The following is a 56,688-nucleotide window of genomic DNA, read 5'->3' as shown; positions in this document are numbered from 1 at the left end:
TGTCTGCGCAGCCCGTTCGTGATGCTCGGCTACTGGGAGGATCCGGAGGCGACCGCCCAGGCCGTCCGGGACGGCCGCTGGCTGCACACCGGTGACATCGGAGTGCTGGAGGACGGCCTCCTGCGGCTCACCAGCCGGCGCTCAGATCTGATCCTGCGCGGCGGCGAGAACGTCTATCCGGCGGAGATCGAGAACGTGCTCGCCGAGTGCCCGGGGGTGCGGGAGTGCCTGGTGCTCGGGGTGCCGCACCCCGATCTGGGGCAGGAAGTGGCGGCGGTGGTCGTCGCCGGTGAGGAGGCGTCGCTCACCGATGCCGCCCTGGCGGAGTTCGTGCGGCAGCGGCTTGCGTACTACAAGGTGCCGTCACGGTGGCGGATCACCACGCAGGCCCTGCCGCGGAACGCCACGGGGAAGGTCGTACGGCGCGAGGTGCGGGTCTGACACAGCGCGGCGGACACGGCGCGGCCCCGGCCGGAGGTTCTCTCCGGCCGGGGCCGCGCTGTGTCCGCCTGGTGCAGTGTGCGTGTCGCCCGGTTCGTGCGTCGGCCCCGGCGGGGTGTCGGCTCGGGCGGCCGGGGCGTCAGCTCGGCCGGGGCAGGTGTTTGGCGATGAACAGTCCCTGCGCTGTCACGCAGTCCCGGCCGCCGGCCGAGATGGTCCCGGTGGTACGGATCTTCATCCCGTCCACGGAGAGCTGACGGCCGGTGACGGTGAGCGGCTCGAACAACGGGGTGGGGCGGTGGTAGCGCAGGGTGAGTTCGGCGGTCATACCCGACAGTCCCGCCCAGTGGTTGGCGACGCCGAGTGTGTGGTCCAGCAGCAGCGCCGCCACTCCCCCGTGTGCGCATCGGGGCGGTCCCTGGTAGGCGAGCCCGAGGGTGACCACGCCGTGGACCGAGCCGTCGTCCCGGCCGGTCAGGGTGAGCGGCGGCGCCAGGGCGTTCTCGGGTCCGGTCACCGGGTCGTGCCGGGTGATGCCGGTGCCGCGCCACATGGTGACCATGCGTTCCTCGCGGGCGGGGGCCCGCTCCTGGAGGTGGTCCGCGAGGGCGTGGAGCTGCTTGGCCACACCGGTCAGGTCGGCGTCCGTATGGTCACCGGCCAGGAGCAGGGCGTCGATCACCCTGCGTGCGGCGGCCGCGGCCGCGTCGACTCCGTCCTCGTGGGCCGCCGCGACCAGTTCGTCCGGCCGGACGGCGGCCTCAGGGGACACGGGCGGTGCGTCGTGGTCGTCGGTCATGGAGTGATCCTCGCCGTTGCGTGGGTGAGCACCGGTGCACCGTCGCGTTCCGGGCAGGTGGCGTGCAGCCGGAGGCGGTCTCCGTCCCGCCAGACGGCGGTGCGGACGGTCTCCCCGGGGAAGAGCGGGCCCGCGAACCGTACGGACAGTGCCTTCAGCCGGGTCGCGTCGCCGTCGAGCAGTTCGCCGACGAGCGCCTTGCACACCAGGCCGTACGAGGCGAGGCCGTGCAGGACCGGCCGGTGGAACCCGGCGGCCCGCGCGAACTCGGGGTCGGCGTGCAGGGGGTTGAGGTCTCCGTTGAGCCGGTAGAGCAGCGCCTGCTGGGGACCGGTGGGGGTGTCGCAGACGGTGTCGGAGCGGCGGTCGGGGGTGCTCTCGTGGGTCTGCGGCCCCGGGTCTCCGCCGAAGCCTCCCGCTCCGCGCGCCCATATCTGCATCCTGCTGGTCCACAGCGGCTCGCCGTCCGGCCCGGAAGCGGTGGACTCCCGGACGATCACCGCCGCTTTCCCTTTGTCCCACACCTCGACCACACGGGAGGCGAGGGTGGCCGTGCCCGCCGCCGGCAGGGGACGGTGGATCTCCAGTTCCTGTCCGGCGTGCAGGATTTGGCGCAGGTCGATGTCGATTCCCGGCAGGTCCAGGGACGGCTCGGGCGGAGTGCCGGAGGAGATCCCGCCGCCGGCGACCATGGCGAAGGTGGGCAGTACCGTCAGCCGGCGTTCGAAGGTGAGATGGAGTTCCGGGTCGTGGTGCGCGTCGGAGCCTGCTCCGAGGCTGAGGTGGTAGAGGAGTACGTCCCGTGCCGTCCAGCCGATCTGCTGCACGGACGGGGCTGCGCTCAGCGCCTTGTCACGGTCGACCGTCATGATCGGGCCTTCTGTTCCGGTTTCTTCGGGGCGGGCTCGGGGTCGCGCGGCAGGCCGAGCAGACGTTCTCCGATGATGTTGAGCTGGACCTCTGTCGTACCGCCCGCGATCGACATACAGCGGGAGTTGAGGAACCACCAGGTGGGGTCCTGGCGGGGTCCCTCACCGGTGAGGGCGGCGCTGCCCAGCCAGTCCATGGCGATCTCCCAGACCTGTTGCAGGTGTTCGACGCCGATCAGCTTGGCGATGCTGGCTTCCGCGCCCGGCTGCTGTCCGGTCACCGAACGCAGGGTGGTGCGCAGGCCCAGCAGCCCGCCGGACTGCGCGTCGCAGAGGATGCCGCCGAGGGTGGTGAGGCGTTCGTCGTCCATGTCCTGTGGCCCGCTCGCCGTGATGTCGAGCAGGGCTTCGCCGCCCGAGCCGAGCGAGGAGTCGTGGGAGAGGGCGACGCGTTCGCTGGCCAGGGTGGTGCGGGTCAGCCGCCATCCGTCGCCGGGTGCGCCGACGAGCATGGCGTCGGGGACGAACACGTCGTCGAGGAATACCTCGTTGAACTCCGCTTCGCCGGTGATCTGGCGCAGCGGGCGGATGTCGATGCCGGGGGCTGTCATGTCGAGCAGGAAGTACGACAGTCCCTTGTGCTTGGGTGCGTCGGGTTCGGTGCGGGCCAGCAGGATGCCCCAGTGGGCGTCGTGGGCCATGGAGGTCCACACTTTCTGCCCGGTGATCCGCCAGCCGCCGTCGGTCCTTTCGGCGCGGGTGCTCAGTGCGGCCAGGTCGGACCCGGCGCCGGGCTCGCTGAACAGCTGGCACCAGGTGATCTCGCCGCGCAGGCTCGGCCCGAGGAACCTCTCCTGCTGTGCGGCGCTGCCGTGTGCCACGAGGGTCGGTACCACCCAGGCCCCGATGACCATGTCGACGGGCTTCAGGTCCGCGGCGCGCAGCTCCTCGGCGATGACGAGCTGGGTGACCGCGTCGGCGCCCCTGCCCCAGGGAACGGGCAGGTGCGGGGCCGTGTAGCCGCGGTCCGCGAGATAGGTGAGCCGTTCTGACTCCTCCAGGGCGGTGGCGCTGCGGAGTTCGGTGCGGATCTCCTCGCGTACGGCCGCGGCGCCGGGCGGCAACTGGACGGCGAGCCGGCGGCGTGCGCCGTCCAGGGTGAGCCGGGAGACCCGGCGGCGCCACCGCGCGGTCGGTCCGAGCGCGATGCGCAGAGTCTGGGCCCGGCGCAGATACAGGTGGGCTTCGTGCTCCCAGGTGAATCCGATGCCGCCGAGTACCTGGATGCAGTCCTTGGCGGTGGCGAAGCCCGCCTCCACCGCGGTGGCCCCGGCGACGGCGGCGGCCAGCGAGGCCTCCCGGGGGTCGTCGACGGCCCCGGGTTCGTTCGCGCGGGCGGCGTCCCAGGCGCAGGCGCGGGCCTGTTCGGCCTGGGCGAGCATCCGTGCGCAGCGGTGCTTGACGCCCTGGAACTGGCCGATGGGGCGGCCGAACTGCTCACGGACGCGGGCATGTTCGGCGGCTGTGGCGACCGCGCGGTCCGCCATGCCCGAGGCCTCGGCGGCGAAGAGGACCGCGGCCAGGTCGACCGGCAGCTGCGCGTCGATGCGCAGTACGTCCGCCGCGGGGATCGCCGTACCGCGGGCGCGCACCCGGGAGGAACGGCGCGTCAGGTCGTGGCTGCGGAGGTCGGTGGTCTCCACCGCGGCGCGGAGCACGACGGCCCAGACGGTGTCCGCACCGTCCCGGACCGGGAGGACGAAGACATCGGCGAGGTGTCCGCCGATGACGAGACCGGACTCGCCGGAGAGCGTGCGGCCACCGTCGCCGGAAGGGGTCAGGGTGAGGGTGCCCGGGTCCAGTCCCACCGCGCCGATGGTGGTCCCGTCGGCGAGTCCCGGCAGATGCGCCTCGTGCGCCGCCCGGTCCAGGACCGTCGCCGCGAGGGTGGTCGGCAGGAAGGGGCCGGGAGCTGCGGCGCGTCCGAACTCCTCGGTGGCTACGGCGAGTTCGAGGAGCCCGTAGCCTGCGCCGCCGGATTTCTCGGGCAGGTTCAGGCCCAGCAGGCCCTGGCCGGCGAGCGCCTGCCAGTAGGGCGGAAGTGTCTCGTCCGCGGCGTCCACGGCCTTCCGGACCGCGTCCTGGGTGATGTGCCGGCCGGTGAAGGCGCGTACGGAGTCCCGCAGGGCGCGGTGCTCCTCGGTCAGCCCGATGGTCATGGTGGGTCAGATCCGTTCGATGATCGTCGCTGTCGCGTGCGCGCCGCCGGCGCACATGGTGATCAGCGCGGTGGATTTGCCGTCGCGTTCCAGCTCGTACAGCGCCTGGGTGATCAGGCGGGCGCCCGTGGAGCCCACAGCGTGGCCGAGGGCGATCGCGCCGCCGTTGACGTTCACCTTGTCCATGTCGGCGTTGTGGACCTGGGCCCAGGACAGTACGACCGAGGCGAACGCCTCGTTGATCTCGACGAGGTCGATGTCGTCGAGCGTCATTCCGGCCTTGCGCAGCACGCGGGCGGTCGCTTCCACGGGGCCGTCCAGGTGGTAGTAGGGATCGGCGCCGACCATGGCGGATGCGACGATCCGGGCCCGCGGGCGGGCGCCCAGGCGGGTGGCGCTCTCCTGGTTCATCAGCAGGACGGCGGCGGCGCCGTCGCTGATCTGCGAGGAGTTCCCGGCGGTGTGGATGCCGTCGGCGAGCACCGGCTTGAGTGCGGCGAGCGCTTCGGCAGTGGTCTCCCGCAGCCCCTGGTCGCGGGAGACGGTGGTCCGTTCGACGACCGTGCCGTCCGGTCCGGCCGCCGGTGCCTCGATGTCGATGCCGATGATCTGCCGGCCGAATCGGCCGTCGGCCCAGGCGCGGGCCGCCTTGCGCTGGGATGCCAGCCCGAGTGCGTCGGCGTCGGCGCGGGTGATCCCGCGCTTGCGCGCGATCCGCTCGGCGGCCGTGAACTGGTCCGGCATGTCCAGTGACCAGCTGTCAGGTACGGGCGAGCCGGTCCCCGGTGTCTGTGCCTGCCCGAGGAACACCCGGCTCATCGACTCCACACCGCAGCCGATGCCCACGTCGATCGCGCCCGATGCGATCAGTCCGTGGATCAGGTGCACGGCCTGCTGCGACGAGCCGCACGCGCAGTCGATCGAGGTGCACGCGGTGGAGTGCGGCAGACCGCTGTGCAGCCAGGCGGTGCGGGTGATGTTGTTGGACTGTTCGCCGGCCTGGGTGACGCAGCCCCCGACGACCTGGTCGACGGCGTCCGGGGCGACCTCCGCACGTTCCAGCAGGCCCTTCTGCGTCCGGCCGAGCAACTCGGCCGGGTGCAGCCCTGAGAGGACGCCGCGGCGACGGCCGACCGGTGTGCGGACGGCTTCGACTATGACGGTCTCGGCCATGGTTCTCCATTGGTGTGAGGCGGCCTTGAGGGCCGGGGTGGTTGCTGTGCCATCAGAAATAGAATTCATTCTGGCAATTGGCAACGGCAGTCCCACTGAGTGGGGCCGCCGTCCGGGCCCGCGCCACGGCTCCCGCCGCCCCGGCCGGAGTCGCTCGCGTCTCGTCGGCCGCTCGGATCTGTCGGCCGCTCAGATCTTGTCCGGGCCGCGGAGCACCGCCTCGGCACCCCCGTCGACGTACAGCACCTGGCCGGTCACATGGGTGTTCTCCACGCTGGTCAGCCACCGCAGCGCCCGCGCGATCACCTCGGGTCCCGCGTGGCCGCCCAGCGGCATCGGCACCGCCCGGTCGACGATCCTGCGCTGCTCTTCCGTCACCGCGTGGGCGGCATGCATGGGGGTCAGCACCACACCGGGGCCGACGGCGTTCAGTGGGATTCCGGCGGCGGCCCACTCGTCGGTGACGCTGGTACGGCGCAGCCAGCGGGCGAGGGCTGCCTTCGACGCGGGGTACAGCGTGCCGCCCTCGCCCGCGGCCGCGACGGCTGCGGCCGCCCTGAGCGCCGCCGTCTCGTCCCCGGCGAGGCAGGCATCGACGACATCGGGCGCCCCGGATCTGGTCCCGACGATGGAACCGACGAACGCCGCACGGGGCGCATCGGCCCGTGCCAGTGCGGGCCTGAGCCCCTGGAGCAGTTCGGTGACACCGAAGAAGTTGACCGCGACCGCGGCCGGGACCCGGGCCGAGATGCCGGCACAGGCGATCACAGCGTCCAGGGTCCCTCCGGTACGTTCGAGAACGGCGCGCACGGCGTCCTGCCGCCCCTGACGAGTACCGAGATCCGCGCAGACCTCCGCGTCCTTCAGGTCGATTCCGACGACGTCGTCCCCCTGCGCCCGCAGCAGTCGGACCAGGGCCTTGCCGATGCCCGATGCGGCACCGCTGACGGCTGTACGGCGTGTCATGGACGGGCTTCCCCCCTGTTGCCGGCCGGCGTCGAGAACGCCGCGAGCGGTTCCGAGCCCGACCAGTCGTGGCCCCAGTAGCTGTCGGCTGTGATCTCCTCGGCGGTGTAGTCACGCTCGTCGACGAGCATCCCGTCGGTGCCGTACTCGACGTCCCAGCCGCCGGGAGCGCGGACGTAGAAGGAGATCATCTTGTCGTTGGTGTGGCGGCCCAGGGTGGAGGAGAGCGGGAAGCCGAGCCGTCCGACGTTGTCGAGGGCGCGTCCCACCGAGTCCAGGGTGTCCACCTCGACCATGAGGTGGACCAGACCGGGTGCCTCGCCGTGCGGCGCAGGGCAGAGGGCCAGGCTGTGGTGGCGCTCGTTGACTCCCAGAAAACGCACGCGCCGCGGCGGAGCCTCCGGGGCCTGGCTGCTCATCCGCACCGCACCACGCGGCAGGAAGCCGAGCACCTCGGTGTAGAAGGACACGCTCTCGTCCATGCGCGTGGTGGGCAGAACGACGTGTCCCATGCCCTGGCCGCCGGTGACGAAGCGCTGCCCGAGCCCGGTGAGTACGGGGCTGTGGTCCAGGACGGGACCGAAGAAGACCTCTACGGGGACTCCGGCGGGGTCGTCGAAGGCGATGGCCTGTTCCACTCCGCGTTCGTCCGCCTCCTCCTGAGTCAGCGTCCTGACCGCCGCGCCGGAGGCCTCGACGGTGCGGGCGACCTCGGCCAGCGCGAACTGGTCGCGCACCTCCCAGCCGACGGCCTCGGCCCGGTCGCTCTCACCGGGCAGGACGGCCAGCCGCGCCCGGCGCTCGTCCATCCGGAGATAGAGGCCCTCCGGGTCGGGGCCCGATCCCTCGGCGAAACCGAGGGCGTCCACGGTGAGTTCGCGCCAGCGGGTGACGTCCCGGCTCCGTACCCGGAGATAGCCCAGCCCTCGAATCTGCGTCATCTTCTCCCTCTCGTCCGTCACGTCCATCACGTCCGTCTCGTTTCAGATCATCGAGCGCATCGGCCCCTGCGGGGGCTCGACGCCGATCTGCGCCAGCGCCGCGACATGGAAAACCGCCCCGGTCACATGGATGGCATGGGCGAGCCCGGTGTGGGCGTCGCGCCAGAACCGCTGGATCGGGTTGTCCATCCGCATGGCGTTGCCGCCGGAACGCGCCACGATCTCGTCGACCGCGCGCACGGCCCGCCAGGCGGCGCGGGTCTGCGTGCGCCGGCCCACGGCCCGCCGGTCGAAGGTGATGCGCTCGCCCGCCTCGACCATGTCGTGGAGCCGGCTGATGTTGTCCAGCAGTGCCGCGCGCGAGGCGGCGATCTCCGCGGCGGCCTCGCTCACGGCATACAGCACATACGGGTCGTCCCTGACGGCGGTGCCGGTGATCTGGACACGGTCGCGCTGATAGGCCAGGTGGTGGGCGAGCGCGCCCTCGCAGATACCGATGACGGAGGCGGTGATGCCGAGCGGGAAGGCGGCTGAGAACGGCAGGTGGTACATCGGATTGGTCAGCCCGGTCTCCTTGGCGAGACTGCCGTCGACGACCTTCGCGTAGTCGACGACCCGGTGGGCGGGGACGAAGGCGTCCCGTACGACGATGTCCTTGCTGCCCGTCCCGCGCAGGCCGACCACGTCCCAGGAGTCGTCGACGATCTCGTAGTCCGCGCGCGGCAGGATCACATGCATCGACTGCGGCGGGGTCAGCCGCTCGCCACTGTGGTCGGCGAGGAAGGCACCGAGGAAGATCCAGTCGCAGTGGTCGGTGCCGGAGGAGAACTGCCAGCGGCCGTTGAAGACATAGCCGCCGTCGACGGGCCGCAGCAGCCCCATCGGTGCGTAGGGGGAAGCGATCCATGTGTCGGGGTCCTCACCCCAGATCTCGTCCTGGACCCGCGGGTCGGCCATGGCCATCTCCCAGGGGTGGACCCCGACGACGCCGGCGACCCAGCCGGTCGACCCGTCGCACGCGGCGATCTTCATGACCGTTTCGGCGAACTCCCGTGGGTGCAGCTCCAGTCCGCCGTGTGTCTTCGGCTGGAGCATACGGATGGCACCGGTGTCCCGCAGCACCTTGGCCGCCTGGTCGTCCAGCCGGCCGAGCGACTCGTTCACAGGGGACAGCGTGCTGATCTCCTCCGCGCGTTCGACGATGGCGTCGAGTACCGGGTTGGGCATGGCGGTTCTCACTTCCCTGCGGGTGTGGGCGTGGTCGGTTCCTTCAGCGCGCCGGCCAGCCCGGCGAGGCCGACAGCGATCTCGATGAGCTGGTCCTCCTGCCCGCCGACGAGTTTGCGGCGCCCGGCCTCCAGGAGGATGTCGGTGCCGGATACGCCGTACTTGGCGGCCTGCCGGCCGGCATGGCTGAGGAAACTGGAGTAGACACCGGCGTAGCCCATGGTCAGCGACATGCGGTCGAGCGGGCGGTCGCCGCCCATGACGGGCAGGACCACGTCCTGTGCCGCGTCGATGATCTTCGGGGTGTCGATACCGGTGCGGATGCCGAGCTTGTCGGTGACGGCGACGAACGCCTCGACCGGGGTGTTGCCGGCGCCGGCTCCGAAGCGCCGTGTGGAGCCGTCGATCTGCGTGGCCCCGGCGCGCACGGCGCAGAGGGAGTTGGCGACGCCGAGTCCCAGATTCTCGTGGCCGTGGAAACCGACTTGGGCGTCGGCGCCGAGTTCCCCGGCGAGCGCGGCGACCCGGTCGCCGGCCTGTTCGAGCACCAGGGCTCCGGCGGAGTCCACGACATAGACGCACTGGCAGCCGGCGTCGGCCATGATCCGCGCCTGCCGTGCCAGGGCCTCCGGCGGCCTGCTGTGCGCCATCATCAGGAAGCCGACGGTCTCCAGGCCCAGCCCCCTGGCCAGACCGAAGTGCTGGACGGCGATGTCGGCCTCGGTGCAGTGGGTGGCGATGCGGCAGACGGCGGCGCCGTTGTCGGCGGCCTCCCGGATGTCGTCCTGCACGCCGAGCCCCGGAAGCATCAGGAAGGCGATCTTCGCCTGTCGGGCGGTCTTCACCGCTTCCTTGATGAGTTCCTGCTCCGGGGTGCGGCTGAAGCCGTAGTTGAACGAGGATCCGCCGAGGCCGTCGCCGTGCGCCACTTCGATGACCGGGACGCCGGCGCCGTCGAGAGCGGCGACGACGGACCGTACCTCCTCGGTGGTGAACTGGTGCTGCTTGGCGTGCGAACCGTCCCTCAGGGAGGAGTCGGTGACGCGGATGTCGAGATCGGCACTGAAAGGCATGGCTGGTGGGCTCCTTGAGGGTCAGGACGCGGTGCGCCGGGCGATGATCCGCTGGGCGAAGCCCTCACCGACCTTGGTGGCGGCGGCGGTCATGATGTCGAGGTTCCCGGAGTACGGCGGCAGGAAGTCGCCCGCGCCCTCCACTTCGAGGAAGACCGCGACACGGGCGAGGCCGCCGCTGACGGGGTCCGGGTCGTCGAACTGCGGTTCGGCGCGCAGGCGGTAGCCGGGTACGTACGACGCGACCTGCCGGACCGTCTCGTGGACGGACGCGGTGATCGCCGCGCGGTCGGCCGTTGCGGGGATGGCGCAGAAGACCGTGTCCCGCATCAGCATGGGCGGCTCGGCGGGGTTGAGGATGATGATGGCCTTGCCCCGGGCCGCGCCACCGATGGTCTCGATGCCCCGGCTGGTGGTGAGGGTGAACTCGTCGATGTTGGCGCGGGTTCCCGGGCCTGCGGACGGCGAGGCGACACTGGCCACGATCTCCGCGTAGGCCACATCGGTGACCCTGGAGACGGCGTGCACCATGGGGATGGTGGCCTGACCCCCGCAGGTGATCAGGCTGACGTTGGGGGCGTCCAGATGCTCCCCCAGGTTGACGGCGGGCACGACGGCGGGGCCGAGCGCGGCCGGTGTCAGATCGATGGCCTGGATGCCGAGTTCGGCGTAGGCCGGGGCGTTCGCCTTGTGCACGGAGGCCGAGGTCGCCTCGAAGACGAGGTCGGGCCGGGCGCCATCGGCCAGCAGCCGGGCCACTCCCCCGGCGCTCACCGCCAGACCTTCCTCAGCCGCACGCTTGAGGCCCGTGCTCTCCGGATCGATCCCGATCATCCATCCCGGCTCGATCGCCTCGGACCGGAGCAGCTTGTACATCAGATCGGTTCCGATGTTTCCGGAGCCGACGATCGCGGCGGTCGCCTTGGTCACAGTTCGAACCTCATCCGAATCGAGGGGACAACTCCCCCAACGTGTCAACGTGTTGGCCGGCCCGCCGGTGGGCTCCCGCTGAGCGGGAGGAGCGGCGACAGCCGGTCGTGTCATCCGCCGTAGGTGATCTTGAGCCGTTCGCTGAGCGGGAGCGCCTGGCAGGCCAGGACGTAGCCGTCGGCGAGGTCGCACTCGCCGAGCACCTGGTTGTTCTCCATCGCCGCCTCGCCCTCGACGAGCAGGCAGGTGCACGCGCTGCAGTTGCCCTCGCGGCAGGAGTACGGAGCATCCACGCCCGCGTCCAGGAGCGCGTCGAGCAGTCTGGTGTTCCGGGGCCAGGCGACGGTCCTGGTGGTTCCGTCGAGTTCCACATCAACTTGGCTCACCGGGCCGGCGAGGGCGGCCGGGTCCGGGCTCGCGAACGGGTCGGCCGCCAGGGAGGCGAACCGTTCCATGTGCACCTGCCCGGAGGGCACACCGAGTCCGCCGAGAGTCAGGGCCGCGAGGTCCATGAAGGGGCCGGGGCCGCAGACGAACACCTCGCGGCCGGTGCACATCCGGGTGAGCGCGCGCAGCCCGGACTCGGTGGGCAGCCCCTGCACCGACTCCAGCCAGTGGACGACCGTCAACCGGTCTCCGAACTCCGCTGCGAGCGAGGCGAGTTCGTCCCGGAAGATCACGGAGCGCTCGTCACGGTTGGCGTAGACCAGGGTGAGGGAGCCGGTCCCCGCGTACAGACAGGACTTGAGGATGGACATCACCGGTGTGATGCCGCTGCCCGCTGCGAGCAGGAGGAAGTCGTGCTCCAGCGAGTCGGGGGTGAACGTGCCGGCCGGCCGCAGGACTTCGAGGGTGTCCCCCGCCACGACGTTGTCGCAGATCCAGTTCGAACCGTATCCGTCCACGGTGCGTTTGACCGTGATCCTCAGCTTCTCGTCGTGGTGCGGGGAACTGCACAGCGAGTAGCAGCGGGCCGCTCCCCGGACACGTTCGGACGGCACCCGGACCGTCAGGAACTGGCCCGGCCGGTAGGTGAACCTCTCCGTCGGTACGCCGGCCGGTTCGAGCACCAGCGAGTGCGCGTCGGGAGTCTCACGGACGACCTCGACGACACGCACTGTGAGAGGTGTGGGTCGCCCCATGGTTCCTCAGCCTTTCCTTCCGGGGGTGGTCAGGTGCGGCCGGCGGCGTGCCGGGCGGCGACGTAGCCGAAGACGATCGACGGGCCGATGGTGGCCCCGGGGCCCGCGTACTCGTTGGCCATGACGGACGCGGAGGTGTTGCCGGTCGCGTAGAGCCCTCTGACGCAGGTCCCGTCCTCCCGCAGGACCCGGCTGTGCTCGTCGCAGACCAGCCCGCCCTTGGTGCCGAGGTCGCCCGCCTCGATACGCACGGCGTAGAAGGGCGGTTCGCGGATCTCGTCGAGGTTGGGGTTGGGCAGTGTCGGGTCGCCGTAGTAGCGGTCGTAGGCGCTGTCGCCGCGCCCGAAGTCGGTGTCCTTTCCGGTGCGGGCGAAGCCGTTGAACCGTTCGACGGTCGCGGTCAGTTCCTCCGGGGGGACACCGATGCCCCGGGCGAGACCGTCGAGGGTGCGGGAGCGGTGTGCGAGACCGCTCGCGTAGAACTCCTCGGGGAACGGCATTCCGGGCAGCACCTGAGCGAACGGATAGCGGGAGCGGGCCTTGGCGTCCATGACGAACCAGGCCGGGACGTGCCCGCCGTCGAGCTGGTCGTGGACGAAGTTCGTGTACGGCGATGACTCGTTGGTGAAGCGCCTGCCGTTCGAGGCGACGATCAGGGACGGGGGGATGCACCGCTCGGAGACGAGGGGGATCGTGGCGCCCGACGGGTGGCGCACCGAGGGCATCCACCACGCGTCGTCCATGAAGTCCACCGCGGCGCCGAGTTCAAGTCCGGCGAGGATCCCGTCGCCGGCGTTCTCCTGTGCTCCGGCGCTGAAGTCGGCCTGGCCGCCGTCCGGCAGGTACTTCTCACGCATCTGCTGGTTGTGGTCGAAGCCTCCGGTGGCGAGCAGCACTCCGCGGCGGGCGCCGATGCGGACGGCTGTGCCTTCGCGTTCGACGACGATGCCGGTGACCCGGCCGTCATCGGCGGTGACGAGCGACGTCATCGGGGTGCGCAGCCACAGGGGGATGCCCGCGTCCTTCAGGACCATGCGCATCCGGGCCACGAGGGCGCGTCCACCGGTCGACATGTGCCGTCGGCGTATCAGATTGGAGGAGACCCGCCAGGCCGCGACGAGGGATGCCCGGCGTCCGCGCCAGGTGCGCTTGACCATGGCCAGGTCGTGGTAGTCCTTGCCGGTGACCCAGAGGCCCAGCGGGCCTTTGAGGCTGTTGGGCCGCTGGTACTTCTCGTCCTCGCCGAGCTTGCGGGTGTCGAACGGGAGCGCCTCGACCGACCGGCCGAGCGGGCGCCCGCCCTCGTACTCCGGGTGGTAGTCGGCGTAGCCCTTGGTCCAGGAGAGGCGCATCCACTTGCTCCCGCAGAGCAGTTCCATGGCGGCCGGGCCGTGGTCGACGTACGCGTCGAGCCGGGCGGCCGGGACGCGGCCCTCGGTCAGCAGGTCGAGGTAGCGGCGGACCGAGGCCCGGCTGTCGTCGTGCCCTTCGGCCCGCAGGGTGGGGTTGTTGGGGATCCAGATACCGCCGCCGGAGATGCCGGTGGTGCCGCCGTACATGGCCGCCTTCTCCACCACGACGGTGGACAGTCCGCTGTCCGCGGCGGTCAGCGCGGCGGTCATGCCGCCACCGCCGCTGCCGACGACGACGAAGTCGAACTCGTGGTCCCAGGCCGCGCCGCCGCCGCTCACACCGACTCCTCACGGGTCAGGAAGGCCAGCACAGCGCTCTCCCAGGCTGCCTTCTGCTCGATCATCACCCAGTGGCCGCAGTCGGGGAACACATGCAGCTCGGCGCCGGGAATGGTGCGCATCGGCACGATGGACATGTCGACCGGGCTCACCCGGTCGTCGCGGCCCCAGGTGATCAGGGTCTTCGGTTTCAGCCGGTGCAGCATCGCCCAGTACGGCGGTTCGCCGGAGGCCGCAGCGGCGGCCGCACTGGCGGCGAAGGCGGCGCTGCCGTACATGTGCCGTGCGTTGGCCAGCGCCTGTGGGTCGGTGCCCAGCTGCCAGCGTTCCTCGATGAGTTGCTCCGTGACCAGGCTCTGGTCGTACACCATGGAGCGCAGCCAGCGGACCAGGCCCTCGCGGGTGGGGTTGTCGGTGAACTCCGTGAGGAGCCGGATGCCCTCACCCGGGCCGGGGCTGTAGAGGTTGCGGCCGATGCCGCCGATCGTCACGAGCCGGCGTACGCGGTCGGGGTGGCGCAGGGCGTACTGGGTGCCGACGATGCCGCCCATGGAGTTGCCGATCAGGTCGACCTGCTGGAGGCCGAGGGCGTCGAGGAAGCGTCCGAGGGCGTCCGGGGCGGTGGCCATGGGGTGCCCCTCGACGGGGTCGCTGACGCCGAACCCCGGCAGTTCCAGGACCAGGCAGCGGAATCGTTCGGCGAACGTGGCGAGGTTGCCGCGGTAGTTGCGCCAGCCGGTGACGCCGGGGCCGGAACCGTGCAGCATCACCAGCGGCGGACCGTCACCGGCTTCGTGATAGCGCAGCACGCCCTGGTCGGTGGTGAGTTCGCGCGCGGTGGACTCGTGGTTCAGCTCCGTCATCGTCCCTGCCTTCGCCGTGCCTGTGGTCAACATCCGGAACGTAGCCAGCGGTGAGGGAGCGGTGCCGCGGTCGTCCCGATCAGCGGGACACACCGGCCCCGGGGGCCCGGTCGCGGCGGGGCCGGACACTGCCTCTGGCCCGGTTCCACTCATCGGGAGCGCCGTCCGCCGGCGCCGAACGGGTCCCTACCGTCGGTGTCCGCTCGCTCCCGCAGCACGACACCGCGTCGTCCCCCTTGAGGTGAACCTGATGACAGCAGAGCCACTGACCGCCGCGTCCGAGACACCCGGCGGCACGGTCCCGGCGCCGGCCGACATGCGCCGTGCCATGGGAGCGTTCGCGACCGGGGTGACCGTCGTCACGGGGCTGGGCACCGGAGGCGAACCGGTCGGCTTCGTCTGCCAGTCCTTCGCGTCCGTGTCGCTCGAACCGCCCCTCGTCCTCTTCTGTGCCGACCACCGGGGGCGTGCCTGGCCGCACATCAGGGATTCGGGGCGGTTCTGCGTCAACGTCCTGGCCGAGGACCAGAGGGACCTGTGTGACCGTTTCGGCTCCAGCAGGGGCACGAAGTACGAGGGGCTCGACTGGGACCTCTCCCGCCGGGGGACCCCCTCGCTGCGTGGCGTGCTGATGCGTGTCCATGCGGAGGTGCACGCCGTACACGCCACCGGCGATCACGACGTGGTCATCGGCCGGGTCCTCGAACTGGAGGCGGGGAGCGACGAGCGGCCGATGCTCTTCTTCCGCGGGCGCTTCGGTGTCGAGAGGCGGCCGGACTCCCCTTCCGGCGGCGCTCCGGCCGGCCCGTTCACCTGGGGCTGGGGCGATCACTGGGGCTGACGGGAAGCGGCCCGGGCCTGCCGGGGGCTACAGCCAGTCGCCGTTCCGCCCGGTCGCGAGCAGCCGGTCCATGGTCCGCGCCGACCAGTTCCGCTCGGGGGCCGCGGCGGCGGGGTGGGCCCTGCCGGACTTCTCCGGGCAGGGGAACAGTTCCTGCGAGACCTGGCGGGCCCCGTCGATCACCAGCGGGGCGACCCGCTCCAGTGGGGTGTGCGCCTCGCCCGCGAGCGAGATCGCGGCCACCGGCCCCTCGGGACCGCGGACGGCCGCCGCGACGCAGGCGATGCCCGGGAAGTACTCACCGTTCTCGAAGGCCAGGCCACCGCGTTGCCTGATCCGGTGGAGTTCTTGATGCAGCGTCGGCAGATCAGCGATGGTGCGGTGGGTCACCCGGCCCATGGTGGCGCCGAGTCTGGCCTCGGTCTCCTCCGGTTCGAGCCAGGCCAGCATCGCCTTGCCCAGCGCCGTCGCGTGGGCCGGGACCCTGCCCCCCACCCAGGACGGTACGGACGCGGCGAACCGGCCGCCGGCCTTGTCGAGGTAGTGGACCTGCCCTTCGTCGAGCACGGCCAGATGGACGACCAGGCCGGTGCGTATCTGCAGGTTGTGGATCCGCCCCGCGGCGACCGCGCGGATGTCGGCATGGGCTCCGTCACCGCCGCCGAGCCCGAGGGCCCGGCGTCCGAGGCCGTAGCCGAACTGGGTGTGTTCGAGCCAGCGGAGCCGTACCAGCTGTTCGAGGATCCGATGGGCCGTGGAACGCGGCAGCTGGGTGCGGCGCGCCACGTCCTCCAGCGAGAGCCTGGTGGTACGGCCGGTGAACGCGTCCATGATCAGCGTCATCCGCTCGACCATCGACGGCGGCAGCTCCTTGCGAGGGGGCGGCTCCAGAACAGGCTCGGCATCGACAACCGTCATGGGGCCCTCCAGTCAGAACTGAAATGAATTCTACTTTTGAAAAGTAGCAGTACCCCGGAAGAGGAGGAAGAGGTGTGCACCGGATTCCTGCGCGAGAGCACTCCGGTACGGCACCGCGGCCTGCCGATCGCCCGGTGCCGCGCGCGGCTTCCCGATCAGCGGGACAACGACAGGGGGCGACGGCCGGAGATGCGCTACGAATCGCCTGGACAGCACGGCTCGTCCGACGGCACAAGGAGAGACTCCATTGCGAATCGGGATCACATCACCTGTAGTGGTGCAACTGCCGGGCCTGGCCTCCCCCTGGGAGGCGGACGCCGGCATCGACGAACTGGGCCTGGTGGCGGAGACCGCGGACCGACTGGGCTTCCACCACCTCACATGCAGCGAGCATGTGGCGGTCCCGGTGGACGTGGCCCGTGAACGCGGCGGCACCTACTGGGATCCGCTGGCCACCCTCGGCCATCTGGCCGCACGGACGCGGAACATCCGACTGGTCACCCAGGTACTCGTCCTCGGCTACCACCATCCACTGGAGATCGCGAAGCGCTACGGCACCCTCGACCGGATCAGCAAGGGCCGCCTCACTCTCGGGCTCGGCGTCGGCAGCCTCGGTGCCGAATTCGATCTGCTCGGCGCCGACTTCGAGAATCGTGGAGCGCGCGCCGACGACGCCCTGCGGGCCCTGCGAGCCGCCCTGTCATGTCAAGTGCCGGAATACAGGGGTGAGTTCTACTCGTTCCAGGACCTCGTCGTCGAACCGCACGCCGTACAGAAGCACGTCCCGCTGTGGGTGGGCGGCCGGACGCAGCGATCGCTGCGCAGGGCCCTCACGTATGCCGACGGGTGGGTACCGTTCGGCCTGGCACCGGACCGGCTGCGCGAGATGACCGAACGGGCCGACCTGCCGGACGGCTTCGAGATCACCCTCGGTGTGGACCGTCCCGTCGATCCGACCGGCGACGCGGAGGCCACGGTGCGCGCACTGACCCGGCTGCGTGACGCCGGGGCCACCGTGCTGTCCGCCTCCGTCAGCGCCCGGTCCGCCGAGCACTACTGCGAGCAGCTGGAAGCCCTGAAGGACCTGGCCTCGGCCCTCTGACAGAAACATCTGACAGAAACAGGAGCGAAGATGACCGACACCGATCCGGCTCCGGAGGTCTCCGCCCGGGCCCTGGCCGACACCCAGCAGGCCCTCGCCGACGCCCGGCAGCACCTGACCCGTCTCGAACAGCGCCTGTCCCGGCTGGAGGACGAGGCGGCCATCACCTCTTTGATCCTCTCCTACGGCCCGCTGGTCGACAGCGGGCGGGCCGAGGCCGTGGCGGAACTGTGGGAGGAGGACGGCGTCTACGACGTCGACGAACTGCTGATGACCGGGCGCGCGGAGATCGCGGCCATGGTCCGTTCCGCCAACCACCGACGGTGGATCGATCTCGGCTGCGCCCACGTCGTGGGTCCGCCACGCGTCCGGGTGCGGGGCGACGAGGCGGTGGCCGTCTGCTACACCACCATGATCGTCCGCGATCCCGGAACCGGGACGTTCACCGTACGCCGGGCCACCGCGAACCACTGGCGGCTGCGCCGCTGCGCCACGGGCTGGCGCGTGACCGTCCGTACGAGCCGTGTGCTGGACGGTCGGACCGAATCCCCCGGGCTGCTGGCCACCGGCGCCGAGGAATCGTCGCCGCCGCCGGACGCCGCGCCCCCTCATGGCGGTCCGGAGCGGTGACTCCGGCGTACGGCTGAGCCGGAGCCGACACCTCCCTGACGTGAACGGCACCGGCGCCCACGTAGGCGGGCGCCGGTGCCGTTCACGCTGCCCGGCCAGGGGCGTGGCAGCGCGTGATGCCGCCGTACTCAGCCGACGGCTTCGGTCGGGGACAATGGCGCGTCCCCGGTGAGCCGGACGGCGCCCTCCGGCTCGACCAGACCGCCCTGCGCGGGGGCGCGGCCGTGCCTCATGACCAGGACGACGACTGCCCCGACCGCGCCCACCAGCGCCGCGTACCCGTAGCTGTGGGTGAGGGCGCTGTCCGCGTACAGCACGGCATGGGTCTTCGGATCGACCGCCAGCACATGCCCGGACATGACCACCCCGGTGAGAGCCGTGGCGATGCCGGCGGACAGCAGGGTGACCATGCCGCCGATCGAGTTGCCCACAGCGCTCTGCGATGCGGGCAACGCGTCCTGCACCAGATTGGCGTTCGAGGAGTGCAGGAAGCCGATCGCGCAACCGGCGGTGAGGCTCAGCAGAGCCACCTGCCAGCGCACGGTCAACAACTGGGAGCCCAGATACATGACCAGGAGGAACAGCCCCGCCGATACGAGGAGGACGTTGCGTGCTCCGATCCTGGTGGACAGAAAGCCGCCGAGGGGCCCCATGAACATGCCCACGATTCCCAACGGGAAGGTCCAGAGGGCCAGTTGTGTCGCCGACAGACCTGCTCCGTAGCTGATCCCCGGAGTACCTCCCGGCGCCATCAGCATGGTGGGGCTGATGAGAGCGTGCGCGTTCATCATGTAGGCCACGCACGCGACGGCCAGGACGGTCGGGCCGAACCGTCGGCCCAGCAGTACGTCGAGTGAGATCAGCGGATTGCTGCAGACGCGCTCCCAGGCCGTGAACCCGGCCAGCATGGCCGTTCCGAGGATCAGGCACGTCAGTGTGGAACCGGCTGTCCAGCCCCAGGTGCCGCCCTGGGTGATCCCGAGCAGCAGTACGCCGATGCCCGGTCCGAGAAGGACGGTTCCGACGACGTCGACCGGGCGGTCGACCCGCACCGGGCTCTCCGGGACCACCGCCGCGTAGACCGGCAGCAGGACGGCCGCGTAGAGAGCCAGGAACCAGAACACACCCTCGTGCCCGAAGCTGTCGATGAGCCAGCCGGACAGGAAGGGTCCGGCGACCGCTGCCATACCGACCCCGGTCACCACGGTGCCCAGCGCCACCGGCACCAGGTCACGCGGCATGATGTCGCGCACGAGGCTGTAGGAGAGCGTGACGATACCGACGAGACAGCCCTGGAGGGCCCGGCCAACCAGCAGAACGGCGAACGAGGTCGCGATCGCACAGATCACGCTGCCGAGGACGAAGACGACACCGAGGCCGAGGATGACCCGCTTCTTGCCCCACTTGTCCGCGGCCTTGCCCACCAGCGGCATGACGGTGGCGCCGGCGAGCGTGACGATGGAGGCGGCCCAGGCGATGTGCAGCGTCTGGAAGGCCCGGGTCATGTCCGGCAGAGCCGGGTAGACCATGGTGATCTCGAACGTCCCGGCTTCCGAGAAGAGAATGATCAGCACCAGGACGGCGAGCAGCTTGCCTTTGGAGGGCGCGTTGTCCAGGGAGGGTGCGTTGCCTTGGGAGGGCGCGACGGGCGCCGGATTCGGATTGTCTGCCATCGTATCCCTTACTGAGGAGTGCCGACGGGGTCACTGGGCGGTGCCCAGGCCGGGGCGCGGGCCCGGCAGCCACGGCCGGAGAACGCGTCCCCGGGGTGCGCCGCTGCGGGACAGGGGTGGGTGGGCGCTCAGCCGTGCGCGGTGACCCGCCACGGTGCGGCGCGTTCCAACTGCGCCGCCAGACCGAGCAGCAGCCCCTCACCGCCGAGATCGGCGGCGAACTGGGCGCCCAGCGGAAGTCCTTCGCCGTCGTACCCGGAGGGGACGGACATCGCCGGCATACCGGTGACGTTGTAGACGCTGGTGAACGCGGAGTGGACGGCGGCGTGTTCGTAGATGGTCTCCGGGCGGCGCGTGTCGAGGACTCCCAGCCGGGGCGTCGGCTGCGCGAGTGTGGGGCCGAGCAGTACGTCGTACGTCGTGAAGGCCGCGCCGACCTCCCAGCCGATCTCCTGCGCGCGCCGCAGAGCGCGGCTGACGTCGGCGCCGGTGAGGGTCCGGTAATGCTCGTAGAGCACCCGGGTGAAGGGTTCGATGTCGTCGTCGGCCAGCGGCCGGCCGAGCCGGTCGAGACGGGCGTCCACCTGTACGACCAGATCGGCACCCATCAGCACCGCGGAGGCAGCGCCCACCTCGTCCGGCCGGTACGGAGCCGTCGCCTCGGTGACCTCGTGGCCGAGTTCCTCGCACACCCGGGCGGCGTCGAGCACGGCCCGCAGCGGCTCCGGATGCACGGCGACACCGCCCGGCAGCGAGGTGATCAGCCCGATCCGCAGCCGTCCCGGGTCACGCCGTGCGCAGGCGGTGAACGAGTCGGCCGGGACCGGCGCCGCATAGGCGTCGCCCGGGAGCCGGCCTGCGGCGATGTCGAGGAGCAGCGCGCTGTCGCGCACCGTCGTGGTGACGGCGTGGTGGACCGAGACCAGACCGGACAGGGTGGTGGGCCGCGGCGCGGGGGACACCCGGCCGCGACTGGGCTTGAGGCCGAACAGTCCGCAGGCGGCCGAGGGGATGCGGATGGAGCCGCCGCCGTCGCTGGCGTGGGCGACGGGAACCATCCCGGCGCTCACCGCGGCCGCCGATCCCCCGCTCGACCCGCCGGGCGAGTGCGCAGGGCTCCACGGGTTGTGGGTGGGGCCGTACAGCGCCGGTTCGGTGCTGGCGTTGAGGCCGAGTTCGGGAGTGTTGGTGGTTCCGAGGACGACCATGCCGGCTCGCCGGTAGCGCTGGACGAGTTCGCTGTCGCGCGTGGGGACGTCCTCGGCGAAGAGCCGGCTGCCGCCGCTGGCCGGCAGCCCGGCGACCTCGGTACCGAGGTCCTTGACCAGGACCGGCACCCCGCGCAGCGGCCCGTCGGGCAGCCCGGCGTCCACTTCGGCAAGGGCCTCGTCGAAGCGTGTGTGGATGACGGCGTTGAGTTCGCCGTTGCTGTTCTCGATCCGGGCGATGGCGGCCTCGATCACGGCGCGATCGCTCGTCTCGCCGTCTGCGATCGCGGCCGCCGTCGCGACGGCGTCCCATCTGTCGGCCACTGACTCCTCCTCACACTCGGACACCTGCCCGCCAGGAAGGAGGTCCTGGTGGGCGAACGCGGCTCGCCGCGCGGCACTGTTCAGCTGCGGCCGTGTTCCCCCGGTCGTCGTGACGCGGCTCGCAGCACGAACCGGAGGAGCGGGGGTGAGGGGAAGTTACGGTCCAGGACAACCGACGAAGTGGCGCGTCCCACTCACCGGGAGGGGCCGTCGTGCCGGTGCGGGCGGGCTTCCTCGCCGAGTCCGGCTCGCGAGGCGGCGTACCGAAGGGCACAAACAGAATTCATTCTGTTTAGAGTGGAGCGGTCCGCACCGCACCCGCACCACCAGCGACCACGTCAGGAAGCCCCTCATGAGCTCTCCCGGTTCTCAAAGTTCTCCCGGTTCTCAAGGTCCTCTCAGCCTCCAGGGCAAGACGGCTGTCGTCACCGGCGGCGCCTCCGGCATCGGCGGCGCCATCACGAAGCTGTTCGTCGCGCGCGGCGCCCGGGTCGTTGTTGTCGACCTGCAGCAGGAGGCCGGGGAAGCACTCGGCCGCGAACTGGGCGACGCCGTGGTCTTCCTCCGTGGTGATGTCTCCGACCGGGCCGTCGCCGATCTCGCCGTAGCGACAGTTGTCGAGCACTTCGGGAAACTTGACATCCTGGTGAACAACGCGAGCGTGTCCCGGCAGAAGCCGTTCGAGGAACAGACCGACGACGACTGGAACCTCGCCATGGACACCAGCCTGTATGCCACCCGCAACTTCATGCTCGCCGCCCTTCCCGAACTGAAGAGGGCCGGCAGCGCATCGGTCATCAATTTCGGTTCCGGGGCCGGACTCGAAGGCCAGCCGAACCAGGTCTCCTACGCGGCGGCGAAGGAGGCCATCCGCGGCCTGAGCCGGGTCGTGGCGAACGAGTGGGCTCCGCTCAACATCCGCGTCAACGTGGTCTGTCCGATGGCCATGACGGCCGGCGTGGCCACATGGGCCGAGGCACGGCCCGAGCAGTACGCGCAGTCCGCGGCCAAGGTGCCACTGGGCAGGTTCGGCGACCCCGACCGGGATGTGGCGCCGATCGTCGCGTTCCTGGCGAGTGATGACGCCCAGTACATGACGGGTCAGACGGTGATGGCCGACGGAGGCGCGATCAAACTCCGCTGACTCCGGACAGCCCTGCACCCCCTCGTTCAGAGGGAGTTGTACCGCCTCTGACGCACTCGCCATTAGGGTGGACCGATGTCATCGATCAAGCAGTTCCAAGTCACCTTCGACTGCGCGGAACCTGAGCGCGTCGCTCGTTTCTGGTGCGAGGTGCTGGGGTACGTCGTACCGCCGCCCCCGGAGGGATTCGCCACTTGGGACGATTACGACCGCTCGCTGCCGCCCGAGCATCAGGGTGCGGCGTTCGCTTGCACCGATCCCTCAGGTGTGGGCCCGCGACTGTTCTTCCAGCGCGTTCCCGAAGGCAAGGCCGTCAAGAACCGGGTGCATCTCGACGTGCGGGTCGGCACCGGGCTCGTGGGTGAAGAGCGCCTCGCCACGCTCAAGGCCGAGTGCGCACGGCTGGTCGCGCTCGGGGCGGTAGTCGTGCAGGTACTGGTTGCCGATGAATTCAACGAGTCCTGCATCCCGATGCAGGACATCGAGGGCAACGAGTTCTGTCTGGACTGAGGGACAGCCAACGGTCCGAGGCCGCCGAACTGACCTCGTCGGGCGCGGAGATCACCGCTCGGACCGTCAAGCGCAAGCGGCAGCGTACGGGGCCGGCGGGCCTCACCGCAGCAGTGGGCCGCCGTCCCGCCCCGTGAGGCCCCTCACTGCCGTCCCGGTCGGCTCGTCGTCGGGCAGGTAGGCCAGGAAGTGATGGCCCGGCTCGTCCACCGCGGCGAGTTTGACGTACCGCAACCGCAGGTCCCCCGCCGAGGGGTGTCGGAAGTGCCGTACAGCGGGATGGAACGCGGCGGTCTCCCGGGCCCCGAACCAGCGGGCCGCGTCCGGGTCGTTCAGCAGTTCGCCGGTGATCTCCGCGTACCGGACGTCGTCGGGGTGGCGGGCCGCCTTCGCCCGGAACTGGCCCAGCAGGCTCCTGGCCTCCGGCTCCCACTCCGCGAGCAGGCTCCGGGCGGGCGGCCAGCGGAACACCAGCCACAGCAGGTTGCGCTGCTTGGGCGCGAGCCGCGCCGGATCGGTCAGCAGCGCCGCGTATCCGGTGTTCCAGGCCAGCATGTCCCAGTGCGGGTCCAGGACCACGGCCGGGTTCGGTTCCATCGCCTGCACCAGGGACAGCAGGTTCCGCGACACCCAGCCCGGCGACTGTCCGTGCGGTGCACCGCGCTCCACGAACGACAGCACATGGGCGGTCTCGTCCACGTCCAGCGACAGCGCACGCGCCACGGCGCGCAGCACCTGCTCGGTCGTACGGACCCGGCCCTGCTCCAGCCACGCGTACCAGGAGCTGCTGATCCCGGCGAGCTCGGCCACCTCACCGCGGCGCAGGCCGGGAGTGCGGCGTCCCGGCGAACCGGGCAGTCCCGCATCGGCCGGCGTAAGGCGCTCCCGCCGCGAGCGCAGGAAGGCTCCCAACTCCCGGCGCGCGCCGTCGGCCATGGCACGCGTCGGAGAGCCGCCGGGCCGCCGCACGTGCTCGGCCGGTTCCCCGCCGTGCATCCCCGTGGATCCCCCCTCAAGCCGGCCCCATAGACCCGCCCCGGGCGCTGCGGAGCGCCCGGCAGGGTGTGAGAAAGGGTAACCGGCTGAGGGCCGGCCGACCCTGCCGGTGGTGATGGGCTGGGAAGTGCCGGTCGGGGAAGGCCGGCCCACCAGCGTAAGGACTCCTACCGTGGAAACCCCCACCAGCGACCCACCTGGCCCCGCCCTTCCGGTCACCGCGCGGGGCGACGCCGTTCCGCAGATCGCCGGGCTGCCCGCCGCCTCTCTGCGGCTGCTGCGCGCCGCCGGCTTCGTCAGCAACTTCGACCGCTTCTGCATCACGCCGATGCTGTTGCTGATAGGCAACCGACTGGGCGCCTCACTCCCGACCGTGATGCTCGCGGCCAGCGGGTACTTCCTGTGCTACGGGCTGATGCAGCCGGTCTGGGGTCTCGCGAGTGACCGCATCGGGCGGGTGCGGGTGATGCGTGTCTCGCTCGGCGGGGCGGCGCTCGCCTCGCTGTGTTCCGTGCTCGCGCCCGACGCCCCGGCGCTGATCGTCGCGCGTGCAGCGGCCGGCGCCTTCTTCGCCGCGTCCATCGCGGCGTCCATCACGTACGTCGGCGACACCGTCCCGGCGGCCGTCCGGCAACGTCCGCTGAGCGAGCTGATGACCGCGTTCGCCCTGGGCACCGCGGTGGCCACGGTGGTCGCCGGGGCTCTGGCCCACTACGTGAGCTGGCGGCTGGTGTTCGCCCTCCCCGGACTGTCGGCCGTCTACCTGGTCGTCGCTCTGCGCAGGCTGCCGGAGCCCCCGCGCCGGGCGGCGGGCGGGCTGCTCACCCCGATCCGCGTGGTGCTGCGTTCGCGGTGGCAGTGGTACGTGATGGCCGTCGCGATGCTGGAGGGCGCCGTCCTGCTCGGCTTCTTGACGTACGTGGCGCCGGCCGTCGAGGCCCAGGGCGCGTCGGACACGCTGGCGGGTGCGGTCTCCGCGCTGTACGGCGTCGGTTCGATGGGAGCTGCCCGGCTGGTCAAGCGGCTGGTCGGCCGGTGGACACCGGTACGGCTCATCGTGGCCGGCGGAATCCAGCTGGCCACGGCCTTCGGCCTCGCGGCCGCGAACAGGTCCATTCCGGCGCTGGTGGTGACCGCGCTGCTGCTGGGCGGCGGCTGGTCGTTCATGCACTCGACGGTCCAGTCCTGGGCGACCGCCCTCTCCCCCACCGCCCGCGCCACCGGCATCGCGCTGTTCGGCCTGGCTCTGTACGTGGGCAGCGCGCTTGCGAGCGCACTCGCCGCTGTGCCCGCCGAACACCACGCCTACCAACGCCTCTTCCTGACGGCCGCGGTCCTGACAGTCCCGCTGACGCTCGCCGCCGCGGTGGGCCGTTCCCGCTACCGCGACTGAGCGGATCAAACGTCAACAACCTTCCTCGCAGCCGAAATTCTCCGTCCCTCCCTCTTGACGCCGGCAGGAGCGCACCTGAATATCTAAAACATCTTAAGTAAAGCCTCTTTAGGAAGCGTTCTCCCTCCATGGCCGAATCCGCCGTTCCCCCTGCCGGGCCCCGCCGTCCGCAGCGCAGTCTTCTCCAGGTGCCTGCGCTGGAGCGGCGGCCTCCGGAGCGGACCAAGGCCAGCACGCTGGACAGCCGGGTGCACAACAGGTCGCTCGTGCTGGCGACGCTCTACCACGAGGGCCCCAGGAGCCGTTCGGAGATCGCGCGGGCGACCGGGCTGACCGCGCCGACCGTCTCCGCGCTCGTCGCGGACCTGGAGGAGGACGGGCTCGTCGCCCACATCGGCCCCCGGCAGGACGGCGCCCGGATCGGCAAGCCCGCGAGCCTCGTCCGCATCGAGGACGACGCGGTGAGCCTCGTGGTCCTCGACCTGTCGCACAACGACCGGTTCAGCGGCGCGGTGCTCAACCTGCGGGGCGAGGCCGTCGAGCGCCTGGACATGCCGCTCGGCGACGCCCTCGGACCGGCCGCCCACGAACTGGTACTCACGCTCGCAGCCGAGCTGGTCGAGGCGGCGCCGCGCCGGATCCTCGGGATCGGCGTCGGCTCACCGGGCATCATCGACGACACCGGGACCATCCGCCTCGCCGCCCATCTCGGCTGGACCGACCTGCCGTTGGCGGCCGAACTGACGGCACGCTTCGGCATCCCGGCGTACGTCGGCAACGACGTGAACCTCGCGGCCCTGGGGGTACTGCACTTCCGGGACGCGCGGACGCAGAACCTCATGGTGATCTCGATCGAGCACGGCGTCGGCGCCGGGCTGATCGTCGGCGGCGAACGAGTCGAGGGGGAGCAGTTCGCGGCGGGCGAGCTCGGGCACGTCACCGTCGACGAGGACGGCGAACTGTGCATGTGCGGGCGGCGCGGCTGCCTCGATCTGGCCATCTCCGCAGGCCCCTTGGGCAGGCGGCTGGAGCTCGCAGCCGAGGAGCGGTGGCCCGCCCTGCGGTCGGAGGCCGGCCGGGCGCTCGGGACCGTACTCGCCCCGATCATCAGCGTCCTGAACCTGAACGAGATCGTGCTGACCGGCCCTCCCGAGCTGGTCGACGGCGAATTCCTGGACGCCGCGAGGGAGATCGTGCGGGCCCGCACGCTGGGCCCGGTCAACACCTCCCTCGACATCCGTTCCCTCGCCGGGGACACCGATCTGACCCTGCTCGGCGGGGCGTGCCTGGTGCTCGCCGCGGAGCTCGGAGTGTTCTGACCCGCGCCATTCGTCCACACCCGCGTGCCCCTCCCCCGCTTGATCCTCCCTCATCACTCACAGGAGTTGCGATGAAACATTCACGGTTCGCCGCGGCCGGCGCCCTCGGCCTGGCCTCGGTTCTCACCCTGACTGCCTGCCACGGCTCCGGAGCGGGCGGCTCCGGTGGCGCGGAGCAGAAGGTCTCCGGCGCGAAGGGCCAGGGCAAGACCCTGACCGTCTGGGTCATGCAGGACGACTACTCCCCCGAGTCGCTCAAGGCGATGAAGCAGGAGTTCACCGAGAAGACCGGCGCCAAGGTCACGTTCGAGACCCAGGCCTGGGACGGCATCGCCACCAAGCTCACGACGGCGCTGGCCACCGACTCCCCGCCGGACGTCCTGGACCTCGGCAACACCCAGGTCGCGAGCTACGCCTCCAGTGGTGGCCTGATGGATCTGACCTCGTACGCCAAGGACCTCAAGCAGGGACAGGACTGGCTGCCCGGTCTGGAGGACCCCTCGACGGTCGACGGCAGGCTGTACGCCGTGCCGGGCTTCGCCGCCGCTCGTTCGGTGATCTACAACAAGACGATGTGGGCGAAGGCCGGTGTCAAGAAGGCTCCGAAGACCTACGCCGAGCTGACAGCGGCCCTGGACAAGGTCAAGGCCGCCAACAAGGCCTCCGACTTCTCGCCGTTCTATCTGCCCGGCCAGCACTGGGCCACCGGCCTGCAGTTCATCTGGGACGCGGGTGGCGAGATCGCCACCCGGAAGAACGACAAGTGGACGGGTGGCTTCGGTTCCGCCGGGGCGCAGGCCGGTCTCGCCGCGTTCAAGAAGTTCCAGAACGCGTACTCGGCGCCCGCTTCCCGCACGGTCGACACGATGAACCCGGACCAGCTCCAGGTCTTCGCCGACGGCAAGGCAGGCGCCATCACCGCGACCAGCGGGCAGATACCCCAGATCGAGAAGGCCAATCCCAAGCTCACGGACGCCGACCTGGGATCCTTCCCGCTGCCGGGCACCTCGGGCAAGGCGCAGCCGGTGATGCTGGGCGGCGCCGTGTGGGGCGTGGCGGCCAAGAGCAAGCAGCAGGATCTGGCGCTCCAGTGGATGAAGATCGCAGCGAGCCCCACCGTCCAGGACAAGTGGATCGTCGGACACGACGGCTGGAATCCGAACAGCTCCGAGGCGAACAAGAAGGCCATGGCCAAGGCCGCCCCGCTCAAGAAGGGCTTCTTCGAGGCCGCGTTGAACTCCCGGGCCACCCCGGCGAGCCCGAAGTGGGCGTCGCTGGAGGCCGACAAGTCCGTCAACCAGTTGTTCTCAGCTGTCGCTTCCGGCAAGAAGTCCCCGGCGGACGCGGCCCGGATCTTCGACGCGGCAGTGGACAAGGCCCTCAATGCGTCAGGCTGACGAAGCGGGCCCGCCCCAGGTGTCCGGCGCCCGTGACCTGCTCACCGAGGAACGGGAATCCGCGGGCCGGGCGCCGGCAGCGGGGCCACCCGATACGGCTCGTACGGGAGAGCCCGGGCGGCCGGTGAAACGCCGGCGGCAGTGGGCGGTGGTGTGGCTGCTCTCGCCGGCCGGTCTTGTGATGGCCGCTTTCAGCGTGGCCCCCATCCTGTTCCTGGTCTTCACCTCCTTCACGGACTACAACCAACGCACCCTGTTCACGGGCGAGTTCAATATGGTCGGCACTCAGCAGTACGCCGACATGTTCTCCGACCCGGAGTTCTGGAAGTCGCTGCTGCGCAGTGTGCTGTTCACCGTGGCGATGGTCGCGGGCAGTGTCGCGATCGGCGTGGGCATGGCCCAGTTGCTCACCCGGCTGCGCACCGCGATGCGTATGACGGTGACGGTCGTACTGATCTTCGCCTGGGCCATGCCCAACGTCGCCTCCTCGCTGGTGTGGAAGTGGCTGTTCCAGCCCGGCTACGGGGTCGTCAACTGGCTGCTCACCCAGGTGCACGTCTTCGGCGACATGACCAACACCGACTGGGGGCAGAACGCCTCTCTCGCGTACGTCTCGATCTGGCTCCTCGTGGTGTGGCAGGCCGTGCCGTTCATCGCGCTCACCCTGTACGCGTCGCTCACGCAGCTGCCCGTGGAGCTGCCGGAGGCCGCGCGACTGGATGGAGCCGGCGAGTGGCGGGTGTGGTGGTCGGTGACGTTGCCGTTCCTGCGGCCGACCCTGCTGCTCGTCACGATCATGTCGGTGATCTGGGACTTCAACGTCTTCAACCAGATCTGGCTGGTGTCGGCCGGCGGTCCCGACTCGGCTACGAGCACGCTGGGGATCTTCGCGTACAAGACAGCGTTCGTGTCCTTCCGGATCGGCCAGGGCGCGGCCCTGTCCGTCATCACCACCGCAATCCTGCTGGGGATCACCGCTGTGTACATCCGTAACCTGCTGCGCTCGGGGGAGGACCTGTGAGGAACCGCCGATACCGAGCGGGAAGCCCGCGGGGCGGATGGCTCAACAACACTCTCGCCGTACTCTTCTGCCTCGTCTGGATCTTCCCCGTCTACTGGATGGTCAACACGGCGTTCAAGCCTCGCTCCGAGGTGATGACGCCGACCCCGCACTTCTGGCCGTCCTCCCCCACCCTGCGCAACTTCGACGCGGCGATCAACCAGACCAGCTTCCTGACCAATCTGCGCAACAGCCTGATCGTGGTGGGTGGCGCGGTGCTGCTCGCCGTGGTCCTGGGAACGTTCGCCGCGGCGGCACTGTCCCGGTTCCGCTTCCGGGGCAGGCGCACCATCATGGTGTCGATCCTGATCGTGCAGATGCTGCCGATCACGGCACTGCTCATCCCGACCTTCCTGATCTTCAACGAGATCGGATTGCTGGGCACCTACATCGGGCTGATCTTCGCGTACGTGGCCACCGTGCTGCCGTTCTCGATCTGGGTGATGCGCGGGTTCTTCATCGCGATCCCGGCCGAGATCGAGGAGGCCGCACGGCTCGACGGCGCATCCACCTGGCAGACCCTGACCCGGGTGCTCTTCCCACTGGTCGCGCCGGGTGTGATCGCGTCCAGCATCTTCGCGTTCATCACCGCGTGGAACGACTACCTGGTCGCCTACACCTTCATGAAGAGCCAGGACCACTACACGCTGCCCGTCTGGCTGGCTTCCTTCAGCACCCCGGCCACCGGCACCGACTTCGGCGGCCAGATGGCCGGTTCGGTGATCTTCTCACTGCCGGTGGTCGTCTTCTTCCTGATCATCCAACGCAAGCTGGTGTCCGGCATGTCCGCCGGCGCCGTGAAGGGATGACCCCCGTCATGCTCCTCCCCCGCCCCATATCGGCTGTGCCCGGCGACGGCGCGTTCGTCCTGGACGCGTCCACCCGGATCACCGCCCCCGGCGAACTGGCGCCGACGGCCCACTGGCTCCAGTCGGTGCTGCGTCCGGCGACCGGCCTGCCGCTGCCGGTGACCGACGCAGCCGGCCCCGCCCTGGCACTGACCCTGGATCCGCGCCTCCCCGCCGAGGGGTTCCATCTGACCTGCGGTCCGGACGGTGTCGCCCTCGCGGGCGGCGACACCGCGGGCGTCTTCTACGGATGCCAGGCGCTGCGCCAGCTCCTGCCACCACAGATCTACCGCACGGCCCCGGTGGCCGGGGTGCCCTGGGCGATTCCGTACGGGTCCGTCGAGGACGCCCCGCGATTCCGCTGGCGCGGCGCGATGCTGGACGTGGCCCGGCACTTCATGCCCAAGCACGACGTGCTGCGCTTCCTCGACCTGCTGGCCGTGCACCGCATGAACACGCTCCATCTGCACCTGACCGACGACCAGGGCTGGCGGGTGGAGATCCTGCGCCATCCCCGGCTGACCGAGGTGGGATCGTGGCGCCGCGAGTCCCAGCTCGGCGCGGCGGCGGACGCACTTAACAACGGGCGCCCGCACGGCGGTTACTACACCCAGGACGACATCCGCGAGATCGTCGCGTACGCCGCCCAGCGGCACATCACCGTGATGCCGGAGATCGACGTGCCGGGCCACTCCCAGGCCGCTATCGCCGCCTACCCCGACCTGGGTGTGTGCGGAGCACAGTTGGAGACGAGCCCGCGGTGGGGCATCAACACGAACATCCTCAACGCGGAGGAGTCGACGCTCGACTTCTTCCTCGGAGTGTTCGACGAGGTGATGGATCTCTTCCCCGGCACCTTCATCGGCATCGGCGGCGACGAGTGCCCCAAGGACCAGTGGGACGCCGATCCGCGCACCCGGGAACTGATCCGCGAGCGCGGGCTCGGCGGCTCGAAGGAGCTTCAGGCCTGGTTCCTCGGCCGGATCGGCGCGCATGTCGCCGCGCGCGGACGCCGGGTGTTCGGCTGGGACGAGATCCTGGAGGGTGAGGTCCCCGAGGGCGTGGCGGTCGCCTCCTGGCGCGGCATGACCGGTGCTCTCACTGCGGCGCGCCGGGGGTACGACGTGATCTCCTGCCCCGACGACCAGGTGTATCTGGACTACCGGCAGTCGGAGCTGCCCGGCGAGCCCATTCCGTTCGCGGTGCCGCTGACGCTCGCGGACGCGTACGGCTTCGATCCGGTCCCCGAAGGGCTCACCGAACAGGAGTCGGCCCGGATCCTGGGCGGGCAGGCCAACATCTGGACCGAGCACATGGATTCGCCCCGGACCGTCGACTACTACGTCTTCCCGCGCCTGTGCGCGATCTCGGAGGCGCTGTGGAGCCGGGGCGAGCGCGACTTCGACGAGTTCCGCACAAGGCTGCGCACCCATCTGGCCCGGCTCGACGCGCTCGGTGTCGAGTACCGGCGGGAGAGCGGCCCGCTGCCCTGGCAGAGCCGCCCCGGCGTACCCGGCAAGCCGGCGACGCGCGACGACTGGGCCGAGTTCATCGACGGACTCGTGGCCCACATCAAGACCTGAGCGCTCCGCATCCCCTCAGCGAACGCTCCGGACAGTTCCCCGCAGTACTTGCGATTCCGCGTGTTGACAAGGAGGAACAGTGAAGCCAAGAACAGGACGACGGGCCGCCCTGGCGGCCACGTCCGCGCTCGCCGTGGTGCTGGCGGCAGGAGTGGTGGGCCCTCCCACCGCGAACGCCGCCACAGCCGCCGACGCCGCCGGAACGGTGACCCTCGGCGGCAAGTGTCTCGACGTCGCCGACGGCGGCACGGCCAACGGCACCGCCATCCAGCTGTTCGACTGCAACGGAGGTACCGCCCAGCAGTTCGGCTGGGCGGACGACGGGAACGTCAAGGTGCTCGGCAAGTGCCTTGACGTGACCGGCGGTTCCGATGCCAACGGCGCACTCGTCCAGCTCCACGACTGCGCTCAGGTGAACGAGCAGAAGTACAAGTACCTGCCCGACGGCACGATCTACAGTGCCAAGTCCGGCAAGTGTCTGGCCGTACAGGGGCAGGTCGCGAACAACTCGCGGATCGGGCTCGCCCCGTGCGACCCGAAGCAGGCGGTGCAGAAGTGGGCCGCCGAGTCGGCACCCGGCCCGAAGTACAGTCTGTCGGCCGGTGCCCCCGTCGAGTACGGCAACCCCGACGACACCCCGGCCTCGGTGTTCACCGCGAAGGACGGCCGGTTCTTCTACCAGCAGTCGGACGCGGAGTACGGCGCGAAAGACCCGCGTGCGTGGAGCTTCTACAGCGGCTCCGACTTCGACTCCGCGAAGCCCGACCCGATATCCGGCGCGGTGAACCCCGCCAACCCGCAGGACCGCAACGACGACACGACGTGGCGCTGCGACAACAGCCCCACCGGCAAGGAGGCCACCCCGACTCCGGTCACCTCCGGCTACGCCCAGCCCAACTACTGTGACCTGGCGGGTGTGTGGGTGGACCCGGCCAGCGGTGACTGGTACGGCCTGGTGCACAACGAGTTCACACCGAGCCCCTTCGGCGACGGTATGCACTACGACGGCATCGACTACGCGGTGTCCAGGAACCAGGGCAAGACCTGGTCGATCGAGGACCACGTCATCACCTCGCCGTACAGCACGAAGCGCGGTGACACCGCCCAGTTCCCGAAGGACACCTACAACTACGGCGACGGCGACCCCCGCCTGTACGTGGACAACGCCTCGGGATACTTCTACGTCTTCTACGCCTCCCGGGTGCTGAACAAGTCCGGCGGCGGTGCCATCTGGCAACAGCATGTGGCGCGCGCCCCCATCTCCCGGAAGATGGCGCCGTCGTCATGGAAGAAGTGGCACGACGGCGCCTGGCAGTCGCCGGGCACCGGCGGAGCGGAGTCCAACATCATCCCTTCGGACGGCAACGGCACCGGCTACACCGCGCCCGCCGACGAGTACAAGCCGTCCACCGGCGGCAAGGCCGCGGACCAGGTCGCGCAGGGCACCATGCCGGACAACTCACAGCTGACCGTCATGAACATCACCTGGAACGCCTACCTGGGCAAGTACATCGGCACCCCGCAGAACAACATCGCCCAGGCCACCAACACCAAGTCCCCGCTGCACTTCTACGCCACGGACGACCTGGCCACCCAGAAGTGGCAGGACATCGGCAGCGTCGCGGAGAACCAGAACGCATCGTGGTACCGGTGGTTCCTCGACTCGGAGACGAAGACCACCTCCAGCGTGGTGGGCAGGACGTTCCGCTCGTACTGCTCGTTCGAATGCGACACCTACACAGGTGAGTACGCGGACATCACCATCGACCCCAAGTCGAAGACCGACCTGCCCGCCTCCCCGGCCGGCAGCAAAGCCCAGCAGATCAAGGCCGCGAACGGCGAAGCGCTCTCGCTGCCCGGCGACAGGACCCAGAAGTGGAAGGTCACCAGCACCGGTGACGGCTTCTGCACGGTCACCGGAAGCGACGGCCGACCGCTGCGCGTCGCGGACGGCACAGGAGGCCGCGCCTGGGGCGCCGCTGTCTCCCTCGGCAAGGCGGGCGCCAAGGCATCGGCCACGTCCGAGTGGTACTTCCAGCAGATCGTGAAGTCCCCGGCCAAGGGCGGCGCTTCGAAGGCCACAGGTACGTACCGCCTGGTCAACCGCTACAGCGGGCTCGCGCTGAGCCTCGACAGGCACGGTCGGGCCGTGACCGCCCCACAGGACATGGATGCGGCCCAGGTACTGTCGCTCCGTTCCTGACATCTGTTGCCGGCAGCTGTTCCTGGGCCCCTGTTACGGGGGCCCAGGCAGCCGAACGGCATCGCAAACCGGCCTAGCCGGCCCGGACGAGGAGCGCCACCCATGACCAGTGACAACCGCACGGGGCCGCCCAGCGTTGGCAGTGAACGCGACATGCTGCGGGCTTTCCTCGACTACCACCGTGCGACCCTCGCCATGAAGTGCGAAGGGCTGACCGACGAGGAGCTGCGGCAGCAGTCGATGCCGCCGTCGACGCTGTCGCTGCTCGGCCTGGTGCGGCACATGGCGGAGGTGGAGCGTGCCTGGTTCCGCCGGGTGTTCGATGACAACGACGCGCCCATGGTCTGGTCCGACACGACTGACTTCCAGGCGGCGTACGACGCGAGCCGGTCGACCAGGGACGAGGCCTTCACTGCCTGGGAGGCGGAAGCCGGGAACTCGCGGCGCGTCGAGCGGGAGGCCGAGTCCCTGGACATGACCGGGTACCAGCCGCGATGGGGCGAGGAGGTATCGCTGCGGATGGTCATGGTGCACGTGCTTCTGGAGTACGGCCGCCACAACGGGCACGCGGACTTCCTCCGTGAGGGTGTCGACGGGAGCGTGGGCGCCTGAGCCCGCGAGAGCCACGGACCCGCACACGCTGATCCGAACCAGCGGGCCACCACCGCCCAGCAGGCACTGGGGTCGCCATGGGCGCCCGGCGGTGCAGACCCGCCGGGCGCCCGGCCGACTGGAACACCAAGGAGGGCGACGCCGCCCGGCATCGCCCTCACAGCCTCCCGATCAGTGGAAGCAGCAGTGCGGAGTGCTCATGAATGCCACACCACGATTCTACGAGGCTCGACCGGAGCCCCGTACGCGACGTGTGACCGGCCGGCCCGGCACTGCGCCGGGTCGCCGCGTGCTGCGGATCGGATTCCCGCGCCACATCGTCGTAACAGGGCACACGGGGCGCACGGGGCCCGAAGAGGGGCGAGAATCGACCGGGGACGCCCGGCCTGCCGTGAGCGGCCCCGGCACTCTCGCCCCGCACCCAGTCGACTCACGTGGAGCCGCTCATGACCACCGCACGGGACCTCGCGATCATCGCCCTGGACGTGAAACCCGGCCTCCCCGTGGAACAGGGCGACCTGTCGCTCGCGCTGGCGGGAGCCGAGGTGCTGGACCTCATCGAGGCCAGGGCCCTGGTCGTGGACGGCGACCGGATCCTGCCGAACGCCCAAGCACCCACCGGGGAACGGCTGTTGGACGAGGCCTCAGAGGCGCTCAGGCGGCAGGAGCCGTACGAATCGGTCGAGGACTGGCTGTGGCGCCGGGGCCGCGGGCTCTCCTCGGCGTACGTCGACGACCTGGAGCGGGTGGGGCTGACGGCCCGGGCGCGGGGCCGTCACATTCCGCTGCGGACCGGACGGACGGAGCTGGTGGACTCGGCGGCCCGGAGCCGGGCCGAGGACCGCTGGGTGACGGGCGAACCCGTCCTCGCCGCTCTGGCGTCCGCTGCCGGAATCCGCGACGAGCCGGCCGAGGACGCGCCGGAGCTTGCCGGTGACGCGGCCGCGGCAGTGCTGGCCGCCGTCGGAGGCGCTGTGCAGGAGCTGCGGGCCGTACGACAGCGCAGAGCGATCGAGGACGCGGCGTTCGACAACGTCTGGCGCGGCCTCTGACGGCCTGGCCCGCCGTCCGGGACTATCCGTTCGGGCGGCCCGTCAGGCCGTCGTGGGACCACCCGGGGGGAAGCCGTATCCGGCCCAGTTCTCCACGACCCGTTCCTGCAGGTCGTCGGGGTACGAGTGCCGGAAGGACGCGGTGATGCCCCGGGTGGTGCCTTCGAACTGCTCCGGCAGCAGACAGCTCATGACGGACTTGCCGCCCCGGCCGGTGCGCACCTCGTCCGGAGTCAGGTAGGGAACCATGGGGATACCCGGAGCATCGGGGTAGACGTACTCACCGGTCCCCGGGTGGTACCGGGTGGCCAGGGCCCACACCACCTGGTTGATGTCGGTGATGTCGATGTCGTTCGCCACCAGAAGGACCTTGGGCACCAGCCATCCGGTGTGTGATCCGAACAGGACGTCAGCCACCGCGTCGGCCAGCTCCCGTTCGCCCATCCGCATCCGCGCCAGCCGCTGGATGTCGATGGACACGGCGATCCAGCACGTCGCGGCCTCGTAGGAGCACCAGGCCATGTCCACGGGCAGGCCCCTGGAGCGCAGCAGGTCCATGCTGGCAGCGGAGATCATGGTGCCCCAGATGGTGTGGTTCTCCTCCGGAGGAAGGCCCGCCACGCAGACCGGGAGGATCGGGTCGTCGCGGTGGGTCACGGCCTCGACGTGGAAGACCGGCTGCTGCTTGCTCCCGGCGAACGAGTACCCGTGATACTCACCCATCGGCCCCTCGGCGGCACTCTCGTCGGGGCTGATGTACCCCTCCAGCACGATCTCCGCGTTGGCCGGGACATACAGGTCGTGCAGCTCGGTCCGGACCACCTCGACCGGGCTGCCGGTCAGGGCCCCGACGTAGCCGTCCTCGTTCACCTTGGCCGGCAGCGGCATGCCCGCCGCGGCCAGCGCTGCCGGCGGGGCCCCGAGCACCATGGCCCAGGGTGTCGGCAGCCCCTGCTCGCGCCACATGGCGTGGATCATGCCGAGGTGCTGCTGCGGCATGGCCGGGCCGACGAGTGTGTTCCGCCCGTTGAGCATGGTGCGGCTGACCGACCAGCTGGTCCACCGCCCGTCGGGGGAACGCACCACATGGAAGCCGTAGGTCCCGAAGTACCGGCCGCCGTCCTCCTGGTGCAGCAACGGCACCGGGAACCGCTCCAGGTCGACGTCGTCGCCGGTCAGCACGTTCTCCTTGCAGGGTCCGGTTTCCACCGTCCTCGGGGGGACGGGGTCCGCGTGCATCGCCGAGATGAGCCGTTCCAGCAGCTGGCCCGGCACGGTCTCACGATCCAGCCCGAAGTGCGCGGCGAGCCGGCCGTACTGACCTCCTCCGGTGCCGCTCAGGCCGGCGGGGGCGCCGAGAATCCGGCATCCCGCCCGGCCTTCGGTCAGATTGCTGAACAGCGGGGCGGGGCCCCTCGTTTCGTAGACCCGCCGGGTGATGGCTCCGACCTCAAGCGTGGGGCTGACCGGCTCGCGGATGTCGACCGCGTCACCGGTGGCGAGTGAATTCTCAACGAAGTCACGGAAGTTGAGCGCGCTGCCGCGTTGTGTCATGACAGAACCTTTCTTTCTCGGGCAGTCGTCTTCATGCCCTCCCACCGCCGGGCGGTGGGCATGTCCAGGTCGAACTGGTCGAGTACGCGCGCGACGATGTGTTCGACGACATCGGCGATCGTCGCAGGGTGGTTGTAGAACGCGGGGACCGGCGGCATCACGACGGCGCCCATCCGCGTCAGCTCCAGCATGTTCTCCAGATGCACGGCCGACAGCGGCGTCTCCCGGGCCACCAGGACCAGTTTGCGCCGCTCCTTGAGCATCACATCTGCGGCCCGGCCGATCAGGCCCTCTCCGTAGCCGGTACGGATCGAGGCCAGCGTCTTCATGCTGCACGGCACGACAACCATGCCGTCCACCCGGAACGAGCCGCTGGAGATCGACGCACCCTGGTCGTCCGGGCTGTGACACACCGAGGCGAGCGCCTGTGCATCACGCAGCGTGTACTCGGTCTCCTGCGCGAGCGTGGCCCGCGCCCACCGGCTGACGATCAGGTGCGTTTCGACATCCAGCGCTCCGAGGGCCTCCAGCAGGCGTATCCCCAGCGGAGCTCCGGTCGCCCCGGTCATCGCGACGATGAGCTTCACTCCGCCACCTCCGTTCCGTCGAGCACATCGATTACGCATACAGCCCTGTCGCACACAGTTATGACGTGTGCGTCCTAATTCCTTCCGAGCGTATAGTACGTGTACGTCCTAATCAATTCGACGGAACGGCGGCGGAGAATGTCATCGCAGGACCAGGACCAGGGTCAGGACCCCGGCGACCTGCCCAGTGGGAACGCGCCCAGCGGGGGCGTACTCAGTGCGATCAGCGGTCTCGGCCCCTTGGCCCGCCAGCTGAACCAGGTGCACACCCGCCTCTGGTACGAGCAGGTCCACCAGGACCTGACCGGGCCGCAGTTCACTGTCCTGAGCCTGCTGCACACCCGCGGTTCAATGGATCAGGGGATGCTCGGGGCGCTGGCGAAGCTCGACAAGTCGACCGTGGCGCCGCTTCTGGACCGCCTGCTGCGGCGGGGTCTGGTGGACATCGCCAAGGACGCCGTCGACAGACGGAGGAAGCTGGTGAGCATCACGGAAAGCGGCCGGGAACTGGCCACCTCCCTCGCCCCCGCCGTGGTCGCCGTGAGCGACCAGATGCTGGCGCATTTCTCCCCGCAGGAGCGAGACCAGTTCCTCGCCCTGCTGCGCCGTGCGGTCCAGGGGCCGCAACGGTAGGCACCGGGCAGAACGCCTCCCCTCGCCCCTCCCCCAGGTCCGATGCGCGCAGCCCCGACCGGGCGGCGCGCATCGGGCTGTTGGCCCCGCCCGACCACTCCGGCCGGGTCAGAGGATCTCCAGCGGCTCCTTCCGCGCAGGGGGCGGAAACGCGGCGTCCAGAGTCCGGAGGTCGTCGTCGGTGAGGCGCAGATCGAGGGCAGCCCGGTTCTCCTCCACGTGGGCGACGGAGGACGCCTTGGGGATGGCGATGACGTCCTCGTGCCGCAGCACCCAGGAGAGCGCCACCTGAGCCGGGGTGCTGCCATGGGCCGAAGCCACCGCACGCAGCGCTTCATGCCCCAGCAACCGGCCCTGCTCGACCGGTGAATACGCCATGACCGGGACCGACAGATCCCTGCACCGGGGGAAGAGAGCGTGCTCGGGGCCCCGCCGGGTGAGGTTGTAGAGCACCTGGTCCGTCTGGGGACGCGCCTTTGCGGGCAGGTCGTCCAGATCGTCGACGTCGAGGTTGCTGACCCCCCAGGAGCCGATGCTGCCGTCCGCCACCAGCGCCTCGAAGGCCTCGACCGTCTCGGCGAGCGGTACGCCGCCGCGCCAGTGCAGCAGATAGAGGTCGATCCGGTCGGTGCCCAGGCGGCGCAGGCTCGCACGGCAGGCGTCGACCGTGCCGCGGGCGTCGGCGTTCGACGGCAGCACCTTGCTCACCAGGAAGACCTCGTCCCGGCGGCCGCGGATCGCCTCACCGACGAGCTCTTCGGCGGCGCCGCTTCCGTACATCTCCGCCGTGTCGATCAGCGTCATCCCCAGATCGATGCCGCGCCGCAGCGCGGCGAGTTCGCCGGGGCGCCGCGCGCGGTCGTCCCCCATGTGCCAGGTGCCCTGTCCCAGAGCGGGCACCGCGGCCCCGGAGGGAAGTGTCACTGTCCGCATCGCTGTCATCGCGTGTCTCTCCCTTGGTGCGCGCCTCACGGCCTGGCCCCGTACCAGGACGTACGAAAATGCCGAGGAGGCTTGATCCAGGATCGCAGGCCGCCGGACGACAGGCCCGTCGGCCCCGATCCGTAGCCCGAACCCAGGAGCCGCCCCGGGAGCGCAGGCCGGGACCCCGCCCAGGCATCACGCAGAAGGCAGGACGCTCACCACCCCGCGTGCGATGCCCAGCTCCACCAGATCGTGGGGGCGCAGGCGCAGCTGGTCCGCGGTCTCCCCGTCCCGGTCCGGTGCGCGCTTGAGGATGGCGGCGGCGGCCTCCGGCGCGATGACCGAGAAGTAACTGTCCGGTGTGGCCCAGAGGTTGCCCGGCGCGGCCGCCGCGAGCGCACCCCCGGAACCGCCTTCGCCGATGAGGAGCGTGGTGAGCGGTACGCGGGCGGTGGCCATGGCCAGGAAGAGACCGGCGATGGCCGGGCCCGCGCCGGAGCGCTCCGCTTCGGCGTCGTTGGCGGCCCCTGGCGTGTCGATGAAGGTGATCACCGGGATGCCCAGGGCATCGGCGAGAGAGACCAGCCGGGTGGCGGTGCGGTAGCCGGCCGGGCGGGTCGCCGTGCCGCACTGCGCGACGTAGGCGACGGTCAGCCCCTGGTGGATGCCGAAGCCGCACCGTACGCCCGGGTCGGTGCCACCGCAGCGGTCCCCGCTGATCTCCCGGATACGGCCGCCGAAGAAGGCGGCGAGGTATGCGGCGGCGCGTGGACGCTCCGGGGAACGGGCCAGCGCGACCGCCTCCTGGCCGGAGATGGCGCGGGCCGGTCCCCCGACGATGGTGCCGGGGGGCTCGGGCGCTCCGGCGCCCCGTGGTCCGGACAGCAGCAACAGCCAGTCGGCCAGGGCCGTCCGCAGTTCCCCGGGGCGCACCAGCGCGTCGATCTGCCCGGCGGCGAACTGGCCATCGGCGGTGTACGCGGCCGGGTCGGCGCCCGGTGGCCGCACCCGTGATCCCGCGAAGCCCACCTGTGCGCCGGGCAGCGCGAGGACGACGTCCGCCGCTGCGCCGAGGGTGGCCCAGCCACCGCCCGTCGTGGGGTCGCGCACCACCGCGATCTGCGGGGTGCCGGTGGCTCGCAGCAGAGCGGACTGACGTGTCACACGCTGCAGTTGGGTCAGTGCGCGCATACCCTCCTGCATCCTGCTGCCGCCCGTGGCGATCAGCGAGACGAGCGGGGTGCGCCGTTCCCTGGCCAGGGTGAAGGCGGCTTCCAGGAGGTCACCCGTGGGCTCCCCCAGCGAGCCGCCGAGGAAGCCGAACTCGAAGGAGATGAGGACGGCCGCCCGGCCGCCGATCGAAGCGGTGCCGCAGACGACGGACTCGCGTTCACCGGTCCGCGCCGCCGCCCGCGCGGTCGACTCGTGGTACCCCGGCCACCCGAGCGGGCCGTCGGGCTCCGTGGCACGGGGCGGTGGGACCAGCTCGGTGAAGGAACCCGGGTCCGCTACGGCGTCGATCGCCTCGCGGGCCGTCCACGGGTCAGCCATGCAGCGCACGCTTCATGATCTTGCCCATGTCGTTGCGGGGCAGCTCGTCGAGCAGCCGCACCTCGCGGGGCCGCTTGTGCGGGGCCAGCTGCTGTGCCACATGCCGGGCCAACTCCTCGACCGAGGGCGGGCTTTGCATGTTGGACGGAACGATCCAGGCGACGATGCGCTCGCCCAGGTCCGGGTCCGGCTCGCCGGTGACCGCCGCCTCGCGTACCGCGGGATGGTCCAGGAGGGCGTTCTCGATCTCGCCCGCGCCGATCTTGTAGCCGCCGCTCTTGATGAGGTCGGTGGCCTTCCGGCCGACGATACGGACGGCTCCGTCCGGGTCGCGGGTCGCCATGTCGCCGGTACGGAACCACGGCCCGTCGAATGCCGCGGCGGTGGCATCCGGGCGGTTCAGATACTCGGAGAACAGATTGGGCCCGCACACCTGGACCTCGCCGACGCTCTCACCGTCGTACGCCGTGATCTCCTCCCCCGTCTCCTCGACCAGCCGCACCTTCACCCCGGCCAGCGGCACGCCGACCGTGCCGGGCCGGGGCTCGCCGTCGGCGCGGACGCTCGTGTTCATCAGGGTCTCGGTCATGCCGTACCGCTCGATGACCCGTCGCCCCGTCGCGGCGGCGATGCGCTCGTGGTCGTACACGGGGAGCGCGGCCGACCCCGACACCAGCAGCCGGGCGCCTGACAGGGCTTCGGCCAGCGCCGGCTCGTCGGAGAGGGCCTCGGCGATGCGGTGGTACATGGTGGGAACACCGAAGAACATCGTGCCGTGAGCGGCCAGTTCGCGGGCGACGGCAGCTGTCTCGAAGCGGCCGAGATGGTGCACGGCGCCGCCCCGGCGCAGCGGGCCGAGGATGCCCAGGATCAGCCCGTGGACATGGAAGAGAGGAAGGGAGTGGACCAGTACGTCGTCGCCCGTCCACTCCCAGGCGTCGGCCAGCGCGTCCAGCGTGGAGGTGATCGCCCGGCGCGGCAGGACGACGCCCTTGGGCGGGCCGGTGGTGCCGGAGGTGTAGACGATCAGTGCGGGAGCCTCGGCCGGCGGCTCTTCGGGCAGCGGCAGGGGCCCGGACGTCGCCCGGACGTCGATGTTCACCCGGTCCAGCTTGTCGAGTACCGGCGGCAGTTCGTCGCCGGGTGCCGCGAGGACCAGTGACGGTGTGCTGTCGGACAGGATGTGCGCCAGCTCGCGCTCGCCGGTTCGCGGATTGAGCGGTACTGCGGGTACCCCGGCGAGCAGCGCGGCGACCACGCCGACGGCGGTCTCCAGGGTGGGCGTCGCCCAGACCGCGACCCGGCCGGCCCTGCCGAGCAGGGCCGCCGACGCTCCCGCCGCGGCGGCCAGTTCGGCATGGCTGAGCGAGCGGTCGCCGAAGGTCAGCGCAGGGCGGGCCGAGCCCGCGGTCAGGGCCGGGAAGAGAGGGGGCATACGTCTAACTCCTTGGACAGGGCGAGGGCGGAACGGAGGCCGGCGGGACACGGGACCGGAACATGGGATGCGATACCGGACGGAACCCGGGACGGAATTCGGGGCCGGATGTTTTCTGGGCCGGGCCGGGGCCTGGCTGTTGACGGTTCTCCTCCTCTCAGGCCACCCCGACTCTCTTACCCCGTACGCCACCGGGTTCCTCCCGGGAGGTACGCGAGCGCACCACCAGTTGTGCCACACCGGTGACGGCGAGGTTGGGCAGCAGCGCCACGAGTCCCGGGTCCATTGTCCCGAGATCCACGTCGCCGAAGGTCAGCCAGGTGAGGACCGCCACCCCGGTGAGGATGCCGAGCAGTACGGGGATCGCGTCCAGGCGCACCTTCCTGGCCAGGCCCATGACGATGGCAGGGGCCAGCTGGCTGAGTCCGCCGAAGGTGAGCAGCAGGAGGTTGGCGAGGAGGTCGGGACGGGACAGCCCGAGACAGAGCGCCAGGGCTGCGGCGACGACCGCGCACACATGGTTCGTGCGCAGCTGGGTGCGCTCGCTGCGGACGCTGAGGACATTGCGCGACAGCAGGCTGGAGATGCCGACGATGATGGCGGCGGACGGCACCATGGCCGCCGATGCCGCGGCCACCGCGACCACACCGACCAGCCAGCCGGGCAGGGTCTGGCCGGCGAGGGTCAGTGCCACCGCGTTTCCGGGCGAGTCGGGCGACACCATGAGGATGCCGGCGAAGCCGACGATGACCGGGATGCCGAGGGCTATCTGATAGAGGGGCAGCCAGATGGCGTTGGAGCGCAGCGCCCGGCCGCTTCGGGCCGCGAGGACCGGAGGCCACAGATGGGCCATGGTTCCCAGGCCGCCGCCGATGCCGGAGATGATGACGGCGCTGACGAAGAATGTTGCGTCATAGCCCTTCTGGTGGAGCGTCAGGAGGTCCGGGTGAGTGTCCCGTACGGTCTCGAAGAGGCCTCCGATGCCGCCCTTCACCGAGATCGCGACCCCGATGAACAGGACGAGGAGCCCGACGACCATCAGAGCGTCCTTGAGGTAGGCGACGCGGGCGACTCCACGGATTCCGGACCACAGGACGAAGCCGACGGTGAGGACGGTCGCCAGGATCATGCTGAGGTTGCCGCCCGTGCGGCTGCCCGTCGCCAGTTGGACGATCAGGCCGAGGCCGGTGATCTGCAACTGGAGGTAGGGCAGCAGGAACACGGCCCCGACGATGGCGACGACCCGGCCCAGGAGCGGGCTGCGGTAGCGCTCGGCGAAGAAGTCCGCCTGCGTCAGATAGCCGTGTTCGGCTCCGAGTTGACGCATGCGCGGAGCGGTGAAGTACTGGAGGACGAAGTTGATGGCGAGATAGCACAAGGCGTACGAGGCCGCGACCCCGCCACCGAAGGCCAGGCCGGCCAGACCAAGGAAGCTGAAGGTGGTGAAGGACTCGCCCGCCTGCAGGAACCAGGTGGTGAAGGTGGAGAACTTCCGTTCGCCGACGGTCCATTCACCGAGCGGGCCATTGGCCGGGCGGTGTCTGCCGATCCCGACCACGGCGATGGCCAGCATGCCGATCGTGGCGATGACGCTGGTGCTGTTCATGCCGTGGTCTCCGTCTCGGGGGTGTCCTCGCGTGCATCGGCGGGCAGGGCGAAGCGGTCGGTGAGCGCGAGCCCGGCCGTTGTCCCGGCCGTCCACAACAGGCACCAGGCCAGTACGGAGGGGACGCCGAGCCACAGATGGGGGCCGTTCACGAAGGGCAGGAACGGGGTGCTGAGGAACGCCATTACGGGCACGACGGCCCAGATCACATGCAGTTTTCTCATCGGGGCTCCCGGGGGGCGACAGCTTCAGGCAGGGGGAAGTACCGGTCGCCGGCGCCCGTGCCGGGTCGCGGCCTCGAACGCGGCACCGACTTCGAGCACGGCAGCTTCGGCGCGCGGCGGGCCCACGATCTGCAGGCCGACGGGGAGTCCGGCGTCGGTGAAGCCGGCGGGCACCGAAAGGGCGGGTGCGCCCAGAACGGAGAGGAAGTACGCGGAGCGCATCCAGTCGAGATAGCTGTGCTGCGGCTGCCCGTCGATCCCGGTGGGGTACTCGTCATCGACGGGGAACGGCGAGACCTGGCTGACGGGCGCGAGCAGCACGTCGTACCGCTCGAAGAAGCCGGTCGCGGCGAGATGGATACGGGTGCGCTCGGCGGTGGCACGTTCGAGATCCGCGACGGTGAGGCGCCGTCCCTCCTCGATGTTCCGGATGAGGCTGGGCTTGAGCGCGTCGCGCCGTTCGTCGAGGAACGTTCCGAACCCGAGGCTGAACGCCTGGGCACGCAGGGTCCGGAAGACGTGTTCGGCGCCATCGAGGTCCGGGCAGTCCTCTTCGACGCGGCACCCCAGCTCCTCGAAGATCGCCGCCTGCCGGGCCAGTACGTCGGACACGTCCCGGTCGACGGGTACCCGCCCGCCGAGGTCGGGCGCCCAGGCGACTCGCAGTCCCTTCAGGTCCCCGCGTGTCAGAGGGGCGCGGAAGGTGTGGCCGGGCGAGTCCAGGGAGAGGGGGCAGCGGGGGTCGGGGCCCGCCATCACGGACAGGAGCAGGGCGGTGTCCGCGACCGTGCGGCCCATGGGGCCCGCGACCGCGAGGGTGTCCCACACGTCGCCGGACGGATGGGACGGCACCCGGCCCGGGGTGGGCCGCAGTCCGACGACGTTGCAGAAGGAAGCGGGGTTGCGCAGCGAGCCGCCCATGTCGCTGCCGTCGGCCAGCGGATGCAGCCCGGCGGCGAGCGCGGCCGCGGCGCCGCCGCTGCTGCCACCGGCCGAGCGCCCGGTGTCGTACGGATTGCGGGTCGCGCCGAAGACGGGGTTGAACGTGTGCGAACCCGCCGCGAACTCCGGCACATTGGTCTTGCCGATACGGATGGCGCCCGCTGCCTCGATCCGCTGGACCAGGAGCTCGTCCTCGTCCGGCACATGGTCGGCGAAGAGCGGCGAACCATGGGTGGTGCGCATTCCGCGTGTCAGGTGGGTGTCCTTGAACGCGATCGGCAGCCCGTGCAAGGGGCCGGTGGCATCGCCCCGCGCCATCCGTTCGTCGGCCGCGGCTGCCGCGCGGAGTGCGCCTTCCTCGTCCAGGGTGACGATGGCGTTGACAGCGGGGTTGATCCGCGCGATCCGGTCGAGGTGGGCCCGGACGACCTCACGGGCGGAGAGGTCGCGGCTGCGCAGACGCTCTGCGAGTTCCGTGGCGTCGAGCATGCAGAGGCCATCGGCCGTGTCTTCGATCATGCGGCACACACTGAGGGCCGCTGACCAGATACGTCAACACCCATGCGTGAGTGAATTTTTCAGACGCGAATATTCTGCGACTGGATATTATGGTCAGAACTTGGGAGCTGCGAGCCGGGCGAGGCCTCAGACGCGGTGACGCAGGAGCGGTGTGGTCGTCCCGCTCCGCTTCAGGGCTTCCACCACCAGATGGGACTGGACTGCCTGCACCCTCCGCACCCACGGCTCCGCGGTCAGGAATTCGTGCAGCGCGGCCTTCGAAGGCTGCGTGACATCGACGAGCAGCTGGTACTCGCCCATGACCACGGCCGCGTACCGCACGAGCGGCGATGCGACGAGCAACTGCCCGACGGCCTCCACCTCATCGGGGCGCGTCTTGATCCACAGCAGTGCCTCGACCGGAAGTCCGAGCAGTGCGGGCTCCACACAGGCCCTGATGCTGACGAGCCCGTCGCGGGTCAGCGACTCCACGCGCCGCCGGGCCGTTGCCAGCGAGACTCCCGCGACCGCGGCCAGTTCCTCGTGCGTACACCGCCCGTCCTCGGCCAGCGCCCGCAGGATCGCCCGCTCCTCCGGGCCCACATCGGAGTCCGGCAGACCGACACCGTCCGCGACCGGAGACCGGCCGCCGAGCGCCGCGATCTCGTCCTCGTCCAGGATGTCCGGCTGCCACTCGTGCACCGTGCGGAAGTACCGCAGGACCGGCGAGACGTTCTGGGAGAGGAGTCCGGGCAGTGCGGGCACCTCGTCGAGCATCAGATGAGCCAACTGGCCCGGTGAACACTGCAGTTCGGCCACACAGTCGACCGCCCCCGCCAGCACATAGCTGAAGATGGCGTCGTCGCGCCCGGCCGCCGCCGCTGCCGCGTCCCGTACCGCCCCAGGACGGCAGTTCATCCGCAGGATCACGGTCTCCCCCCGCACCACAAGACCCGTGACGGCCACCCGCCCGCTCTCCAGGAGCCGCAGGCCGCGCCGCGCCACCTTCCGCTCCGGCTCCCCGAGCGCGGAGGCGATCCGCCGCCAGGACGCCCGCCCGTCGATCTGGAGCGCGGCGGCGATACGGCGGTCGAGGGCGTCGAGTTGCTCCACGGGCGAGGTCACAGCTGTCGGAGGCTTCACCACTCGACCCTATGCGTTCCGTCCGCGGGGCTCAGCCGGCGTGGCTCGCACGGCGAGGGACGACACGGACCGGGACGCGTCCACCGTGCCGACTCCGGTGGCCGTGCCCTGGCGTCGGCGGCGGTGCAGCCCGGAATCTGAGCAGGCCAGACCCCTCAACGGGCTGTCAACAAACTGTTAGCGTGGCCGGATTCCGATACCCCTCATGTTCCGAGGCTCTCGATGATTCATCTCTCGCGGAGGCAGTTCGCCGCTTCGTCACTCGTACCACTGGGGGCCGCCCTGCTGCCGGCGGCGCCCGCACATGCCCAGGAGACAGCGCCGGAGGCGTCACACCACGGTTCAGGAGACTCGTTCCGGGACGGGCTCTCCGACGTACTCGATCTGCACGGCCTTCCCGAGGCGGCCGAGCCGCCGGGCGACAATCCACTCAACGTCTTCGCCGACCTCGGCGCCTGGCACGCCTACGGACTGCCCTCCGCCGCGGACCACGCGTACCTCGGAGGCTTCAGCGGACCCCTGTACGTGGCGGAGGAGTACCCCTGGTACCTGAGCCGGGCCTTCAGCCGGTTCGGACTCGTCGACGAGCGGTCGGCCCGTGCCGTCGACCTGTCGGGCGACCGGGCGCCCCGCCTGGAGGCCCGGCCGGGCGTCCTGACGCAGTCGTACGTCACGGACGGTCTGTGCGTGACCGTGGAGCTGCGGTACGCCACCAACCGCAGCGCCCTGGTCCGGGCGACGGTCCAGAACCGGGGAAACAGCGTCCGCGAGCTGCGCGCCCACTGGACGGGCTCGCTGCTGCGCCACACCAGCGAGCCGGTTCGCAGCGCGCCGCGACTGCAGGCGACCGATGACGGCGTCGCGGTCCGGTTCGCCGAGGTCCGCTCGTTCAAGGACTTCCTGACCACCGCAGAGACCCGGTTCGAAGTGGCGCACGCCGGGTCCGTACGCACGACCGTCCACGGCGACGAGTACCGCACCACCGCGCACCGGCCGACGAGGCTCGCCCCGGGTGCGACGGCCACGTTCACCTGGACCGAGTCGTACACGTTCACCGACGCCGAGCGCCGCACGGACCACGCGGCCGTCCGAGAGGCCCTGGCGCACCCGGACCGGGTCGCGGACCGTGCGGACCGCCGTTGGCACCGCTACCTGACCCGCTCGTTCGACGGAGTGGCCCCCGACCGCTGCCGTACCGCGGCAAAGGCCGTACAGACACTGGTGACCAACTGGCGCAGCCCGGCCGGTGCACTGCGCAAGGACGGAATCACTCCCTCCCTCACCAACACGTCGTTCGCCGGGGGCTTCTGGGCCTGGGACTCGTGGAAGGAAGCCGCTGCGACGGCCATCTTCGACCCTCAACTGGCCGTCTCCACCATTGAGTCGATGTTCGACCACCAGATCCAGGCGGACTCCCCGGACCGTCCGCAGGACGCCGGGATGGTGCCGGACGCGCTGTTCTACAACGACATTCGCCAGGGCGGCCTGAACTGGAACGAACGCAACTCCAAGCCGCCGCTGGCCGCCTGGGCGGTGTGGCAGGTGTACGAGCGGGGCGGCGGCCGGGCGTTCCTGCACCGGATGTACCCGAAGCTCAGGTCGTACCACGCGTGGTGGTACCGCGACCGGGACCACGATCACAACGGCCTGGCCGAGTACGGCGCCACGGTGGATCCGGCCAACGACAGCACCGCGCAGCGGAGGCTGGCGGCCGCCTGGGAGAGCGGGATGGACAACGCTCCGAGGTTCGACGACACACAGGTGCGCACCAACACCGACCGGGCGGGCCGCACCATCGGCTACTCGCTGGCCCAGCAGTCGGTCGATCTCAACTGTTTCCTGTACGCGGAGAAACGCTTCCTCGCACGGATGGCCACCGAGCTCGGCTGGCCGGACGAGGCGAAGGACCTGAACCATGAGGCGGATGCCCTGCGGGACCGGATCAGGGCCCACACCTACGACCCGGCCACCGGATACTTCTACGACTGCGGACCGGACGGCAGCGGACCGCTCACGGCGGCCGGCAAGGGCATCGAAGGCGCTGTACCGCTGTGGACCGGCGTCGCGTCCGCGCGCGAGGCCGCCGGTGCCCGTGCCGCACTCACCGACCCCGCGCAGTTCGGCACCTTCATGCCCCTGCCGACGGTCGCGCGCAACAACCCGAAGTTCGACCCGACCGGATACTGGCGCGGTCTCGTCTGGCTTGACCAGGCGTATTTCGCCATCCGCGGCCTGTCCGACTACGGCTACGACCGGGACGCCCGGGCCATCGGCGAACAACTCCTCCAGCACGCGGACGGCCTGCTCGGCGACGGGCCCATCCATGAGAACTACCATCCGCTGACCGGCGCGGGAAAGAACTCCGCGAACTTCTCCTGGTCGGCTGCGGTTGTTCTGGAAATGCTGCGCAAGCACCCCTCCGCCGCACCTCTCCCCCGCTTGCGGGACGGCGGGCAGAGGGCTTGAGTGGAAGGTGGTTCCCCATCATCCGGAGCTGAGATGTCGATGCCGATGTGAAGGACGACTCGCTCCACTGCACCACCCGCAGCAGGACCGGCGGGGACGATGCCACGACCACCGGCCGCATCCTGACGGGCGGGCGCTGGAGCGTACGAGCAGTCCGCACCTCCATCGCGAGGAGAGAGTGATGGCACACCACAAGTCGAACCGCGAAGTCGAAGGCGACCCGGAGACCGGGCATGGACGCGGTATGCCCCGCCGCCCGGACGACAAGGAACTCGAACAGCGCGTGGAGGAGGACCGCGGCGACGTGGGGCTGCCGCCGGAACCGGACGCCGGAGCCGAGTAGGGAACGACGGAGGACGCGCCGCGTACGGGCATGAGTACGCGGCGCGTTCCGATGTGCCGTTCCGATGTGCCGTTCCGACGTGCCGTTCCGACGTGCTGGGCATCGGATCAGGATGTACGGATCAGGATGTGAGTGCCACGACGGCTTCGTCGGTGTAGACGAGGAAGGTCAGCGTCTGCCGGAAGTACAGCTCGATCTCGTTCATGTCATGCGCGGTGTAGCCGATCGAGAGGTCCTCGCTGAGACGCAGCTCGAAGTCACCACCGCGGGTGGAGACAAGGAAGGCACCGTCGAGCGCGGGCGCCCAGATGGGGGGCGCGTCCAGGAGCCGGCCCAGATGTGCCGCGATGGGGTAACCGTGGTCGGACGTCTCGCTCACCTCGGTGTACGCGTCGGCGCCCAGCAGCAGTGAGTACGGGCCGGCGACTCCGGCGAGGCGCAGCGTCGTCAGAGCCCGGCTGACGGTGTCCGGGTACTCACGTACCTCTGCCGGCAGGCTCAGCACCGGATTGGAGGTCCGCTCACGGAGCCCGCTGATACCCGCTGCCGCGTACCCCTCGAAGACGGCCCTGTCCTCAGCGAACGCCATGGAACGCGCCGCGTCCTTGACGGGCTGCCAGTCGGAGTCCTGCGCGCCGCGCTCGACGTCGTCCACCGCTTCGCGGGTGACCTTGAAGGGGACGTGGAGTTCGACCAGGGGCTGTACCTGGCGCAGCCGTGCGGTAACGCCGGCCGCCGGGGCTTCGATCGCGGTGAGATGGCCGGTGCCGACGGCGGCGAGCGCGGGATCGTCGGGTCCGGTCACGTCCACGACGCGGCGGCCACCGACGTTGCGCTGAAATGTGCGGCGGGCCTCGTCCTCGATCTGCGCCCAGGCCTGGGCGGTGATCGGGGCGAGTTCACGGTGCAGGTTGTTCATACCGGTGGACACGGGCATAACGATCAGACTCCTTTGAGGCTGCCGATACCGAGAGAACCTTCGGTCATCGTGGCGCCCGCGGGTGGGTCCGGCGGATCGTCGAGGAAGTCGGCGTTCGGGACGTGGAAGAGGCAGCCGGTGACTGCGGTGGAGAAGTCGAGGATCCGGTCATGGATGCCCGGCCGGTCTCCGAGGAACATATTGCGCAGCATCTGCTCGGTAATCTCTGGGGTGCGCGCATAGCCGATGAAGTAGGTGCCGAATTCGCTCTGTCCGATGCGGCCGAACGGCATGTTGTCCCGCACGATCTTCCGCTCGTTGCCGTCCTCGTCCGTAACGGTGTTGAGGGCGACATGGGAGTCCGCGGGCTTGACCTCGTCGGACAACTCGACGTTGTTCAGCTTTGTGCGGCCGATGATCATTTCCTGCTCGTTCGTGGGCAGCGCATTCCAGGCCGCGAGATCGTGCACGTATTTCTGCACGACGACGTAACTCCCGCCCGCGAAATCACGGTCCTCCTCGCCGATGAACACGGAGTCGGCCGCGAGCGCGCCCTCCGGGTTCTCGCTGCCGTCGACGAAGCCGAGGAGGTCACGCTCGTCGAATGATTTGAACCCATGTACCTCGTCCACCACGGTGACCGCTCCCCGGAGGCGTTCGCCGATCAGCCGGGCCAGCTCAAAACAGAGGTCCATACGGCGGGCCCGCAGATGGAAGATGAGATCGCCGGGCGTGGACGGAGCACAGTGGCGGGCGCCCGCCAACGGCACGAAGGGATGCAGTTCGCGCGGTCGCGGCCCGTCGAAGAGCCGGTCCCACGCGGCGGAACCGATGCCGACGACGCAGGTGAGCCTGGCGTCCGGAGCGCGGAAACCCACCGATCGCTTCAACCCGGCCACATCGGGGAGCAGGTCTCGGACAACGGACTCTCCGCCGGGCACGATGGTGCAGACGAGGAACAGGGCAGATTCGGCCGGCGGGGCGATCACGGACTGCGACTCGGCCACGGAGCCTGCCTCCTAGCTGTTGCGCTACGGCAAATACACCCCGCAAGCGATATCAGGGGGCACTGGGGATACTAGCTTCCAGCCGAAATCCGCGCCGTGGATCCCCGTTCATCACCACTTGTGCAACGTGTTGCGCCGGAAGCACGGGCGGGCCACCGCACCTATGCGGCCACCCGCCCGCTTTCGGTACGGAGCTGCCGCGACCCTCAGGACTGCGGCCGCCGTCCGTGGTTAGCGGCGTGCTTGCGGCGAGCCTTCTTCTTCCGTCGTCGCTTCGATGACATGGGCCACCTCCCGCGTTTGGCTGACCATTCCACGCTTCCACACGCCGGAGAGCGGCGCGATTCGACGTGCTGTCGCACAGCGGAGCACCTCGCGTTGATGACAGGACTCCGAATAACCGGTGAACAAGTCAATTAAGCTGACCACATCAAGGCAGAGTCGAAGCCTGTCGACGGCCCTGGCGGCTGGGGGTGAACGGGAATCGGGGCGGGACGGCTCGGCGTGGCCGGGTCTACCGCGCGTAGGGGTCGGTGATCTCGCGGAGTTGATCCAGGATCTGGTGCAGCAACGTGAAGTTGCGCGTGCCCAGGTAGGTCTTCCACTCCGAGAGGATCTCGTCGAGTGTCGCTGAGGCCACCTCGATCGCCCGCCGGCCGCGTTCCTCGATCACGATCAACCGGGCGCGGCCGTCCGTAGGGTCGGGGACCCGGCGGACATAGCCCAGGCGTTCCAGTTGATCGACCAGCACACCGGCACTCTGCTTGCTCATTTGCGCCTGGTCAGCGAGGTCCGTGAGGCGCGAACCATCCGGGGCGACGCGTTGGAACACCCGGCACTGGGCGAGAGTCCAGTCGTCGAACCCGGCATCCTGCAGGGCCCGGAACATCCGGTCCTCGGTGTACCGGTACGGGATGAACAATGACGTCCCTAGATCAACCCGCTGCTCGTCGTCCATACCGCTCTCGGCTCCGTCGCCCACCTGATCCCGCGAGGTTCACACCCTACGTCAATGCCGCCGGGCCGGATCGCCGTCGGCCCCGGCCGTGATGGCGCGCGTGCGGCTCCGATCGCGCCGGGTTCCGCACAGTGCCGTCCGCCCCTCGGCGACCTCATGCCGGCCGCTGTTGCCGTCGGCGCTGCCGTATGAGTACAACCGAGCCCCCGCACTGACCGTGGTGCCGATCGCCCGCAACAAAACTGGATGAACAGGGTTCTCCCCGAGGCCCTGCGGCTCTCCCAGCTCCTCACACGCCCGTTCACCGGTGCAGCGGGCGGACCTCCGTCGCCGCGACGCGACCGCCGATCTCGATCCAGCCTCCATCGGAGACACGGGCCAGGATCTCGGAGCCCCGGCCCTGGCTGATCCGCAGATCCCGGCCCAACTCGCCTGCCAGCACTATCGCCGCAGCGCCGGTCGCCTCGTCCTCGGCTATGGCGTCACCCCGCCGGGGAAAACCACGCGCACGGATCGTGCCCGCGGCTTCGTCCGCCCATGCCCACGCGTACAACCAGCCGTCGCCCGCGGGCGGCGTCGGCAGGGCATCGACAGCCTCGACCGACGGGTACCTCTGTGTGCGCTTGCCCGACACCCACTCCGCCCGGCCACGGATCCAGGTGAACTCGCCCTCGGTCCAGGTGGCAACGTCACCCGCCACCGTCCTCAGCACATCGGCCGACAGGCCGTGTTGCCGCAGCAGCCACGCCGTTCCGATCAGCGGATAGCCGGCGAAGGGCAGCCGCACGCTGGGTGTATAGATGTCGACCTCCCCCCGAGCGGTGTCGTCCACGAAAACGGTCTCGGAGAACCCGAGCCGCCGAGCGGTCTCCTGACGTTCTGCCGTACCGGGCACGGCAGTTCCGTCACACACCACGCCCAGCGGGTTGCCCCCGGTCCCGTCCGGACGTACGAACACGTTCACCATCTCAAGATCGGTCATGCAGGAACTAAAGCACGTGTCCAACTGCCCCCATTGACCAGCCGCTGTCGTCACCAGGTCCAGAGGTGGCGCCTGCGGTCACGGTCGCCGAGCCCGAACCCTCCTGGCGGCCACTGCTTGTAAAGACTTCTTTCTAAAGATATCTTTACATCATGCCTGCCCAAGATCCGCTCAGCTCCGTCCGACTGACAGATCCACGCGCGCTGCGTGCGTATGCGCACCCGACGCGCATGGCGCTCGTGGGGCTGCTGCGCAGGGACGGTCCGCAGACCGCCACGCAGGCCGCCGGTGCCATCGGCGAGAGCGTCGCCAGCTGCTCGTTCCACCTGCGCCAGCTCGCCAAGTACGGGCTGGTGGAAGAGGCCGGTGGAGGTCGCGGCCGGGAGAAGCCGTGGCGGGCAACCGCAATGTTCACCAGCTGGGACACGGCCCCATCGGATCCCGCAGCCGCCTCTGCCGCAGAGGGGCTTCAGCTGGCCATGGCCGAGCGGTACTTCGAGCTCTCGGCGCGCTGGGTCCAGGCCAGAGCGCAGGAGCGGGCCGAGTGGCAGGAGGCTGCCCGGTTCGGCGACTACCAGCTGCGTCTGACGGCGGCAGAACTGGCCGAGCTGAACGACAAGATCCAGGATCTGGTGCAGCCCTACCTGGAGGACCCCGGCGGCGCCCGCCGGCACGCACCGGACGTACGGCCGGTCGCACTGTTGCACCTGGCCTTCCCGACTGACACCGCGGGCCAGGACCCTGCGACGGAAGCCGGTTCGTGAGCGCCCCCGGCGCCCACGAACCGATCGAGCGCGCGACCGCTCCGCCGACCCGGGCGGGACTCGGGCGATGGGTCCCCGACCTGCTGCGGGAGAGGGCTTTCCGCGGCTACTGGACCGGGCAGGCCATATCCCTGTTCGGGGACCAGCTTTCCTCGATCGCGATCCCCCTGGTCGGCGTCATCGCGGTGCACGCGGACGCCGCACAGATGGGCTTCCTGGCGGCGGCATCGTGGCTGCCCCACCTGTTCTTCGCCCTGCACGCCGGCGTGTGGGCGGACCGTCGGGCCCATCGGCGCCGGGTCATGATCGCTGCGGACCTCGGACGCGCCGCGCTGATGGCCACCATCCCGCTCGCCTACGTCCTGCACTCACTGACGCTCGTCCACCTCTACGTCGTGGCATTCGCCGCCGGCACCCTCGCGGTCCTCTTCGACGTCTGCGACTCCCCGCTGTTCAACGCCCTTGTCCCCGCGAGCCGGTATGTCGAAGGCAACGCCCTGACCAATGGCAACAGAGCGATGTCCCAGGTGGCCGGGCCGAGCATCGGGGGCATCCTGGTGCAGGTGCTCTCCGCGCCGCTGGCCCTCCTGGGCGACGCGCTGTCCTTCGTCGGCTCGGCCCTGTTCCTCTCCCGTATCGACCCGGTTGAGCCGCCCGCGGAGCACAAGGCCCGCGGACAGCTCGCGGAAGGAGGACGCTTCATCGCCCGCTCGCCCGTCATACGGGCAGCGCTGGGAGCCACGGCCACGGTCAACCTGTTCACCTTCATGGTCTCCGCCCTGTTCGTGCTGTACGCCACCACCACCCTGCAGCTGAGTCCTGGCCTGCTCGGCGGGGTACTGGGGGCCGGAGCCGTCGGCGGACTTCTGGGCGCCGGGTGCGCCGGAGGCATCGTCAAGCGGATCGGCCTGGGCCGCACCTTCCTCCTGGGGTGCCTCGCCTTCCCCGCCCCGATGCTGCTGATTCCTGCGGCGCACGGCCCGACCCCCCTGGTCATCGGGTTCCTTCTCGCAGCCGAATTCGGCTCCGGAGTCGGCGTCATGTGGCTCGACGTCGCCATCGGCTCGATCCTCGCGGCCTGCGTGCCCGACACACTGCGCTCGCGCGTCTTCGGGGCCTACCGGACCGTCAACTACGGTGCCCGCCCGCTGGGTTCGCTCGCCGGGGGAGCACTCGCCGGCGCCATCGGCCTGCGCCCCACCCTGTGGATCGCCGTCGGCGGCGCCCTGACCTCGTTCCTGTGGCTGCTGCCCTCACCCGTACCCGGCCTGCGCGACCTGCCGGCCTCCGAGCAGAGCGCCCCCGACGCCCTGCCGATCCCATCCAAATGATCAGCTACTGGCCGGCCTTCCCGGGACGCAGCGTCCACGGCACCGGTTCGGTGTTGGTCAGCCACTCGTCGGCGATCAGACGGCCGACAATGAGGGCGCGGAGGGCGCGTGGCTGTTTCTTCCAGCCCAGCCCCTTGCACAGTTGCTTGAACGACGGGCCATGGCCGTGGTCCTCGCGGAACGCCGCAGCGAACGCAGCGGCACGCGGCCCACGGTCCTGCTGCTTCTTCTCCCACTCGGCGTAGGCAGTGCGCACGTCCTCTGCGCACTGGACGGGAACGGCCTTCCGCATGAACGCCTCCGCCACCCGCGCCGTGGAGAACTTGCAGAGAGGACAGTGCTCGACGTTCTCGACGTGCCGACGCAGCGCCGTACTCGCCTTGGCCTTCCATCCCTCCCAACTCAGCTGCTCAACAGGCGACTTGTCGACAGGCCGGGAAGGCAGCTGATCGTCGCGTTCCCGATACCGCCCCGACAAGTGCCGTACGGCCTCGGACAGCCGGTACCGGTCACCCTCCACCTCCGAGAGGAAGTTCTTGGCCAGCAGCTCCGGCAGGGCCGTGTGACACTGCTCGGGGAGGCCGGCGGGAAGAGTGCCGGTGCGGTCGGACCTGCTGTGCGCGGCCAGGAACAGTGCCGCCAGCCGGGCCGGGGAGGAAGCCTTCTTGACCGGCTTGGCGGCCAGGGTGCGGGTGGTCCAGCCCGAAACCCGGGAACGCTGCAACTTGCCGAAGAGCAGGCTGCGGTCGGGCCTGGGTTCTCCTGAGAGTTCGGGCACGGTGACGGAGACGGGTGTGGAGGGATCGCCTGCCAGCAGGTCGCCCTGCGGCTGCCACCCGAGGCCGGACAGCGCAAGGAGAGCGCCCTCGGCGTCGCCCAGGCGCAGCGAACGCAGGTCGACTCCCGTCAGGTTGCCGGAACCGTCCCGGGCGGCGCGGATGGCGATCACCGCGGCGAGCAGCTGCGCGTCCGAGGATCCGTCCAGCGGAAGTGATCCCACAAAGGTCAGCAGGGCGCGGGCCGCTTCCCCCTGACCAGGTGTCAGCAGGTAGGGCCGTGGGGCGCTCTTCACTGTCGGCGTGGCCACGGCAGGGGAAGGGGCGGGCAGAGTGTTCGGCACACCACTTACAACGTACGAGGACCACAGAAGTCACCGCCGACGCAGCTGCCCGCGTCGGGGAGTTCACCGCCTGTCGTTCACGTCGGCCCGGCGCCCTGCGGCCCTGCCCGCCACACAGGACAGGGCAGGGCCGCAGGCACCGGCCCGCACACGGTCGGCCGTGTTACGCGTAGAGCTTCGCCCAGGTGTGGGCTCCCACCTCGCCGTCCACGGTGAGGCCGTGCGCGCCCTGGAACTTCTTGACGGCGGCGAGTGTCTGCGTTCCGAAATCACCGTCCACGCCGCTCCACGGCAGATAGCGCCAGTTGGCGAGCAGACACTGGGCCTGGGAGACGTGCGATCCGTGGTTGCCGTACACGGTCAGTGCCCTGCCGCTGTAGTACGCACACGCCGCATGCGGTGACATACCACCCGATGGTGCGGCCGTGGCACTGTGCGCGGTGGCCGCACCGGTGAACGTGAGCAGCGCCGCGGCCGCGACAGCGACCGTCGTGCGCCTGATTCGAGTCATGGTCCGTACTCCTGTCTGCGGCCGGGGGCGCCCCCCGGCGCCC

Annotated in this window: 51 protein-coding genes (1 of these 51 running past the window's edge); 20 read left to right on the top strand and 31 right to left on the bottom strand. The window is 70.2% G+C overall.

Annotated elements, in window-relative coordinates; all coding sequences use genetic code 11:
• On the top strand, positions 1–441 hold the final stretch of the coding sequence (locus OHB13_RS34215; RefSeq protein WP_328379719.1) for a class I adenylate-forming enzyme family protein. 1,218 nt of this gene lie to the left of the window's left edge; 441 of the gene's 1,659 nt are visible here — the last part of the coding sequence; the start codon falls outside the window, past its left edge; its stop codon occupies positions 439–441.
• 139 nt (positions 442–580) lie between these two features.
• On the opposite strand, the gene OHB13_RS34210 is transcribed toward OHB13_RS34215, so the two are convergent.
• From OHB13_RS34210 to OHB13_RS34155, 12 genes are all read right to left on the bottom strand, one after another.
• The gene (locus OHB13_RS34210) at positions 581–1,240 is read right to left on the bottom strand and encodes a PaaI family thioesterase (RefSeq protein WP_266862030.1); all 660 of its coding nucleotides are present in this window, start codon (positions 1,238–1,240) and stop codon (positions 581–583) included.
• Positions 1,237–2,109, bottom strand: a complete 873-nt coding sequence (locus OHB13_RS34205) for a MaoC/PaaZ C-terminal domain-containing protein (protein WP_328379718.1) — start codon at positions 2,107–2,109, stop codon at positions 1,237–1,239. Before OHB13_RS34205 ends, OHB13_RS34210 begins: the two co-directional genes overlap by 4 nt.
• Positions 2,106–4,328 carry an acyl-CoA dehydrogenase gene (locus OHB13_RS34200; RefSeq protein ID WP_328379717.1) on the bottom strand — a complete coding sequence of 741 codons (2,223 nt, stop codon included), beginning with the start codon at positions 4,326–4,328 and terminating at the stop codon, positions 2,106–2,108. The genes OHB13_RS34205 and OHB13_RS34200 overlap by 4 nt, the downstream gene beginning before the upstream one ends.
• Positions 4,329–4,334: 6 nt before the next feature.
• Positions 4,335–5,501: a steroid 3-ketoacyl-CoA thiolase gene (locus OHB13_RS34195; protein ID WP_328379716.1), complete on the bottom strand. Its 1,167-nt coding sequence runs from the start codon at positions 5,499–5,501 to the stop codon at positions 4,335–4,337.
• A 189-nt stretch (positions 5,502–5,690) separates the two neighbouring features.
• Entirely contained in the window at positions 5,691–6,467 is a 777-nt protein-coding gene (locus OHB13_RS34190) for an SDR family oxidoreductase (RefSeq protein WP_266862034.1), read from the bottom strand.
• The gene (locus OHB13_RS34185; protein ID WP_328379715.1) at positions 6,464–7,408 is read right to left on the bottom strand and encodes a VOC family protein; all 945 of its coding nucleotides are present in this window, start codon (positions 7,406–7,408) and stop codon (positions 6,464–6,466) included. The genes OHB13_RS34190 and OHB13_RS34185 overlap by 4 nt, the downstream gene beginning before the upstream one ends.
• Before the next feature lie 42 nt (positions 7,409–7,450).
• Positions 7,451–8,635, bottom strand: a complete 1,185-nt coding sequence (locus tag OHB13_RS34180; RefSeq protein WP_328379714.1) for an acyl-CoA dehydrogenase family protein — start codon at positions 8,633–8,635, stop codon at positions 7,451–7,453.
• A gap of 8 nt (positions 8,636–8,643) precedes the next feature.
• Entirely contained in the window at positions 8,644–9,708 is a 1,065-nt protein-coding gene (dmpG, locus tag OHB13_RS34175; RefSeq protein WP_328379713.1) for a 4-hydroxy-2-oxovalerate aldolase, read from the bottom strand.
• A gap of 21 nt (positions 9,709–9,729) precedes the next feature.
• Positions 9,730–10,638, bottom strand: coding sequence for an acetaldehyde dehydrogenase (acetylating) (locus OHB13_RS34170; protein ID WP_266862038.1), 909 nt, complete (start codon positions 10,636–10,638; stop codon positions 9,730–9,732).
• 110 nt (positions 10,639–10,748) lie between these two features.
• Positions 10,749–11,756, bottom strand: coding sequence for a ferredoxin--NADP reductase (locus tag OHB13_RS34165; protein ID WP_328379712.1), 1,008 nt, complete (start codon positions 11,754–11,756; stop codon positions 10,749–10,751).
• Positions 11,757–11,809: 53 nt separating this feature from the next.
• Positions 11,810–13,471, bottom strand: coding sequence for an FAD-binding protein (locus OHB13_RS34160; protein WP_328379711.1), 1,662 nt, complete (start codon positions 13,469–13,471; stop codon positions 11,810–11,812).
• The gene (locus tag OHB13_RS34155) at positions 13,468–14,364 is read right to left on the bottom strand and encodes an alpha/beta fold hydrolase (protein ID WP_328379710.1); all 897 of its coding nucleotides are present in this window, start codon (positions 14,362–14,364) and stop codon (positions 13,468–13,470) included. The genes OHB13_RS34160 and OHB13_RS34155 overlap by 4 nt, the downstream gene beginning before the upstream one ends.
• Before the next feature lie 220 nt (positions 14,365–14,584).
• Here OHB13_RS34155 and OHB13_RS34150 point away from each other — a divergent pair, with 220 nt between their 5' ends.
• Complete coding sequence (locus OHB13_RS34150; RefSeq protein ID WP_328379709.1) at positions 14,585–15,175, top strand: flavin reductase family protein; 591 nt, start codon at positions 14,585–14,587, stop codon at positions 15,173–15,175.
• Between the two features lie 27 nt (positions 15,176–15,202).
• Here OHB13_RS34150 and OHB13_RS34145 read toward each other — a convergent pair whose 3' ends face one another.
• Positions 15,203–16,093 carry an IclR family transcriptional regulator gene (locus OHB13_RS34145; RefSeq protein ID WP_328379708.1) on the bottom strand — a complete coding sequence of 297 codons (891 nt, stop codon included), beginning with the start codon at positions 16,091–16,093 and terminating at the stop codon, positions 15,203–15,205.
• Positions 16,094–16,340: 247 nt separating this feature from the next.
• Here OHB13_RS34145 and OHB13_RS34140 point away from each other — a divergent pair, with 247 nt between their 5' ends.
• Both OHB13_RS34140 and OHB13_RS34135 read left to right on the top strand, forming a co-directional pair.
• The gene (locus OHB13_RS34140) at positions 16,341–17,195 is read left to right on the top strand and encodes an LLM class F420-dependent oxidoreductase (RefSeq protein WP_266862044.1); all 855 of its coding nucleotides are present in this window, start codon (positions 16,341–16,343) and stop codon (positions 17,193–17,195) included.
• A gap of 30 nt (positions 17,196–17,225) precedes the next feature.
• Positions 17,226–17,825 (top strand): nuclear transport factor 2 family protein, encoded by a 600-nt coding sequence (locus OHB13_RS34135; protein ID WP_328379707.1) that lies wholly within the window; start codon positions 17,226–17,228, stop codon positions 17,823–17,825.
• A gap of 128 nt (positions 17,826–17,953) precedes the next feature.
• Here the strand turns inward: OHB13_RS34135 and OHB13_RS34130 are convergent, their stop codons facing one another.
• Both OHB13_RS34130 and OHB13_RS34125 read right to left on the bottom strand, forming a co-directional pair.
• Complete coding sequence (locus OHB13_RS34130; protein ID WP_328379706.1) at positions 17,954–19,498, bottom strand: MFS transporter; 1,545 nt, start codon at positions 19,496–19,498, stop codon at positions 17,954–17,956.
• A gap of 128 nt (positions 19,499–19,626) precedes the next feature.
• The gene (locus OHB13_RS34125) at positions 19,627–21,030 is read right to left on the bottom strand and encodes an amidase (RefSeq protein WP_328379705.1); all 1,404 of its coding nucleotides are present in this window, start codon (positions 21,028–21,030) and stop codon (positions 19,627–19,629) included.
• A gap of 352 nt (positions 21,031–21,382) precedes the next feature.
• Here OHB13_RS34125 and OHB13_RS34120 point away from each other — a divergent pair, with 352 nt between their 5' ends.
• Positions 21,383–22,174: an SDR family NAD(P)-dependent oxidoreductase gene (locus tag OHB13_RS34120; protein ID WP_328379704.1), complete on the top strand. Its 792-nt coding sequence runs from the start codon at positions 21,383–21,385 to the stop codon at positions 22,172–22,174.
• A gap of 75 nt (positions 22,175–22,249) precedes the next feature.
• Complete coding sequence (locus OHB13_RS34115; protein WP_266862050.1) at positions 22,250–22,684, top strand: VOC family protein; 435 nt, start codon at positions 22,250–22,252, stop codon at positions 22,682–22,684.
• Between the two features lie 102 nt (positions 22,685–22,786).
• Here OHB13_RS34115 and OHB13_RS34110 read toward each other — a convergent pair whose 3' ends face one another.
• Positions 22,787–23,680 (bottom strand): helix-turn-helix domain-containing protein, encoded by an 894-nt coding sequence (locus tag OHB13_RS34110; protein ID WP_328379703.1) that lies wholly within the window; start codon positions 23,678–23,680, stop codon positions 22,787–22,789.
• 172 nt (positions 23,681–23,852) lie between these two features.
• Between OHB13_RS34110 and OHB13_RS34105 the strand changes: the two genes are divergently transcribed.
• The 9 genes from OHB13_RS34105 to OHB13_RS34065 all read left to right on the top strand — a co-directional run bounded on the left by OHB13_RS34105 (position 23,853) and on the right by OHB13_RS34065 (position 35,147).
• A complete protein-coding gene (locus tag OHB13_RS34105) occupies positions 23,853–25,073 on the top strand; it encodes an MFS transporter (RefSeq protein ID WP_328379702.1) in 1,221 nt (406 codons plus the stop codon).
• A 128-nt stretch (positions 25,074–25,201) separates the two neighbouring features.
• The gene (locus OHB13_RS34100) at positions 25,202–26,392 is read left to right on the top strand and encodes an ROK family transcriptional regulator (RefSeq protein ID WP_328379701.1); all 1,191 of its coding nucleotides are present in this window, start codon (positions 25,202–25,204) and stop codon (positions 26,390–26,392) included.
• 71 nt (positions 26,393–26,463) lie between these two features.
• The gene (locus tag OHB13_RS34095; protein ID WP_328379700.1) at positions 26,464–27,789 is read left to right on the top strand and encodes an extracellular solute-binding protein; all 1,326 of its coding nucleotides are present in this window, start codon (positions 26,464–26,466) and stop codon (positions 27,787–27,789) included.
• Positions 27,776–28,810 (top strand): carbohydrate ABC transporter permease, encoded by a 1,035-nt coding sequence (locus OHB13_RS34090; protein WP_328379699.1) that lies wholly within the window; start codon positions 27,776–27,778, stop codon positions 28,808–28,810. Before OHB13_RS34095 ends, OHB13_RS34090 begins: the two co-directional genes overlap by 14 nt.
• On the top strand, positions 28,807–29,658 hold the full coding sequence (locus tag OHB13_RS34085) for a carbohydrate ABC transporter permease (RefSeq protein ID WP_328379698.1): 852 nt from the start codon (positions 28,807–28,809) through the stop codon (positions 29,656–29,658). The genes OHB13_RS34090 and OHB13_RS34085 overlap by 4 nt, the downstream gene beginning before the upstream one ends.
• Positions 29,659–29,666: 8 nt before the next feature.
• Positions 29,667–31,280: a beta-N-acetylhexosaminidase gene (locus OHB13_RS34080; protein WP_328379697.1), complete on the top strand. Its 1,614-nt coding sequence runs from the start codon at positions 29,667–29,669 to the stop codon at positions 31,278–31,280.
• A 79-nt stretch (positions 31,281–31,359) separates the two neighbouring features.
• Positions 31,360–33,483 (top strand): RICIN domain-containing protein, encoded by a 2,124-nt coding sequence (locus tag OHB13_RS34075; protein ID WP_328379696.1) that lies wholly within the window; start codon positions 31,360–31,362, stop codon positions 33,481–33,483.
• 102 nt (positions 33,484–33,585) lie between these two features.
• Positions 33,586–34,095 (top strand): DinB family protein, encoded by a 510-nt coding sequence (locus OHB13_RS34070; protein WP_328379695.1) that lies wholly within the window; start codon positions 33,586–33,588, stop codon positions 34,093–34,095.
• Positions 34,096–34,541: 446 nt separating this feature from the next.
• Positions 34,542–35,147, top strand: a complete 606-nt coding sequence (locus tag OHB13_RS34065) for a GOLPH3/VPS74 family protein (RefSeq protein WP_328379694.1) — start codon at positions 34,542–34,544, stop codon at positions 35,145–35,147.
• Between the two features lie 42 nt (positions 35,148–35,189).
• Here OHB13_RS34065 and OHB13_RS34060 read toward each other — a convergent pair whose 3' ends face one another.
• Together OHB13_RS34060 and OHB13_RS34055 are read right to left on the bottom strand one after the other, a co-directional pair.
• Entirely contained in the window at positions 35,190–36,701 is a 1,512-nt protein-coding gene (locus OHB13_RS34060) for a UbiD family decarboxylase (protein ID WP_328379693.1), read from the bottom strand.
• Positions 36,698–37,288 (bottom strand): non-oxidative hydroxyarylic acid decarboxylases subunit B, encoded by a 591-nt coding sequence (locus OHB13_RS34055; RefSeq protein WP_328379692.1) that lies wholly within the window; start codon positions 37,286–37,288, stop codon positions 36,698–36,700. Before OHB13_RS34055 ends, OHB13_RS34060 begins: the two co-directional genes overlap by 4 nt.
• Positions 37,289–37,426: 138 nt before the next feature.
• Between OHB13_RS34055 and OHB13_RS34050 the strand changes: the two genes are divergently transcribed.
• Positions 37,427–37,921, top strand: coding sequence for a MarR family winged helix-turn-helix transcriptional regulator (locus tag OHB13_RS34050; RefSeq protein WP_266862069.1), 495 nt, complete (start codon positions 37,427–37,429; stop codon positions 37,919–37,921).
• A 108-nt stretch (positions 37,922–38,029) separates the two neighbouring features.
• Here OHB13_RS34050 and OHB13_RS34045 read toward each other — a convergent pair whose 3' ends face one another.
• From OHB13_RS34045 to OHB13_RS34015, 7 genes are all read right to left on the bottom strand, one after another.
• The gene (locus OHB13_RS34045) at positions 38,030–38,863 is read right to left on the bottom strand and encodes an aldo/keto reductase (RefSeq protein WP_328379691.1); all 834 of its coding nucleotides are present in this window, start codon (positions 38,861–38,863) and stop codon (positions 38,030–38,032) included.
• 177 nt (positions 38,864–39,040) lie between these two features.
• Positions 39,041–40,396: a carboxyl transferase domain-containing protein gene (locus tag OHB13_RS34040; protein ID WP_328379690.1), complete on the bottom strand. Its 1,356-nt coding sequence runs from the start codon at positions 40,394–40,396 to the stop codon at positions 39,041–39,043.
• A complete protein-coding gene (locus OHB13_RS34035; RefSeq protein ID WP_328379689.1) occupies positions 40,389–41,831 on the bottom strand; it encodes an acyl-CoA synthetase in 1,443 nt (480 codons plus the stop codon). Before OHB13_RS34035 ends, OHB13_RS34040 begins: the two co-directional genes overlap by 8 nt.
• A 157-nt stretch (positions 41,832–41,988) precedes the next feature.
• Positions 41,989–43,437 carry a sodium:solute symporter family protein gene (locus OHB13_RS34030; protein ID WP_328379688.1) on the bottom strand — a complete coding sequence of 483 codons (1,449 nt, stop codon included), beginning with the start codon at positions 43,435–43,437 and terminating at the stop codon, positions 41,989–41,991.
• Complete coding sequence (locus OHB13_RS34025; protein ID WP_328379687.1) at positions 43,434–43,661, bottom strand: hypothetical protein; 228 nt, start codon at positions 43,659–43,661, stop codon at positions 43,434–43,436. Before OHB13_RS34025 ends, OHB13_RS34030 begins: the two co-directional genes overlap by 4 nt.
• A 24-nt stretch (positions 43,662–43,685) precedes the next feature.
• A complete protein-coding gene (locus OHB13_RS34020; RefSeq protein ID WP_328379686.1) occupies positions 43,686–45,122 on the bottom strand; it encodes an amidase in 1,437 nt (478 codons plus the stop codon).
• A 126-nt stretch (positions 45,123–45,248) separates the two neighbouring features.
• Positions 45,249–46,244 carry an Lrp/AsnC family transcriptional regulator gene (locus OHB13_RS34015; RefSeq protein WP_328379685.1) on the bottom strand — a complete coding sequence of 332 codons (996 nt, stop codon included), beginning with the start codon at positions 46,242–46,244 and terminating at the stop codon, positions 45,249–45,251.
• A gap of 222 nt (positions 46,245–46,466) precedes the next feature.
• Here OHB13_RS34015 and OHB13_RS34010 point away from each other — a divergent pair, with 222 nt between their 5' ends.
• Both OHB13_RS34010 and OHB13_RS34005 read left to right on the top strand, forming a co-directional pair.
• On the top strand, positions 46,467–48,710 hold the full coding sequence (locus OHB13_RS34010) for an MGH1-like glycoside hydrolase domain-containing protein (protein ID WP_328379684.1): 2,244 nt from the start codon (positions 46,467–46,469) through the stop codon (positions 48,708–48,710).
• Between the two features lie 181 nt (positions 48,711–48,891).
• Complete coding sequence (locus OHB13_RS34005; RefSeq protein ID WP_266862085.1) at positions 48,892–49,053, top strand: hypothetical protein; 162 nt, start codon at positions 48,892–48,894, stop codon at positions 49,051–49,053.
• Positions 49,054–49,174: 121 nt separating this feature from the next.
• Here the strand turns inward: OHB13_RS34005 and OHB13_RS34000 are convergent, their stop codons facing one another.
• The 4 genes from OHB13_RS34000 to OHB13_RS33985 all read right to left on the bottom strand — a co-directional run bounded on the left by OHB13_RS34000 (position 49,175) and on the right by OHB13_RS33985 (position 52,919).
• The gene (locus tag OHB13_RS34000; protein WP_328380457.1) at positions 49,175–49,972 is read right to left on the bottom strand and encodes a family 1 encapsulin nanocompartment shell protein; all 798 of its coding nucleotides are present in this window, start codon (positions 49,970–49,972) and stop codon (positions 49,175–49,177) included.
• A gap of 23 nt (positions 49,973–49,995) precedes the next feature.
• Entirely contained in the window at positions 49,996–50,979 is a 984-nt protein-coding gene (locus OHB13_RS33995) for a Dyp-type peroxidase (protein WP_328379683.1), read from the bottom strand.
• Positions 50,980–51,493: 514 nt separating this feature from the next.
• A complete protein-coding gene (locus OHB13_RS33990; RefSeq protein ID WP_328379682.1) occupies positions 51,494–51,937 on the bottom strand; it encodes a MarR family winged helix-turn-helix transcriptional regulator in 444 nt (147 codons plus the stop codon).
• 301 nt (positions 51,938–52,238) lie between these two features.
• Entirely contained in the window at positions 52,239–52,919 is a 681-nt protein-coding gene (locus tag OHB13_RS33985; protein WP_328379681.1) for a PhzF family phenazine biosynthesis protein, read from the bottom strand.
• A gap of 152 nt (positions 52,920–53,071) precedes the next feature.
• On the opposite strand from OHB13_RS33985, the gene OHB13_RS33980 reads away from it, so the two are divergent.
• Together OHB13_RS33980 and OHB13_RS33975 are read left to right on the top strand one after the other, a co-directional pair.
• Entirely contained in the window at positions 53,072–53,683 is a 612-nt protein-coding gene (locus OHB13_RS33980) for a winged helix-turn-helix domain-containing protein (RefSeq protein ID WP_328379680.1), read from the top strand.
• The gene (locus tag OHB13_RS33975; protein ID WP_328379679.1) at positions 53,680–55,014 is read left to right on the top strand and encodes an MFS transporter; all 1,335 of its coding nucleotides are present in this window, start codon (positions 53,680–53,682) and stop codon (positions 55,012–55,014) included. Before OHB13_RS33980 ends, OHB13_RS33975 begins: the two co-directional genes overlap by 4 nt.
• A 4-nt stretch (positions 55,015–55,018) precedes the next feature.
• Here OHB13_RS33975 and OHB13_RS33970 read toward each other — a convergent pair whose 3' ends face one another.
• Both OHB13_RS33970 and OHB13_RS33965 read right to left on the bottom strand, forming a co-directional pair.
• Positions 55,019–56,134: a hypothetical protein gene (locus OHB13_RS33970; protein WP_328379678.1), complete on the bottom strand. Its 1,116-nt coding sequence runs from the start codon at positions 56,132–56,134 to the stop codon at positions 55,019–55,021.
• Between the two features lie 163 nt (positions 56,135–56,297).
• Positions 56,298–56,645 (bottom strand): peptidoglycan-binding domain-containing protein, encoded by a 348-nt coding sequence (locus tag OHB13_RS33965; protein ID WP_328379677.1) that lies wholly within the window; start codon positions 56,643–56,645, stop codon positions 56,298–56,300.
• Positions 56,646–56,688: the final 43 nt, after the last annotated feature.

Origin of the sequence: Streptomyces sp. NBC_00440 (assembly GCF_036014215.1) — a bacterium.
In the GTDB taxonomy this organism is placed as follows: domain Bacteria; phylum Actinomycetota; class Actinomycetes; order Streptomycetales; family Streptomycetaceae; genus Streptomyces.
The sequence above is the reverse complement of the archived record's forward strand: the minus strand, read 5'-3'. Positions and strand labels throughout refer to the sequence as shown.

What these genes read in the sequence shown, in the direction of transcription:
- OHB13_RS34210 (WP_266862030.1), bottom strand. Translation starts at nt 1,240, where the DNA reads ATGACCGACGACCACGACGCACCGCCCGTGTCCCCTGAGGCCGCCGTC.
- OHB13_RS34205 (WP_328379718.1), bottom strand. Translation starts at nt 2,109, where the DNA reads ATGACGGTCGACCGTGACAAGGCGCTGAGCGCAGCCCCGTCCGTGCAG.
- OHB13_RS34200 (WP_328379717.1), bottom strand. Translation starts at nt 4,328, where the DNA reads ATGACCATCGGGCTGACCGAGGAGCACCGCGCCCTGCGGGACTCCGTA.
- OHB13_RS34195 (WP_328379716.1), bottom strand. Translation starts at nt 5,501, where the DNA reads ATGGCCGAGACCGTCATAGTCGAAGCCGTCCGCACACCGGTCGGCCGT.
- OHB13_RS34190 (WP_266862034.1), bottom strand. Translation starts at nt 6,467, where the DNA reads ATGACACGCCGTACAGCCGTCAGCGGTGCCGCATCGGGCATCGGCAAG.
- OHB13_RS34185 (WP_328379715.1), bottom strand. Translation starts at nt 7,408, where the DNA reads ATGACGCAGATTCGAGGGCTGGGCTATCTCCGGGTACGGAGCCGGGAC.
- OHB13_RS34180 (WP_328379714.1), bottom strand. Translation starts at nt 8,635, where the DNA reads ATGCCCAACCCGGTACTCGACGCCATCGTCGAACGCGCGGAGGAGATC.
- dmpG (WP_328379713.1), bottom strand. Translation starts at nt 9,708, where the DNA reads ATGCCTTTCAGTGCCGATCTCGACATCCGCGTCACCGACTCCTCCCTG.
- OHB13_RS34150 (WP_328379709.1), top strand. Translation starts at nt 14,585, where the DNA reads ATGACAGCAGAGCCACTGACCGCCGCGTCCGAGACACCCGGCGGCACG.
- OHB13_RS34145 (WP_328379708.1), bottom strand. Translation starts at nt 16,093, where the DNA reads ATGACGGTTGTCGATGCCGAGCCTGTTCTGGAGCCGCCCCCTCGCAAG.
- OHB13_RS34135 (WP_328379707.1), top strand. Translation starts at nt 17,226, where the DNA reads ATGACCGACACCGATCCGGCTCCGGAGGTCTCCGCCCGGGCCCTGGCC.
- OHB13_RS34130 (WP_328379706.1), bottom strand. Translation starts at nt 19,498, where the DNA reads ATGGCAGACAATCCGAATCCGGCGCCCGTCGCGCCCTCCCAAGGCAAC.
- OHB13_RS34120 (WP_328379704.1), top strand. Translation starts at nt 21,383, where the DNA reads ATGAGCTCTCCCGGTTCTCAAAGTTCTCCCGGTTCTCAAGGTCCTCTC.
- OHB13_RS34115 (WP_266862050.1), top strand. Translation starts at nt 22,250, where the DNA reads ATGTCATCGATCAAGCAGTTCCAAGTCACCTTCGACTGCGCGGAACCT.
- OHB13_RS34110 (WP_328379703.1), bottom strand. Translation starts at nt 23,680, where the DNA reads ATGCACGGCGGGGAACCGGCCGAGCACGTGCGGCGGCCCGGCGGCTCT.
- OHB13_RS34100 (WP_328379701.1), top strand. Translation starts at nt 25,202, where the DNA reads ATGGCCGAATCCGCCGTTCCCCCTGCCGGGCCCCGCCGTCCGCAGCGC.
- OHB13_RS34095 (WP_328379700.1), top strand. Translation starts at nt 26,464, where the DNA reads ATGAAACATTCACGGTTCGCCGCGGCCGGCGCCCTCGGCCTGGCCTCG.
- OHB13_RS34090 (WP_328379699.1), top strand. Translation starts at nt 27,776, where the DNA reads ATGCGTCAGGCTGACGAAGCGGGCCCGCCCCAGGTGTCCGGCGCCCGT.
- OHB13_RS34080 (WP_328379697.1), top strand. Translation starts at nt 29,667, where the DNA reads ATGCTCCTCCCCCGCCCCATATCGGCTGTGCCCGGCGACGGCGCGTTC.
- OHB13_RS34070 (WP_328379695.1), top strand. Translation starts at nt 33,586, where the DNA reads ATGACCAGTGACAACCGCACGGGGCCGCCCAGCGTTGGCAGTGAACGC.
- OHB13_RS34065 (WP_328379694.1), top strand. Translation starts at nt 34,542, where the DNA reads ATGACCACCGCACGGGACCTCGCGATCATCGCCCTGGACGTGAAACCC.
- OHB13_RS34060 (WP_328379693.1), bottom strand. Translation starts at nt 36,701, where the DNA reads ATGACACAACGCGGCAGCGCGCTCAACTTCCGTGACTTCGTTGAGAAT.
- OHB13_RS34050 (WP_266862069.1), top strand. Translation starts at nt 37,427, where the DNA reads ATGTCATCGCAGGACCAGGACCAGGGTCAGGACCCCGGCGACCTGCCC.
- OHB13_RS34045 (WP_328379691.1), bottom strand. Translation starts at nt 38,863, where the DNA reads ATGACAGCGATGCGGACAGTGACACTTCCCTCCGGGGCCGCGGTGCCC.
- OHB13_RS34040 (WP_328379690.1), bottom strand. Translation starts at nt 40,396, where the DNA reads ATGGCTGACCCGTGGACGGCCCGCGAGGCGATCGACGCCGTAGCGGAC.
- OHB13_RS34035 (WP_328379689.1), bottom strand. Translation starts at nt 41,831, where the DNA reads ATGCCCCCTCTCTTCCCGGCCCTGACCGCGGGCTCGGCCCGCCCTGCG.
- OHB13_RS34030 (WP_328379688.1), bottom strand. Translation starts at nt 43,437, where the DNA reads ATGAACAGCACCAGCGTCATCGCCACGATCGGCATGCTGGCCATCGCC.
- OHB13_RS34025 (WP_328379687.1), bottom strand. Translation starts at nt 43,661, where the DNA reads ATGAGAAAACTGCATGTGATCTGGGCCGTCGTGCCCGTAATGGCGTTC.
- OHB13_RS34020 (WP_328379686.1), bottom strand. Translation starts at nt 45,122, where the DNA reads ATGATCGAAGACACGGCCGATGGCCTCTGCATGCTCGACGCCACGGAA.
- OHB13_RS34010 (WP_328379684.1), top strand. Translation starts at nt 46,467, where the DNA reads ATGATTCATCTCTCGCGGAGGCAGTTCGCCGCTTCGTCACTCGTACCA.
- OHB13_RS34005 (WP_266862085.1), top strand. Translation starts at nt 48,892, where the DNA reads ATGGCACACCACAAGTCGAACCGCGAAGTCGAAGGCGACCCGGAGACC.
- OHB13_RS34000 (WP_328380457.1), bottom strand. Translation starts at nt 49,972, where the DNA reads ATGAACAACCTGCACCGTGAACTCGCCCCGATCACCGCCCAGGCCTGG.
- OHB13_RS33990 (WP_328379682.1), bottom strand. Translation starts at nt 51,937, where the DNA reads ATGGACGACGAGCAGCGGGTTGATCTAGGGACGTCATTGTTCATCCCG.
- OHB13_RS33985 (WP_328379681.1), bottom strand. Translation starts at nt 52,919, where the DNA reads ATGACCGATCTTGAGATGGTGAACGTGTTCGTACGTCCGGACGGGACC.
- OHB13_RS33980 (WP_328379680.1), top strand. Translation starts at nt 53,072, where the DNA reads ATGCCTGCCCAAGATCCGCTCAGCTCCGTCCGACTGACAGATCCACGC.
- OHB13_RS33965 (WP_328379677.1), bottom strand. Translation starts at nt 56,645, where the DNA reads ATGACTCGAATCAGGCGCACGACGGTCGCTGTCGCGGCCGCGGCGCTG.